Annotated in this window: 55 protein-coding genes and 1 tRNA gene (2 of these 56 only partly in view); 22 read left to right on the top strand and 34 right to left on the bottom strand. The window is 70.9% G+C overall.

Annotation, left to right across the window (positions count from 1 at the left end):
- Window positions 1-232: the 5' end (the start) of a GlxA family transcriptional regulator gene (locus ACH5AC_RS09120; protein ID WP_398861076.1), read on the bottom strand. Its footprint begins 734 nt before the window's first position; only the first 232 of its 966 coding nucleotides appear in the window; its start codon is at window positions 230-232; its stop codon lies off the left edge, out of view.
- 162 nt (window positions 233-394) lie between these two features.
- Between ACH5AC_RS09120 and ACH5AC_RS09115 the strand changes: the two genes are divergently transcribed.
- Both ACH5AC_RS09115 and ACH5AC_RS09110 read left to right on the top strand, forming a co-directional pair.
- Window positions 395-844 (top strand): hypothetical protein, encoded by a 450-nt coding sequence (locus ACH5AC_RS09115; RefSeq protein ID WP_398861075.1) that lies wholly within the window; start codon window positions 395-397, stop codon window positions 842-844.
- Between the two features lie 108 nt (window positions 845-952).
- Window positions 953-2,458, top strand: a complete 1,506-nt coding sequence (locus tag ACH5AC_RS09110; protein WP_398861074.1) for an alginate lyase family protein — start codon at window positions 953-955, stop codon at window positions 2,456-2,458.
- Between the two features lie 119 nt (window positions 2,459-2,577).
- On the opposite strand, the gene ACH5AC_RS09105 is transcribed toward ACH5AC_RS09110, so the two are convergent.
- The 5 genes from ACH5AC_RS09105 to ACH5AC_RS09085 form a co-directional block, all read right to left on the bottom strand.
- A complete protein-coding gene (locus tag ACH5AC_RS09105; RefSeq protein ID WP_398861073.1) occupies window positions 2,578-3,975 on the bottom strand; it encodes a DUF445 domain-containing protein in 1,398 nt (465 codons plus the stop codon).
- Window positions 3,976-4,163: 188 nt separating this feature from the next.
- Window positions 4,164-4,859 carry a DUF1707 domain-containing protein gene (locus ACH5AC_RS09100; RefSeq protein ID WP_398861072.1) on the bottom strand — a complete coding sequence of 232 codons (696 nt, stop codon included), beginning with the start codon at window positions 4,857-4,859 and terminating at the stop codon, window positions 4,164-4,166.
- 33 nt (window positions 4,860-4,892) lie between these two features.
- Entirely contained in the window at window positions 4,893-5,858 is a 966-nt protein-coding gene (locus ACH5AC_RS09095; protein WP_398861071.1) for an ATP-binding cassette domain-containing protein, read from the bottom strand.
- A 6-nt stretch (window positions 5,859-5,864) separates the two neighbouring features.
- A complete protein-coding gene (locus tag ACH5AC_RS09090) occupies window positions 5,865-6,629 on the bottom strand; it encodes an ABC transporter permease (protein ID WP_398861616.1) in 765 nt (254 codons plus the stop codon).
- A gap of 124 nt (window positions 6,630-6,753) precedes the next feature.
- Window positions 6,754-7,554 (bottom strand): ABC transporter permease, encoded by an 801-nt coding sequence (locus ACH5AC_RS09085; RefSeq protein WP_398861070.1) that lies wholly within the window; start codon window positions 7,552-7,554, stop codon window positions 6,754-6,756.
- A 222-nt stretch (window positions 7,555-7,776) separates the two neighbouring features.
- Between ACH5AC_RS09085 and ACH5AC_RS09080 the strand changes: the two genes are divergently transcribed.
- Window positions 7,777-10,203 (top strand): transglycosylase domain-containing protein, encoded by a 2,427-nt coding sequence (locus tag ACH5AC_RS09080; RefSeq protein WP_398861069.1) that lies wholly within the window; start codon window positions 7,777-7,779, stop codon window positions 10,201-10,203.
- A gap of 56 nt (window positions 10,204-10,259) precedes the next feature.
- Here the strand turns inward: ACH5AC_RS09080 and ACH5AC_RS09075 are convergent, their stop codons facing one another.
- Both ACH5AC_RS09075 and ACH5AC_RS09070 read right to left on the bottom strand, forming a co-directional pair.
- The gene (locus tag ACH5AC_RS09075; protein WP_398861068.1) at window positions 10,260-10,619 is read right to left on the bottom strand and encodes a GroES family chaperonin; all 360 of its coding nucleotides are present in this window, start codon (window positions 10,617-10,619) and stop codon (window positions 10,260-10,262) included.
- Between the two features lie 43 nt (window positions 10,620-10,662).
- Window positions 10,663-10,992, bottom strand: coding sequence for a DUF3618 domain-containing protein (locus ACH5AC_RS09070; RefSeq protein ID WP_398861067.1), 330 nt, complete (start codon window positions 10,990-10,992; stop codon window positions 10,663-10,665).
- A 104-nt stretch (window positions 10,993-11,096) separates the two neighbouring features.
- Here ACH5AC_RS09070 and bcp point away from each other — a divergent pair, with 104 nt between their 5' ends.
- The 3 genes from bcp (at window position 11,097) to ACH5AC_RS09055 (ending at window position 12,654) form a co-directional block, all read left to right on the top strand.
- A complete protein-coding gene (bcp, locus tag ACH5AC_RS09065) occupies window positions 11,097-11,564 on the top strand; it encodes a thioredoxin-dependent thiol peroxidase (protein WP_398861066.1) in 468 nt (155 codons plus the stop codon).
- 651 nt (window positions 11,565-12,215) lie between these two features.
- Window positions 12,216-12,587: an HNH endonuclease signature motif containing protein gene (locus ACH5AC_RS09060; RefSeq protein ID WP_398861065.1), complete on the top strand. Its 372-nt coding sequence runs from the start codon at window positions 12,216-12,218 to the stop codon at window positions 12,585-12,587.
- Window positions 12,570-12,654: transfer RNA gene (locus tag ACH5AC_RS09055), tRNA-Leu, on the top strand. Before ACH5AC_RS09060 ends, ACH5AC_RS09055 begins: the two co-directional genes overlap by 18 nt.
- A gap of 7 nt (window positions 12,655-12,661) precedes the next feature.
- Here the strand turns inward: ACH5AC_RS09055 and ACH5AC_RS09050 are convergent.
- Together ACH5AC_RS09050 and ACH5AC_RS09045 are read right to left on the bottom strand one after the other, a co-directional pair.
- Window positions 12,662-13,051 carry a hypothetical protein gene (locus ACH5AC_RS09050; RefSeq protein ID WP_398861064.1) on the bottom strand — a complete coding sequence of 130 codons (390 nt, stop codon included), beginning with the start codon at window positions 13,049-13,051 and terminating at the stop codon, window positions 12,662-12,664.
- 106 nt (window positions 13,052-13,157) lie between these two features.
- On the bottom strand, window positions 13,158-16,592 hold the full coding sequence (locus tag ACH5AC_RS09045) for an ALF repeat-containing protein (protein ID WP_398861063.1): 3,435 nt from the start codon (window positions 16,590-16,592) through the stop codon (window positions 13,158-13,160).
- A 392-nt stretch (window positions 16,593-16,984) separates the two neighbouring features.
- On the opposite strand from ACH5AC_RS09045, the gene ACH5AC_RS09040 reads away from it, so the two are divergent.
- Together ACH5AC_RS09040 and ACH5AC_RS09035 are read left to right on the top strand one after the other, a co-directional pair.
- Window positions 16,985-17,512 carry a hypothetical protein gene (locus ACH5AC_RS09040; protein WP_398861062.1) on the top strand — a complete coding sequence of 176 codons (528 nt, stop codon included), beginning with the start codon at window positions 16,985-16,987 and terminating at the stop codon, window positions 17,510-17,512.
- Window positions 17,513-17,559: 47 nt separating this feature from the next.
- Entirely contained in the window at window positions 17,560-19,761 is a 2,202-nt protein-coding gene (locus tag ACH5AC_RS09035) for a trypsin-like serine protease (RefSeq protein ID WP_398861061.1), read from the top strand.
- A 131-nt stretch (window positions 19,762-19,892) separates the two neighbouring features.
- Here ACH5AC_RS09035 and rdgB read toward each other — a convergent pair whose 3' ends face one another.
- The 4 genes from rdgB to ACH5AC_RS09015 form a co-directional block, all read right to left on the bottom strand.
- On the bottom strand, window positions 19,893-20,495 hold the full coding sequence (rdgB, locus tag ACH5AC_RS09030) for an RdgB/HAM1 family non-canonical purine NTP pyrophosphatase (RefSeq protein ID WP_398861060.1): 603 nt from the start codon (window positions 20,493-20,495) through the stop codon (window positions 19,893-19,895).
- A 20-nt stretch (window positions 20,496-20,515) separates the two neighbouring features.
- Complete coding sequence (locus tag ACH5AC_RS09025) at window positions 20,516-20,923, bottom strand: hypothetical protein (RefSeq protein WP_398861059.1); 408 nt, start codon at window positions 20,921-20,923, stop codon at window positions 20,516-20,518.
- 112 nt (window positions 20,924-21,035) lie between these two features.
- Complete coding sequence (gene rph / locus ACH5AC_RS09020) at window positions 21,036-21,773, bottom strand: ribonuclease PH (protein ID WP_398861058.1); 738 nt, start codon at window positions 21,771-21,773, stop codon at window positions 21,036-21,038.
- 78 nt (window positions 21,774-21,851) lie between these two features.
- Window positions 21,852-22,187, bottom strand: a complete 336-nt coding sequence (locus ACH5AC_RS09015; RefSeq protein ID WP_398861057.1) for a glucose PTS transporter subunit EIIB — start codon at window positions 22,185-22,187, stop codon at window positions 21,852-21,854.
- 69 nt (window positions 22,188-22,256) lie between these two features.
- On the opposite strand from ACH5AC_RS09015, the gene ACH5AC_RS09010 reads away from it, so the two are divergent.
- Window positions 22,257-23,543: a PTS transporter subunit EIIC gene (locus ACH5AC_RS09010; protein WP_398861056.1), complete on the top strand. Its 1,287-nt coding sequence runs from the start codon at window positions 22,257-22,259 to the stop codon at window positions 23,541-23,543.
- Between the two features lie 151 nt (window positions 23,544-23,694).
- Window positions 23,695-24,942, top strand: coding sequence for a PTS transporter subunit EIIC (locus tag ACH5AC_RS09005; RefSeq protein WP_398861055.1), 1,248 nt, complete (start codon window positions 23,695-23,697; stop codon window positions 24,940-24,942).
- 18 nt (window positions 24,943-24,960) lie between these two features.
- Here the strand turns inward: ACH5AC_RS09005 and ACH5AC_RS09000 are convergent, their stop codons facing one another.
- Genes ACH5AC_RS09000 through ACH5AC_RS08990 form a run of 3 tightly spaced genes read right to left on the bottom strand, consistent with a single transcriptional unit; the run spans window position 24,961 to window position 27,860 of the window.
- Complete coding sequence (locus ACH5AC_RS09000) at window positions 24,961-25,746, bottom strand: slipin family protein (RefSeq protein WP_398861054.1); 786 nt, start codon at window positions 25,744-25,746, stop codon at window positions 24,961-24,963.
- Window positions 25,743-27,053, bottom strand: coding sequence for a nodulation protein NfeD (locus ACH5AC_RS08995; RefSeq protein ID WP_398861053.1), 1,311 nt, complete (start codon window positions 27,051-27,053; stop codon window positions 25,743-25,745). Before ACH5AC_RS08995 ends, ACH5AC_RS09000 begins: the two co-directional genes overlap by 4 nt.
- A 54-nt stretch (window positions 27,054-27,107) precedes the next feature.
- Entirely contained in the window at window positions 27,108-27,860 is a 753-nt protein-coding gene (locus ACH5AC_RS08990; RefSeq protein WP_398861052.1) for an MBL fold metallo-hydrolase, read from the bottom strand.
- A gap of 213 nt (window positions 27,861-28,073) precedes the next feature.
- On the opposite strand from ACH5AC_RS08990, the gene ACH5AC_RS08985 reads away from it, so the two are divergent.
- Complete coding sequence (locus ACH5AC_RS08985; RefSeq protein WP_398861051.1) at window positions 28,074-28,481, top strand: type II toxin-antitoxin system PemK/MazF family toxin; 408 nt, start codon at window positions 28,074-28,076, stop codon at window positions 28,479-28,481.
- Between the two features lie 53 nt (window positions 28,482-28,534).
- Here the strand turns inward: ACH5AC_RS08985 and ACH5AC_RS08980 are convergent, their stop codons facing one another.
- The 8 genes from ACH5AC_RS08980 to clpS all read right to left on the bottom strand — a co-directional run bounded on the left by ACH5AC_RS08980 (window position 28,535) and on the right by clpS (window position 35,190).
- Window positions 28,535-29,485, bottom strand: coding sequence for a PLP-dependent cysteine synthase family protein (locus ACH5AC_RS08980; protein WP_398861050.1), 951 nt, complete (start codon window positions 29,483-29,485; stop codon window positions 28,535-28,537).
- A gap of 15 nt (window positions 29,486-29,500) precedes the next feature.
- Complete coding sequence (locus ACH5AC_RS08975; protein WP_398861049.1) at window positions 29,501-29,779, bottom strand: MoaD/ThiS family protein; 279 nt, start codon at window positions 29,777-29,779, stop codon at window positions 29,501-29,503.
- 111 nt (window positions 29,780-29,890) lie between these two features.
- Complete coding sequence (locus ACH5AC_RS08970; protein WP_398861048.1) at window positions 29,891-29,989, bottom strand: putative leader peptide; 99 nt, start codon at window positions 29,987-29,989, stop codon at window positions 29,891-29,893.
- Window positions 29,990-30,742: 753 nt separating this feature from the next.
- On the bottom strand, window positions 30,743-31,762 hold the full coding sequence (locus tag ACH5AC_RS08965) for a LacI family DNA-binding transcriptional regulator (RefSeq protein WP_398861047.1): 1,020 nt from the start codon (window positions 31,760-31,762) through the stop codon (window positions 30,743-30,745).
- Window positions 31,763-31,863: 101 nt separating this feature from the next.
- Window positions 31,864-32,280, bottom strand: coding sequence for a Mov34/MPN/PAD-1 family protein (locus tag ACH5AC_RS08960; protein WP_398861046.1), 417 nt, complete (start codon window positions 32,278-32,280; stop codon window positions 31,864-31,866).
- A 74-nt stretch (window positions 32,281-32,354) separates the two neighbouring features.
- A complete protein-coding gene (locus ACH5AC_RS08955; protein WP_398861045.1) occupies window positions 32,355-33,896 on the bottom strand; it encodes an alanine/glycine:cation symporter family protein in 1,542 nt (513 codons plus the stop codon).
- A gap of 349 nt (window positions 33,897-34,245) precedes the next feature.
- Window positions 34,246-34,851 carry a DUF2017 domain-containing protein gene (locus ACH5AC_RS08950; RefSeq protein WP_398861043.1) on the bottom strand — a complete coding sequence of 202 codons (606 nt, stop codon included), beginning with the start codon at window positions 34,849-34,851 and terminating at the stop codon, window positions 34,246-34,248.
- A 21-nt stretch (window positions 34,852-34,872) separates the two neighbouring features.
- Window positions 34,873-35,190: an ATP-dependent Clp protease adapter ClpS gene (gene clpS / locus ACH5AC_RS08945; protein ID WP_275772852.1), complete on the bottom strand. Its 318-nt coding sequence runs from the start codon at window positions 35,188-35,190 to the stop codon at window positions 34,873-34,875.
- 56 nt (window positions 35,191-35,246) lie between these two features.
- Here clpS and ACH5AC_RS08940 point away from each other — a divergent pair, with 56 nt between their 5' ends.
- Together ACH5AC_RS08940 and ACH5AC_RS08935 are read left to right on the top strand one after the other, a co-directional pair.
- On the top strand, window positions 35,247-36,593 hold the full coding sequence (locus tag ACH5AC_RS08940) for a nicotinate phosphoribosyltransferase (protein ID WP_398861042.1): 1,347 nt from the start codon (window positions 35,247-35,249) through the stop codon (window positions 36,591-36,593).
- Window positions 36,594-36,683: 90 nt separating this feature from the next.
- Window positions 36,684-37,271: a nicotinamidase gene (locus tag ACH5AC_RS08935; protein ID WP_398861041.1), complete on the top strand. Its 588-nt coding sequence runs from the start codon at window positions 36,684-36,686 to the stop codon at window positions 37,269-37,271.
- A gap of 53 nt (window positions 37,272-37,324) precedes the next feature.
- Here ACH5AC_RS08935 and ACH5AC_RS08930 read toward each other — a convergent pair whose 3' ends face one another.
- Window positions 37,325-37,663, bottom strand: coding sequence for a hypothetical protein (locus ACH5AC_RS08930; protein ID WP_398861040.1), 339 nt, complete (start codon window positions 37,661-37,663; stop codon window positions 37,325-37,327).
- A 132-nt stretch (window positions 37,664-37,795) separates the two neighbouring features.
- The gene (locus ACH5AC_RS08925; protein ID WP_398861039.1) at window positions 37,796-40,141 is read right to left on the bottom strand and encodes an immune inhibitor A domain-containing protein; all 2,346 of its coding nucleotides are present in this window, start codon (window positions 40,139-40,141) and stop codon (window positions 37,796-37,798) included.
- A gap of 306 nt (window positions 40,142-40,447) precedes the next feature.
- On the opposite strand from ACH5AC_RS08925, the gene ACH5AC_RS08920 reads away from it, so the two are divergent.
- Complete coding sequence (locus ACH5AC_RS08920; RefSeq protein ID WP_398861038.1) at window positions 40,448-40,690, top strand: hypothetical protein; 243 nt, start codon at window positions 40,448-40,450, stop codon at window positions 40,688-40,690.
- Between the two features lie 58 nt (window positions 40,691-40,748).
- On the opposite strand, the gene ACH5AC_RS08915 is transcribed toward ACH5AC_RS08920, so the two are convergent.
- Together ACH5AC_RS08915 and ACH5AC_RS08910 are read right to left on the bottom strand one after the other, a co-directional pair.
- Window positions 40,749-41,369 carry an RDD family protein gene (locus ACH5AC_RS08915; RefSeq protein ID WP_398861037.1) on the bottom strand — a complete coding sequence of 207 codons (621 nt, stop codon included), beginning with the start codon at window positions 41,367-41,369 and terminating at the stop codon, window positions 40,749-40,751.
- 55 nt (window positions 41,370-41,424) lie between these two features.
- A complete protein-coding gene (locus tag ACH5AC_RS08910) occupies window positions 41,425-43,116 on the bottom strand; it encodes an RDD family protein (protein WP_398861036.1) in 1,692 nt (563 codons plus the stop codon).
- Window positions 43,117-43,372: 256 nt separating this feature from the next.
- Here ACH5AC_RS08910 and ACH5AC_RS08905 point away from each other — a divergent pair, with 256 nt between their 5' ends.
- The gene (locus tag ACH5AC_RS08905) at window positions 43,373-43,786 is read left to right on the top strand and encodes an SsgA family sporulation/cell division regulator (protein WP_398861035.1); all 414 of its coding nucleotides are present in this window, start codon (window positions 43,373-43,375) and stop codon (window positions 43,784-43,786) included.
- A gap of 16 nt (window positions 43,787-43,802) precedes the next feature.
- Here ACH5AC_RS08905 and ACH5AC_RS08900 read toward each other — a convergent pair whose 3' ends face one another.
- Window positions 43,803-45,209 (bottom strand): FAD-binding oxidoreductase, encoded by a 1,407-nt coding sequence (locus ACH5AC_RS08900; protein WP_398861034.1) that lies wholly within the window; start codon window positions 45,207-45,209, stop codon window positions 43,803-43,805.
- A 92-nt stretch (window positions 45,210-45,301) separates the two neighbouring features.
- Here ACH5AC_RS08900 and ACH5AC_RS08895 point away from each other — a divergent pair, with 92 nt between their 5' ends.
- Window positions 45,302-46,762: a tetratricopeptide repeat protein gene (locus ACH5AC_RS08895; RefSeq protein WP_398861033.1), complete on the top strand. Its 1,461-nt coding sequence runs from the start codon at window positions 45,302-45,304 to the stop codon at window positions 46,760-46,762.
- Between the two features lie 19 nt (window positions 46,763-46,781).
- Here ACH5AC_RS08895 and hppD read toward each other — a convergent pair whose 3' ends face one another.
- Entirely contained in the window at window positions 46,782-47,927 is a 1,146-nt protein-coding gene (gene hppD, locus ACH5AC_RS08890) for a 4-hydroxyphenylpyruvate dioxygenase (RefSeq protein WP_398861032.1), read from the bottom strand.
- A gap of 121 nt (window positions 47,928-48,048) precedes the next feature.
- Here hppD and ACH5AC_RS08885 point away from each other — a divergent pair, with 121 nt between their 5' ends.
- The 6 genes from ACH5AC_RS08885 to ACH5AC_RS08860 all read left to right on the top strand — a co-directional run bounded on the left by ACH5AC_RS08885 (window position 48,049) and on the right by ACH5AC_RS08860 (window position 52,021).
- A complete protein-coding gene (locus ACH5AC_RS08885) occupies window positions 48,049-48,528 on the top strand; it encodes an Lrp/AsnC family transcriptional regulator (RefSeq protein ID WP_398861031.1) in 480 nt (159 codons plus the stop codon).
- Between the two features lie 23 nt (window positions 48,529-48,551).
- Window positions 48,552-49,217 carry an ABC transporter permease gene (locus ACH5AC_RS08880; RefSeq protein WP_398861030.1) on the top strand — a complete coding sequence of 222 codons (666 nt, stop codon included), beginning with the start codon at window positions 48,552-48,554 and terminating at the stop codon, window positions 49,215-49,217.
- On the top strand, window positions 49,210-50,367 hold the full coding sequence (locus ACH5AC_RS08875) for an ABC transporter ATP-binding protein (RefSeq protein WP_398861029.1): 1,158 nt from the start codon (window positions 49,210-49,212) through the stop codon (window positions 50,365-50,367). Before ACH5AC_RS08880 ends, ACH5AC_RS08875 begins: the two co-directional genes overlap by 8 nt.
- Complete coding sequence (locus ACH5AC_RS08870) at window positions 50,364-51,182, top strand: ABC transporter permease (protein ID WP_398861028.1); 819 nt, start codon at window positions 50,364-50,366, stop codon at window positions 51,180-51,182. The genes ACH5AC_RS08875 and ACH5AC_RS08870 overlap by 4 nt, the downstream gene beginning before the upstream one ends.
- Window positions 51,183-51,243: 61 nt before the next feature.
- Window positions 51,244-51,822 (top strand): ArsR/SmtB family transcription factor, encoded by a 579-nt coding sequence (locus ACH5AC_RS08865; protein ID WP_398861027.1) that lies wholly within the window; start codon window positions 51,244-51,246, stop codon window positions 51,820-51,822.
- Window positions 51,823-51,835: 13 nt separating this feature from the next.
- Entirely contained in the window at window positions 51,836-52,021 is a 186-nt protein-coding gene (locus tag ACH5AC_RS08860; RefSeq protein ID WP_398861026.1) for a hypothetical protein, read from the top strand.
- Window positions 52,022-52,037: 16 nt separating this feature from the next.
- On the opposite strand, the gene ACH5AC_RS08855 is transcribed toward ACH5AC_RS08860, so the two are convergent.
- From ACH5AC_RS08855 to ACH5AC_RS08845, 3 genes are all read right to left on the bottom strand, one after another.
- On the bottom strand, window positions 52,038-52,829 hold the full coding sequence (locus ACH5AC_RS08855; protein WP_398861025.1) for a PDZ domain-containing protein: 792 nt from the start codon (window positions 52,827-52,829) through the stop codon (window positions 52,038-52,040).
- A gap of 192 nt (window positions 52,830-53,021) precedes the next feature.
- Window positions 53,022-53,663: an IclR family transcriptional regulator gene (locus ACH5AC_RS08850; RefSeq protein WP_398861024.1), complete on the bottom strand. Its 642-nt coding sequence runs from the start codon at window positions 53,661-53,663 to the stop codon at window positions 53,022-53,024.
- A gap of 331 nt (window positions 53,664-53,994) precedes the next feature.
- Window positions 53,995-55,078, bottom strand: partial view of a DEAD/DEAH box helicase gene (locus ACH5AC_RS08845; RefSeq protein WP_398861022.1) — the 3' portion only. It continues 719 nt past the right edge of the window; 1,084 of the gene's 1,803 nt are visible here — the last part of the coding sequence; the start codon falls outside the window, past its right edge — the gene reads right to left on this strand; the stop codon is at window positions 53,995-53,997.

Raw genomic sequence — 55,078 nt, 5'->3', positions numbered from 1 at the left:
CCGGCAGGATGATCGTGTCGGCGTCCGCCAGCAGTTCCAGGCCGTAGGGGGCGCGGACCGTGAAGGTGCCGTGGCCCGCCCGTACCTCCTCCTCCGCCGTAGCGGAGCAGACCTTGACCTGGTAGGGCTCGCGGCCGTCCGGCAGGCGGGCCCAGCCGAAGGCGTCGATGGGGACGGAGAGGTCGAAGGGGATGACGCCGTCCAGCGCCAGTACGGCTACGGTGTGGGGCATGGCGGGATCGTAGGTGTACGACGGGTTGTGGCCAAGGGAGCGTGGGCAGTTCCGGTCGGTTCGGTGGGGCTACTGGCCTGTGGCGGCGGGGTGGCGGGAATCCGTTGGAAGGTGGCAGTCCTGCCGCTGCTGCGAGATCCGTGTCGCGTCTAGCGTCGGGCCGTGACCAAGTTTCTGCTTGCCGTGCATGTGATCGCCGTCATCGTCGCCATCGGTCCCGTCACCGTCGCCGCCAGCATGTTTCCGCCCGCCGCGCGCCGTGCGCTGGCCGCGCCGGACGATGCGCGGGCCGCCGAGACCGTACGGCTGCTGCATCGCATCTGCCGGGTGTACGCCGTCGTCGGCGTCGTCGTGCCCGTGTTCGGCTTGGCTACGGCCGGGCAGATGGGGGTGCTCGGCGATGCGTGGCTGATCGTGTCGATCGTGCTGACGGGGCTGGCCGCAGGGGTGCTGGCGGGGCTGGTGCTGCCTCGGCAGGGGGTGTGGGTGGAGGGGGGTGGCACGCGGGAGGACGCTGCTCGACTGGCCATGTTCAGCGGGGTGTTCAATCTGTTGTGGGTGGTGGTGACGGTGTTGATGATCGTGCGGCCGGGGTCTACGACGGGGGCGTAGGGGACGGGTTTCGGGTTGCCGTCGGCGGGTTGCGGGTTTCTGTTATCGGGCTGCCTTCGGGGCGTCTCCCAGGGCATGCATGTGACTCGACAGATCAGCCGCCGGAGCATGTTGAAGGTCGCGGGGGCGGCCGCCGGAGCCACCGCCTTCGCGGCCGGTACGGCCGCGAACACAGCGCCCGCCGCTGCCGCGGACGGCGCCGGCTTCGTCCACCCCGGCCTTCTCCACACCCGCGCCGACCTCGACCGTATGGCCGCCAAGGTGGCGGCGGGGGCCGCGCCCCACACCGCCGGGTACGCCAAGCTGACGGCCAACCGGCATGCGCAGAGCGGGTGGACGGCCAATCCTCAGGAGGTGGTGTACCGGGGGTCGGGGACGCCGGAGAACTATCGGATTCTCTACAACGACATCCACGCGGCCTATCAGAACGGGCTGCGGTATCACGTCAGCGGGGACCGGGCGCACGCGGACACCGCCGTGGCGATCCTCAACGCGTGGTCGGCGAAGCTGACTTCGGTGCAGGGGTCGGCGGATCGGTTTCTCGCGGCCGGGTTGTACGGGTACCAGTTCGCCAATGCGGCGGAGCTGGTGCGGGATCACGACGGGTTCGAGCTGGAGCGGTTCCGGAAGATGCTGCTGGAGGTCTTCTGTCCGCTGAGTGAGGACTTTCTCGTACGGCACAACGGGGCTGTCATTACTAATTACTGGCCCAACTGGGATCTGACCGCGATGGCGTGTGTGCTCGCGGTGGGGATCTTCTGTGACGACCGGGGCAAGGTGGAGCGGGCCGTCGAGTACTTCAAGAACGGGGAAGGGCTCGGGTCCGTGCGCAACGCCATTCCCGTGGTGCACGGGGACGGGCTCGGGGAGTGGCTTGAGGCGGGTCGGGACCAAGGGCATGCGTTGCTCGGGGTCGGGCTCATGGGGACGGTGTGCGAGATGGCCTGGAACCAGGGGATCGACCTGTACGGGTATGACGACAGCCGGTTCCTCAAGGGGGCGCAGTACGTGGCGAAGTGGACGCTGGGTGGCGAGGTGACGTATACCGCGAACACTCGTAAGAAGGGGGCCATCGGGGGGTGGTCGGGGAGCGAGACGGCCAGTGATGTGGCCGGGGTCGATCCGGCCATGACTCGGCCCATCTGGGCGATGATCGCGAATCACTACACCAAGCGGCGGGGGGTGTCGGCCACCTATCTCACTCGGGCTGCGGCCAAGGCTGCGCCGGAGGGGGGTGGTGGGGACTACGGGCCCAACAGTGGGGGGTTCGATCAGCTGGGGTTCGGGACGTTGGCGTTTACGCGGGATCGGGGGGATGGCGGGGCCTCTGCGGCGCCCCTGGGGGCCGAGGCGGGAGGTTCGTCCGCGTCGCCGTCGCCGTCGGCGTCCGGGTCAGCCTCTGCGTCTGCGGCTGCGGCGGGGCCCGGGGCGCCCTCAGCAGAGCCGACTGGGGTGGCCTCGGCCGCTGCCCCTGCTTCAGGGGGTGGGAAGCGGGACGGTGACCTTGCGAGTACGGGGGCGACCGATGTCGTTGCCTGGGGTGCGGCTACCGGGATCACCGCTGTGGCGGGTGGGCTGCTGCTGTTGCGGCGGCGGGGGCGGGGGCAGGGCTGACAGGTGCCGGCGGTTGTCGCTGGGGTGGGGTGGGTGCGCAGCCCGGCGCTGGCGGGGTGGGCGCAGCTGCGGCAGCTGCCTGCAGCTGAGCCAGGCTGTGCTGAACTGCTGCTACCCCCCTACGCCCCGAACCCCCGCGACACCGTATAGATCAGCAGGCCCGCCAAAGAGCCCACCACCGTGCCGTTGATGCGGATGAACTGGAGGTCGCGGCCGATGTGGGCCTCGATTTTGCGGGTGGTGTGTTCGGGGTCCCAGGCGGCGACGGTGTCGGTGATGAGGGAGGTGATCTCGCGCCGGTAGGTGGTGACCACGTGGACGGCCGCGCCCTCCACCCAGCTGTCGACCTTGTCCTGGACGTGGGGTTCGCGGGCCATGCGGGCGCCCAGGGAGAGGAGGGATGCGCGGACGCGCAGCCGCAGCTCGCTGCGCTCGTCCTCCGCGGCGGCGACGATCATGGATCGTACGGCGGTCCAGGCGGAGGTGATCAGGTCCTGGACCTCGTCGCGGGCCAGTACCTCGGACTTGAGGCGTTCCACACGCGCGCGTGTGTCCGTGTCGGCCTGGAGGTCGGCCGCGAAGTCCGTGAGGAAGCGGTCGAGGGCGCCGCGCGCCGGGTGGGAGGGCATGTCGCGCATCTCGGCGCAGAAGCGGAGCAGTTCCTTGTGGATGCGTTCGCCCACCCGGCGGTCCACGAAGCGCGGGGTCCAGCCGGGGGCCCCGCCCTGGACGGCGTCCATGACGGAGTCGCTGTGCAGGACCAGCCAGTCGTGGGCCCGGGTGACCACGAGATCGACGAACCGTTTGTGGCCGCCGTCGGCCACGACCCGCTCCAGCAGCTTCCCGATGCCCGGGGCGATCTCCTGCGCGTCGGCGCGGCGCGTGATCGCCTCGCCCACCACCGCCTGGACGTCCGAGTCCCGCAGGACGGTCAGCGCGCCGCGCACGGCCGTCGCCAGTTCCGCCGTCACCCGGTCGGCGTGGTCCGGCTCCGCGAGCCACGCGCCGAGGCGGCTGCCGATGCCGACGGCGCGCAGCCGCTGACGTACGACGTCCCCGGAGAGGAAGTTCTCGCCGACGAACTCGCCCAGGGACACGCCGAGGGCGTCCTTCTTGGTGGGGATGATCGCGGTGTGCGGGATGGGCAGGCCGAGGGGGTGGCGGAACAGGGCGGTCACCGCGAACCAGTCGGCGAGCGCGCCGACCATGCCGGCCTCGGCGGCCGCGGCCACATAGCCGGCCCAGGGGCCGGCGCCCTCGTGCGAGGCCCACTCGGCGAGGACGTACACCACGGCCACGAACAGCAGCAGGCCCGTCGCGGTGAGCTTCATCCGCCGTACGCCGCGCTGCCGCTCCTCGTCGGCGGGGGTGAAGGCGGTCATGGTGCGGTGGGAGGGCGTCGTCGCGCCCGGCGTCGTGCCCGACGCCTCCGACGGCCCCGGTGCGTCCGCCGCTTCCGTACGTTCCATGCGCTCCACCCGTTCGCCGGCCACCGTCCGTCTCGCCCCCGTACTCATTGTCCCTTCCTGTCCTGACGACTCCCGGAACGGGACAGGAGTTCCCGGCGTCGGCCCGGACAGGGATGGCGGCACATGGACCGTCGGCTGGGGGGTGAGTGCGCAACTCGGCGCTACGAGGTGCCGCTGCGCCCACCCGTGCCGCCCCAGCGGCACGACTGCCCGCAGCTACGCAGCAGCCCGACCGACTACTCCCCGCCCTGCCCCTCGCCCAGCTCCTTCGCCGCCGCCCTCCGCTCCAGCTTCTCCCGCCGCCGTTCGTCGCGGAGCCGCTGTCGTTCGGCGCGGGTGATCTTGCGGACGACGCTGACGCCGCCCCAGAAGGCGAAGCCCGTCACGATCACGCGGGGGGCGTCGGGGTCGCTGGGCGTGCCGTCCTCGCGTTGGTCGAAGCCGCCCATGATGCCGATGCCCCGGACGACGACGTCGACGCCGGGCGGCACGATCACCGTCACCCCGCCCATGATCGCGACGCAGTTGATCACGGCCTCGCGGTCGGCGAAGTCCGCCTCGCGCAGGTCGATCTCCCCGCCACCGCACAGGGCGACGCAGTTGAAGCGCCGGGGCGCGGTCCACCGCCCCTTGCGCTGGAAACCGGACATCACGGCGACGGCCCAGTGCGACGAGCCCTCGCCGCCCACGATCCGCGCCGCCCAGCCGTCCCGCTCGGCGGGATGCTTGGTCATGTCGACCTTCGGCCCGGCCGGCAGGTCCCTGGTGAGCGGCGTCAGCTCGCCGTACGTGCGGGCCCGGTACGTGGCCTCCAGCCGTTCCTCGAACTCCTCCATGTCGAGACGCCCCTCGGCGAGGGCGTCCCGCAGGACCTCGGCGACCCGCTCACGGTCGGCGTCGGAGGCGCGCAGCTCCGGCAACTCGTCGGTCATGTACAGCAGCCTACGAGCCGACCCGCACCGCGGCTACGAGACCGCCGCCCCCGCGTACATCTTCGCGATCACCGTCTCGATGTCCGGCTCCCGCACCGACAGGTCCACCAGCGGATACTCCGCCGCGATCCGCGCCACCAGCGGCGCCGCCGACTCGGCCGCCGGGAAGGCCAGCCACTGCCGGGGCCCGTCGACCTTCACGACCCGCGCGGGCGGCGCCTCGACGGGCGGCAGCTCCCGCTCCAGGTCGACGACGAGGATCCGCTCGCTGTCGCCCGCCTCGTGGAGGCCGGCCAGCGGGCCGTCGTACATGAGGCGGCCGTGGTCGATGACCATCACGCGGGAGCAGAGCTGCTCGATGTCCTGGAGGTCGTGGGTGGTGAGCAGCACCGTGGTGCCGCGTTCGGTGTTCAGTTCCCGGAGGAATTCGCGCACTCTGGCCTTGGAGATGACGTCCAGTCCGATCGTCGGCTCGTCGAGGTACAGCACCTCGGGGTCGTGCAGCAGGGCCGCCGCGATGTCGCCGCGCATCCGCTGGCCGAGTGACAGCTGCCGCACCGGTACGTCCAACAGGTCGGCCAGGTCGAGGAGTTCGACGAGCCGGTCCAGGTTCTGCCGGTAGCGCGCGTCCGGGATGCGGTACATGCGGTGCATCAGCCGGTAGGAGTCGATCAGCGGCAGGTCCCACCACAGGGTCGTACGCTGCCCGAAGACCACACCGATGCGATGTGCGAGGCGCGTCCGTTCGCGGGACGGGTCGATGCCGGCGACGCGCAGCCGGCCGCCGCTCGGGGTGAGGATCCCGGTCAGCATCTTGATCGTGGTCGACTTGCCGGCGCCGTTCGGGCCGATGTAGCCCACCATCTCGCCGCGCGTGACGGAGAAGGAGAGCGCGTCGACCGCTCGTACCGTCCGGCGTTCCCGTTTCAGGAAGCCGGTCTTCTTACGGACCTCGAACACCTTCTCGACGCCCGCCAGCTCGATGAACGCCTCACCCATGTCTCATCAACTCCCGGTACTCCGATACGACCTGAGCCCCGCCCGCCACGCCAGGCCCGCCAGCGCGCAGCACACCACCGCCACCAGCGGCGACGCGAACGCCATCTGCTCCGGCAGCCCCAGCGGGTACGGCCGCCCGAGGACGTACGCGGCCGGCACCCAGTTGACGAAGGCCAGCGGGAGCAGGAAGGTCACCCCGCGCACCAGGTCCTTGCCGAACACGGTCGGCGGGTACTGCAGCAGCGTCTGGCCGCCGTAGGTGAAGGCGCTCTGCACCTCCGCCGCGTCCTGCGTGACGAACTGGAAGGCGGCCCCCGCCACCAGCAGCGAGGAGAAGATCACAGCGCCGCTCAGCAGCATCACCGGCACCAGCAGCGCCTTGGCCGGCGTCCAGTCGACGTCGAGGGCGAGCAGCGCGTAGCCGAGGACCAGCACGCCCTGGGTGATCCGGCTGACGCGGCGCAGCGCGAAGCGGTCGGCGGCCACCTGGGCGAGCACCGGGGCGGGCCGCACCAGCAGGGTGTCGAGGGTGCCGTCGCGCACCCGGCTGCCCAGCCGGCCCGCCGAGCCCAGGGCGAGGTCGGCGATGCCGAAGGAGGTCGCGGAGACCCCGTAGAGGAAGGCCACCTCGGGCAGCGTCCAGCCGCCGAGCGAGTCGACCTGCGAGAACATCAGCAGGATCGCGACAAAGTCCAGGCCGGTGACCAGCAGCCCGCCCAGCGCGGTCATCAGGAAGGACGCCCGGTAGGCCAGCGTGGAGCGGATCCACATCGCGGAGATCAACCCGTAGGCCCGCAGCCCCTCGGCCAGACGGCCCTGCCCCGGACGACCGTCCGCCAGGCGCACCTCCACCAGACGCCCCTCCGCCAGGCGCCCCTCCACCAAGTCATCGCGCTCACCCACCCTGGACCACCACCCGCCGCGTCGCCGCCGACTGCACCAGCCGTCCCGTCGCCAGCAGCACCACCGCCCACACCGTCTGGAACGCGAAGACCGGCAGCGGGTCGGCCTCGCCCATCAGCAGGTCGGCGGGCATCTGGAGCTGCGCCGCCCAGGGCAGGGTCCGTACGACGTCGCCGAGCAGGCCGGGGAACACGTTCAGCGGCAGGGTCATGCCCGAGCAGAAGATGCCGGTGACCATCAGCACCTGGAGCGCGCCCGTGCCGTCCATCAGCCAGAAGGCGCTCAGCGCCACCAGGTAGCGGATCGCGAAGCTGACGATCATCGCGAGGGCGAGGGCGACCAGGAAGGCCAGCCAGACCAGCGGGTCGTCGGGGAGGGCCGTGGGGAAGACCAGCCATCCGAAGACGAAGGGGACGACCCCCCGGCCGAGCAACTGGAACGACGCCCGCCCGACGTCGTTCGCCAGCCACCACAGCTGGAGGTCGGCAGGCCGGTACAGGTCGATCGCCACACCACCCGTTCGGATGCGCTCGATCAGCTCGTTCTCGAAGCCTCCGCCCTGGATCGCCAGGGTCGCGTACAGCGCCTGGCCGAGCCACACGAAGGTGACGGCCTGCGCCTGGTCGTAGCCCCCGAGGTGGGGTTTCTCGTCCCACAACGCCAGATACGTGTACACCAGGATCAGGCCGAAAACCGTGTTGGTGAACACCCCGGCGGCGGTGGCCACCCGATACGTCGCGTACCTTCTGAATCCCCCCGCGACGACGGCCGCGTACAACCGCGCCGATCCCACGGCGACCACCTTCCTGGATCCCTCACCCGTGCGCGTACCGAAGCGAAGGACCTTAGTCCGCGCGAGCAGGCGCACGCCACGCGTTTTCGATACGAACGCGCGCCGATTGCCGGGAACGGATCGCCCGGTGCGAGAGTCTTCAACGAGGGGGACGCAACCAGCCGTACAAGGCGTACGAGGCGTACGGGAACGTACGACGCGAAACAGGAGTCCGTGCAGCACATGAGTGACGAGCCGCAGCCGCAGCAGCCGACCGAGGATCCGGGCGGCGGCGGGACCAAGAAGCCCAAGCGGCCGAAGCGGACCGGCTGGCGCCGGCTGATCCCCACCTGGCGGATGGTGCTCGGCACCTTCCTCGTCGGTGTGCTGCTGCTGATCGGGCTGTTCTTCCTCGGCTACTCGATGGTGAAGATCCCGCCGGCCAACGCGCTCGCCACCAAGCAGTCCAACCTGTACCTGTACGCGGACGGCACCGAGATCGCCCGCGACGGGCAGGTCAACCGGGAGAACGTCACCCTCGCCCAGATCTCCAAGGACGCCCGGTACGCGGTGCTGGCCGCCGAGGACCGCGACTTCTACAGCGAGTCCGCCATCGACCCGAAGGCGATGGTGCGGGCCGGCTGGAACACCGCGCTGGGCAAGGGCAAGCAGTCCGGCTCGACGATCACCCAGCAGTACGTGAAGAACTACTACCTGGCCCAGGAGCAGACCGTCACCCGCAAGGTGAAGGAGTTCTTCATCTCGATCAAGCTGGACCAGGAGCAGAGCAAGGACAACATCCTGGAGGGCTACCTCAACACCAGCTACTTCGGCCGCAACGCCTACGGCATCCAGGCCGCCGCGCAGGCGTACTACGGCGTCGACGCCGCCGAACTGACCGCCGCCCAGGGCGCCTACCTGGCCGCGCTGCTGAACGCGCCCAGCGAGTACGACGTGGTCGCCAACCCGGAGAACCGCAAGGCCGCCGAGGCCCGCTGGAACTACGTCCTGGACGGCATGGTGAAGGAGGGCTGGCTGGAGAAGTCGCAGCGCGACGCGGCGAAGTTTCCGACGCCGCGTGAGGAGAGCGCCGCCGACACCGGTATGTCCGGGCAGCGCGGCTACATCGTGCAGGCGATCCGCGGCTACCTCATCAAGCACGACATCGTCGACGAGGAGTCGCTGGCCGCGGGCGGCTACCGCATCACCACCACCCTGCAGAAGGACAAGCAGGACGCCTTCGTCGACGCGGTGAACGACCAGCTGATGGCCAAGCTGGACAAGAAGAACCGCAAGGTCGACACGTACGTCCGCGCGGGCGGCGCCTCCGTCGACCCGAAGACCGGGCATGTCGTCGCGATGTACGGCGGCATCGACTACATCAAGCAGTACACGAACAACGCCACCCGCCGGGACTTCCAGGTCGGCTCCACCTTCAAGCCGTTCGTGTTCACCTCGGCGGTGGAGAACGGCTCCACCACCCAGGACGGCCGCCCGATCACCCCGAACACGGTGTACGACGGCACCAACAGGCGCCCGGTGCAGGGCTGGAGCGGCGGCTACGACCCGGCGAACGAGGACGACGTGTCGTACGGCAACATCACCGTGCGCACCGCCACCGACAAGTCCGTGAACTCGGTGTACGCGCAGATGGCGGTGGACGTCGGCCCGGAGAAGGTCAAGCAGACCGCGGTCGCGCTCGGCCTGCCCGCCGACACGCCCGAGATGCACCCGTACCCGTCGATCGCGCTGGGCGTGGCCAACGCCAGCGTGCTCGACATGGCGGAGGCGTACGCGACGCTCGCCAACCACGGCAAGCACGGCACGTACACGATGATCGACAAGGTCACCAAGGACGGCGTCGAGGTGACGCTGCCGGAGCAGAAGGCCACGCAGGCCATCAGCCGGGAGGCGGCCGACACCACCACGGCGGTCCTGCGGAGCGTCGTGGAGAAGGGCACCGCGACCGCCGCGCTGGCCGCCGGCCGCCCGGCCGCCGGCAAGACCGGCACGGCGGAGGAGGACATGGCGGCCTGGTTCGCCGGCTACACGCCGGAGCTGGCGACCGTCGTCGCCGTCATGGGCCAGGACCCGGTCACGGCCGAGCACAAGAAGCTGTACGGCGCGTTGGGGCTGCCCCGGATGAACGGTGGCGGGGCGCCCACGGACATCTGGGCGCAGTTCACCAAGGAGGCCCTGAAGGACACCCCGGTCACCGACTTCGACCTGGAGCTCCAGGAGGGCGCCGACGTCGTGGTCGAGGTGCCCAGCGGCACGCCCTCGCAGGACGGCGGCACCGGCGGCGACCAGGGCGGCGACGACCCGTCCACGGACGGCCGGGACACGCAGGGCCAGGACTCGCGGGGCGCCTCGCAGGGCCAGACCGGCGGCGGCACGGCCTCCGGCGGCACGACCTCGGGTGGTACGACGACGGGCGGTACGGCGTCCGGCGGCACCACCGGGGGCACCACCGGCGACACGACCACGGGCGGCACCACCGGGGACACCACCACGGGCGGCACGACCGGGGACACGACGTCGGGCGGCACGACCGGGGACAGCACGTCCGGCTCCACGACCAGCGGCGGGGTGCCGGGCGGCGCGATCGGCGGCGGCGCGGGCACGGGCGGACCGGACACGCAGCTGAGCGGGCGCCGCGAGGTGACCTGACAGGGGCAAGCGGAAGGGGCTGGTGACGATGGTCACCAGCCCCTTCGACCGTAGGTCTACAGGTACAGCCCGGTGGAGTCCTCCGACCCCTCGAAGCGGTCGGCCGCCACCGCGTGCAGATCGCGCTCACGCATCAGCACGTACGCGACCCCGCGCACCTCGACCTCGGCCCGGTCCTCCGGGTCGTACAGGACCCGGTCGCCGGGCTCCACGGTCCGTACGTTCTGCCCCACCGCCACGACCTCGGCCCACGCCAGCCGACGGCCGACGGCCGCCGTGGCGGGGATCAGGATGCCGCCGCCGGAACGCCGCTCGCCCTCGGAGGTGTCCTGCCGCACGAGTACACGGTCGTGCAGCATCCGGATGGGCAGCTTGTCCTGATGGGGGGTGCTGTGCTCGTTTCTGTTGGCGCTCACACCTCGAACCTACCTGCCTTCGACGCGGCCGTCCGCGACCGGGTCAGCCCTTGCGCCGGCGGCCGCTCAGCACGAGCAGCCCCACCACCCCGACCGCGACGAGGGCGACGGGCACGATGCGCTCCATGCGGGGCGCGCCCTCCTCGTCGGTGAACTGCGCCCTGACGTCGCTCACGACCCGGTTGACCTGCACATATGCCCGGCCGAGGGTGTGGTCGATGTTGGCGACGACCTTGGCCTTGGCATCTGTGACGATGGTCTGCGGGTGCACCCGCACCCCGATCTCGTCGAGCGTATCGGCCAGCACTTCGCGGCGGCGCTTGATGTCCGCCTCGATCTGCGCCGGGGTTCTGGTGTCCGACGTGTCCGCCACCGTACGGCCTCCGAAGTCGACTGATGCTGCTGTGGTGCTGCTGCGGACAGTCTGTCAGCTCCGGGGGCGCCCGCACTGTCAGGACCCCCGGTTACGCTCGATGCATGAGCGAACGACTGCAGCCCGGGGATGTGGCCCCCGCCTTCACCCTGCCCGACGCCGACGGCGGCGAGGTGTCCCTCGCCGACCACAAGGGCCGCAAGGTCATCGTCTACTTCTACCCGGCCGCCCTGACCCCCGGCTGCACCAAGCAGGCGTGCGACTTCACGGACAACCTGGAACTGCTGGCCGGCGCCGGGTACGACGTGATCGGCATCTCCCCCGACAAGCCCGAGAAGCTCGCGAAGTTCCGCGAGAAGGAGGACCTCAAGGTCACCCTCCTGGCGGACGAGGACAAGAAGGTCCTGGAGGCGTACGGCGCCTGGGGCGAGAAGAAGAACTACGGCAAGACGTACGTCGGCGTCATCCGCTCCACGGTCGTCGTCGACGAGACCGGCAAGGTGGAACGCGCCCTGTACAACGTGCGCGCGACAGGCCACGTAGCCAAGATCATCAAGGACCTGGGCATCTGACACCCTCTCCCGCTCCGACGGGCCAGGCGTGGGGCATGGGCGGCAGGACGGCCTACGATCGCGACACATTGACGGCCGCTGTGGGCCAGTCACGGTCCTGGACGAACTCATGCGTCGGCTGGGCCTGAAGCCCAGCGGCGGGCAGCGGCGAGTGCTTCAGCAATGGGTCGCCGCTCACGGCATCGACACCAGCCACTTCAAGCATCGCAGCCCCTGGCTCACCTACTCGGACGAGGCCATCGCGAAGGCGGTCGCCTCGTCCACCACTTTGCGTGAGGTGGCGACTGGAGCTCGGCGCCACTCCCTCGACCGGCACGCTCACACACATCCGCCGCCGTATCGAGACGGCAGGTATCGACATCAGCCACTTCGCGGGAATAGGTCGCGGCAGCCTCGATCTGCCGTTCACGGACGAGGAGTTGCGAGCCGCCGCCGCGTCGGCCGACAGCATCCGAGCCGCCGCCAGAACCCTGGGGATCCCGGACGACGGCCGGGCCCGGACAGCGCTCGGGCGCGCATTCAAGGAGCGGCGGATCGACACGTCGCATTTTTCCCACAGCCGCATCTCCCTTCCGGAGCAGCGTCTGCGCCTCGCCGTACGGGAGGCCACAGGTTACGCCGACGTCATGCGGGCGCTGGACCTCGAAGTGAATGACACCAATCACCGCCGCGTTCGCCGCAAGGACGCTGGTGGTCCTGCCCCCGGGTTCGGCACGCCCGAACCGGGAGCGGCTGCACGCGGCGCTTCAGCAGCTGGGTGTGCCGTATCAGTGCACATCCTGCGGTAACCGCGGCGAATGGCTCGGACAGGCGATCACGCTGCAGATCGACCACATCAACGGCGACTGGCTGGACAACCGCGTCGGGAACCTGCGGTACCTCTGCCCGAACTGCCATGCCCTGACCAGCACATGGTGCCGTAAGAAGGTCGGGCGCGCGAAGGTCGATGGCCCCCGTACACTGTGGGCACCGAGCGGCGCCGGTAAGCCGGATGTCCGATTTGGGGCGGTCGTGGCGAAATAGGCGATACGCGCGGGTTTTAGGTGCCCGTGGGAGCAATCCCGTGTGGGTTCGAGTCCCACCGACCGCACACACTGTCAGGTGTTGGACATCCACACCCCGACCACCACCCCCATGCTGACGATCATCGAGAAGGTGATCCACAGCAGGGACGGGGTGTGGAGTTTCACCTTGATGTCGGGGTTTTGTTCCTGTCTGAGGATGTCGGCGGCCACCCACTTCTTCACGGGGGCGATCATGATGACGAACATGAGCAGGATCGCGGTGTAGAGGTAAAGGGTGACGGCGAGGGAGTAGCTTTTCGCCAGGGCGTAGAGGAGGAGGGTTGCGCCCAGGACGGCGGGGATGAAAGAGACGCTTTTCTTGCCTTTTGGGGTCGGCATGGCCCAGCGCATCACGGCGATGTGCAGCGGGGTGGTGGCGGCGGCTATCGCGAACCAGGCGTAGGTCGGCAAGGAGAGGAACATCGGCGGGCCCTTCCGGGACGGAATACGGGTGGGGTGTGCCGTTTGTGGAATTGTGCATTCCGCATTCCGTCCCGGATCGTATCACCGGCCTTTTACCACGAGTCGGCTACCACGGGGTCAGCGCGTGCCAGGCGTCACTGACGGTGTCGGTGACGGTGTCCTTCGCGTCGTCCCACTTGGTGGTGAACACGCCGATGGCCGGGGCCAGCACCTCCTGCTGGAGGCGCGCGGCGATGACGGGCGCGGAGCGCAGACCGTCGACGCCCCAGTCGATGATTCCGGAGACCCCGCCGAACTTGGTGAAGGGGACACCGCCGGTGAGGACGCCGATGGCGACGCCGGCCGCGGACTGGAGGAAGGCGCCGGAGGTCCAGCCGTCGGTGAAGCCGGTGATGACGGCGCCGGCGACACCGGTGATGAGGGAGATGGAGCCGGCGACTCCGGCGATCGCCTCGCCGAGGGGCGGGGGGATGAGGAGGGAGGCGGCCGCGACGCCGCCGCTGATGGTGGAGACGGCGGACAGGACGTTGGCGACCTCCCGCCAGTCGTCCTTGGTGCCGCCGAGGAAGGTGCCGGGCTTGTCCACCTTGTCGCTGTCGGCGGTGTCGGAGGGGTCGACGCCCTCCTGCTTGGCCTTGCGGGCCGCCTCGGCCGCCGCCCGCGCCGCGGCCTCCTGCTCGGCCTTGCGCTTGTCGAGTTCGATCTGCTTGGCCTCGGCGGCTGCCAGTGAGGCGGCCTTGGCGTCCTGGCCGGCCTGGATGGCCGAGGCGCGGGCGGCGTTCGCGGACGCCTGCGCGTTGTTGGCGGAGATCACGGCCGCGCTCGCCGCCGCGGTGGCCCGGTTGGCGGAGTAGTTGGCGCGGCGGGCGGCGCCGCGGGCGGCCAGGGCGGCGCTCTTCGCGGTCGCCGCCGACGCCGCCGCGTCCTGTGCGGACTTCTCCGCGGCGTCGGCGTTGGCGTCGGCCTGCGCCGCGTACTCGGATGCCTTCTGGGCGGACTGGTAGGCGGCGTCGGCCCACTTCTGCGCGTCGTCCGCGGCCTGCCGTGCCTCGGCGGCCGCCTTGGACGCCTCGGCGGCGGCGGTCTGCGCGTCCTGGGCGACCTTCGCGGCGTGGGCGAGGGTGGCGCGGATGGCGGCGATGTGCGCGGCGGCGTCGGCGTCGAGCTGCACCATGCGGGGGTGGACGGTGGTGAGGAAGTCCCGGAGCATCCAGTCCGGGCCCTCCAGGGCCACGTTGGCCGCCATCTTGGTGTAGGGGCCGGCGGTGGAGAGGACGGAGAGGACGGCGACCTGGTCGTCCTCCTGCTGGGCCGCCGCGTACTTGGTGGCGAAGAAGTCGTGGACGGCCTGGGCGGAGCCGTCGGCGAGGGCGTTCTCGGCGGCCCGCTTCACGGCGGGGCCGGGCTTCTTGCCGAGGATTCTGAAGATCGCGACGGTGTTGTCGTCCTTGGCCGCCTGGATCATTCCGCCGGTGAGGAAGGCGGACGGGGCGCCGGGGTCAGTGGATTCGAGGGCCTGCTGGGCCGCCGCGGCCACGTTGGCGGTGGAGATCTGGGCGATGTAGAGGACGGTTTCGCGGTCGTCCGTGCGCTGGGCGATGGCCCGGTCGGCGTCGACCCAGTTGAGGACGGTCTCGTCGTCGCCGGCGAGGGCGAACTCGGCGGCCTCGCGGGTCCAGGTCCCGTTGGAGGCGAGCAGGTTGACGCAGGCCCGGCGGCCGGCGGTGACGGCGGTCGCGCGGTCCCCGGCGGCGAGCGCGCTCTCGGCCTGGGCGATGAGGTCGCGGGTCTCGGTGTCCAGCGCCTGCTGCTGGGTGAGCTTGTGGCGGGCGGCCTCGACGTCCTGCTGTTGCAGGGCGGCGAGTCGGCGGGCCTGGTCCACGCCCTCCTGGGTGTGCTGGTCGATCTTCGCGAGTTCCGCCTCGCGGGCCTGCTGTTCGACGGCCTGGGCGTCCGTGACGGCCTTCACGGCGGCGTCGGCGGCGGCCTTGGCGTCGGCGGCGTAGGCGGTGGAGCGGTTGGCGTGGTCGATGGCCTGGCCGGCGTACTTGGCGGCCTCATCGGCGGCGTCGGCGGCCTTCTCGGCGTGGGCGGCGGCGGAGTTGGCGGCGTCGCGGGCCGCCGCTGCCGCGGTGGCGGCGGTGGCGGCGAGGGACGCGGCGGCGTTGGCCGCGCTGGTGGCGCGGGCCGCGGCGGCGTCCGCCTCGGCGGCGGCGGCGCGGGCCGCGGCGGCCTCCGCCTGGGCGACTCCGGAGGCGGTGGCGGCCGCGGCGGCGGAGTTCGCGGCGGAGGCCGCGTTGCGGGCTGCCGAGGCGGCGGCGCCGCCGGCGACCTTGGCCTGGTTGGCGGCGGTCGCGGCGTGGTCGGCCGCCGCCGCTGCCGTACGGGCCTTCGCGGCCGCGTTGCGGGCGCCGACGGCCGCGTCCTTGGCCGCCTGGGCCTTGGAGGCGTCCTTGGAGGCGGCGATGGCGGCCTTGTAGGCGGCGGAGGCGGCGTGGGCGGCGTTCGCGGCGGCGGCCGACGCGGCGTTGGCGGCCCAGGCGGCGCGGCGGGCCGCGGACTGGGCGGCGTGGGAGGCGGAGATGGCGGTGCGGGCGGCCTGCGCGGCGCCCTTGGCGGCGCCGGCGGCCTTGCGGGCGGCGCGGCCGGACTTCTCCACGTCGTTCTGCGCGGCCTGGGCCTCGGCGGCGGCCTCCTCGGCCGCTTCCTTGGCCTTGGCGGCGGCCGTCTGGGCCTTCTCCGACTCGGCCTTCGCCTGTTCGGTCGTCAGCTGGGCGCGCCTGCCCTCGCGTTCGACGACGGCGACGAGCTGGTCGATGGTCGCGCTCTCCTGGTCGCGGGCGCGCGCGATGTGCTGTCCGACCTCCAGGAACCAGTGGATGGCGCCGGCCGTTCCCTGGTCGAGGGCGCGTTGGGCGTAGAGCGCGACCTCGGGTGAGGCGGTGTTGAGGATCTTGAGGACCTCGGCCCGTTCGTCGTCGAGGCGGGCGGTGAACTGGGTCTGGGTGACGAACTTCATCAGCGCGTCGTGCGACCCGTCGGTGAGGGCGGTGTCGGCGGCGGCCCGGACGCTGGTCTCGCCCTGGTTCTTCAGGGTGAGGGTGAGGACGCGGAGGTCCTCCAGCTGTGAGCTCTGGTAGCCGCCGGCGAGGAAGGCGGCGATGGCCTCGTCGCCGCCGCTCAGTGCGGTGGTGATGGCGGTCGCGGCGCCCTTGCCGGAGGCGGCGAGGGCCTTGAGGAGGGCGACGCGGTTGTCCTCCGCTACGGCGGCGGGCAGTCCGGTGGCGACGAACGCGTCGAGGTCGGCCGGGGTGCCCGTGAGCGCCGCCGCCGCTGCCTTGCGCACCGCCCGGCCGCCCGCCTTCCACGCGGACACGGCCCTGCCGCGTGGGGTGTCGGGGAGGGAGGGGGAGGTGGGTATGTCGTCGGCGGTGGTGGCGGCGAAGACGCGCGCGGTGCCGGCGAGGGGGAGTGCCGCGGCAGCCGTGGTGGCGGCGGCGACGGTGAGGATCCGCCGTCTGCTCCAGTACGTGGTGTTCAACGAATGTGCCCCTGTATCGGCGATGGGAAATCTGCCAGTCCTGTGCCTGTTCTTGCCTGTCCGGCAATCAGGCGAAGGGACAGTATCCGACCGACACAAATTCGCGCCGCATTACCCGGAAGTTAAGTTCCAGAAGCTCCGCCTTTCCTTTACAAGCCCTTCACGTGAGTTCGTACAACCCTTTTCAGATGTGATGCGGCTCACGATCCAAGATGCCTCTTCGCCCGTTTTTCTGCGTTACCTCCGGTGGACAGGGGTCGGAGTCCCGCACTTATATGCGGGAGGCTGCGGAACTAGCCGTGCATTTCTGAGGGGGACTTTCTTTCCAATTCGATGATTACGGCCCCGTAGCCTTCCCACTTGTTTCAGAAGAGGACGCGAAGAGGACTGCGATGAAGGCACGTAGCACAATTGCGGCAAGACCGAGGCGCCTTGTCGGGCGCGCGCTGGGCACCGCCGCGGCGGCCGGTGCCCTGGCGTGGCTCGTGATGGCCGGCGGCGCGCAGAGCGGCGGAACCTCCGTCGAGGCCGTCGCCGACGAGGCCCCCGGATACGCCGTGGAGAACTTCGACTACCCGCAGGCCGACAAGATCCTCGCGGAGAAGAACATCGTCCTCAAGCGCGGCGACGGTCACATCACGCTCGCCGACTGCGTGGCCGGCACCGGTCAGCTGGAGATCTGGGCCCGCAGCAGGGACAAGGTCTGCTTCCAGGTCACCGGCAACTCCGGCTGGCTGACGCTGGAGATCCCGTCGGTCTACGGCGTGCGCGGCAACGACTACTCGACGCAGGTCGACATGACGACCGGCGCCGAGGAGAAGAGCTTCGACGTCGCCAAGAACAGCTGGACGCCGGTCGGGGAGAGCGCGGACGAGCAGGGCCGCGAGTTCATGCTCGTGGAGATCCGGACCAGCAAGTAGGGCCTGTCACCCAGGCCCGGCAGACCTCAAGCCCAAGGAATCACGTCATGCGACACACCAGACACGTGCGCCTCGCCGCGCTGGCCACGGCCCTGCTCGCGGGTCCGATCGCGCTGTGCGCCGCGCCCGCGTCCGCCGTCACCGGCACGCCCGTGGCAGACGCCACCTTCGCCGCCAGTGCCCAGATCATCGTCGGCGACGACTACAACCACGGCTGCTCCGGCGTCCTCGTCGACCCCGAGTGGCTGCTCACCGCCGCCAGTTGCTTCGCCGACGACCCGGCCGTCTCGCTCGCGGTGCCCGCCGGCAAGCCGGCGCTGCGGACGACCGCCACCATCGGCCGCTCCGACCTGACCGGCACCGACGGCGCCGTCCGCCAGGTCATCGAGCTCGTCCCCCGTACCGACCGCGATGTGGTCCTGGCCCGGCTGAACCGTCCGGTCACCAACGTCGCCCCCGTCGCCCTGGCCACCGCGGCGCCCGCCGCCGCGCAGGAGCTGACCTTCGCCGGATACGGCCGTACGAAGACCGAGTGGGCGCCGCTGAAGCTGCACACCGGCGTGTACACGGTCGACGCGACCGACGCCACCACGGCCACGGTCACCGGCAAGAACGGCGCGGCCGCATGCATGGGTGACACCGGCGGCCCCGTGCTGAACGCCGGGAAGCAGCTGGTCGCCCTCAACAGCCGTTCCTTCCAGGGCGGTTGCTTCGGCATCGACGCCGCCGAGACCCGCACCGGCGGCATCACCGCCCGCGTCGACGACCTGTCCTCCTGGGTGGCCTCCAAGGTCGACGCGGTGCGTCAGACCGACTTCAACTGCGACGGCGTCGAGGACGTGGCGATCGCCGACCCGGCCGCCACCGTGGGCGGCGACTCGGGCGCCGGTCTGGTCCGCGTGGTCTACGGCGGCGGCAAGGGCACCGCCCAGATCGACCAGGACCTCGACTGGGTGCCCGGCGTCTCCGAGGCCAACGACTGGTTCGGTGAGGACCTCGACACCGTCGACTACGACCAGGACGGCTGCACCGACCTGGTCGTCGGCATCCCGTCCGAGGACCTCGGCTCCGTCGCGGACGCCGGTTCCGTGCAGCTGCTGTACGGCGCGCCCGGCGGCCTCGGCACCGGCGCCGTCAAGGCGACCGTGTACGAGCAGGGCGCGGGCAACGGCTCCCTGAAGGCTTCGACCCCCGAGACCAGCGACCGTACGGGTCAGTCCGTCGCGGCCGGCGTCACCGCCGCCGGTGAGCCGTTCATCGTGATCGGCGCGCCCGGCGAGTCCCTCGGCTCGCTCGCCAAGGCGGGCTCGGCGTACTACGTCCACGGCAGCACCAACATCGCCTTCCACCAGGACAGCACGGGCGTTCCGGGCGGCGCGGAGGCGGGCGACCAGTACGGCAGCGCCGTCGCCGCCGACGCCAACTTCATCGCCGTCTCCGCTCCGCGCGACGACATCGGGGGCGACGCGGACGCGGGCAATGTGCAGGTCTTCCGGCACACCCTGAACTCCGAGGGCCGCCCGACCGCGGTGTTCGGTCTGGACCAGGACCAGCAGACGGTCTCCGGCGGCGCCGAGGCCAGTGACCTGTTCGGTGACTCGCTCGCCCTGGTGGCGTACCGCCCGTCGGGCGCGGCCGCGGCCACGGACTCGATCCTGATGGTCGGTTCGCCGGGTGAGGACCTGACGATCGACGGGACCAACCGGGCCGACGCGGGCATGGTCCACGCCTTCCGTGTCACCGCCGCGGGCACCTACACCATGACCAGCACCTACCACTCGGGCACCAGCACGGACGACGTGTCCGGCACGGCCGAGACGAGCGACCGCTTCGGCTCGACGATCACCGCCGTCAACACCAGGCCGCGCTCGGTGAGCACCACCGCGACGCTGAAGATGGCCGTCGGCATTCCGGGTGAGGACCTCGGTTCGGCCGCCGACGCGGGCGCCGTGCACACCTTCTCGCTGCTGGGCGCCCGCGGTGACAACGACCGCTGGCTGGAGGTCGGCGACGGCGACGGCATCCCGGGCACGCCCGGTACCAGCCAGCGCCTGGGCCACAGCATCCACTTCACCGGCACGCGCCTCTACGTCGGCATGGCCTACGGCCCGTCCTCGTACGGCACCCTGTACGCCCTGCCGCTGTCCAACGTGACGGCCGGCGGCACGGTGGCCCCGGTCACCACGTACCAGCCCGGCACCGGCGGTCTGCCCGCCGCGGGCGCGCGCTTCGGTTACGCGGCGCGTTAGGCGACACAGCGAGAAGCCCTCGGCGGACCGTCCGGTCCCCGAGGGCTTCCTGCTCTTCCGGTGCCGGTTTCAACCGTTTCCGGTCAGCCGTTTCCGGTCAGCCGTTTCCGGTCGGCCGTTTCCGGTGCCGGTCAGCCCAGCAACTCCCGTACGACCGGTACGAGCGCCCGGAACGCCTTGCCGCGGTGGCTGATGGCGTTCTTCTCCTCGGGGGTCAGTTCCGCGCAGGTCCTGGTGTCCCCGTCGGGCTGGAGGATCGGGTCGTAGCCGAAGCCGTGGCTGCCCACGGGGCTGTGCCGCAGCGTGCCCGGCAGCCTGCCCTCGACCACCCGCTCCCGCCCGTCGGGCAGGGCGAGTGCCGCCGCGCAGGCGAAGTGGGCGCCGCGGTGGGCGTCGTCGATGTCGGCGAGCTGGGCGAGCAGCAGCTCCAGGTTGGCCCGGTCGTCGCCGTGCCGGCCCGCCCAGCGGGCGGAGAAGATGCCGGGCGCGCCGCCCAGTACGTCGACGCACAGCCCGGAGTCGTCCGCGACCGCCGGGAGCCCGGTCGCCCGGGCCAGCGCGTGGGCCTTCAGCAGCGCGTTCTCGGCGAAGGTGACGCCGGTCTCCTTGACGTCGGGGACGTCGGGGTAGGCGTCCGCCCCCACGAGTTCGTGCCGCAGTCCGGCGTCGGCGAGGATCGCCCTCAGCTCGGTGATCTTTCCGGCGTTACGGGTGGCGAGAATCAAGCGGGTCATGCCCGCACAGTAGTCGGGAACTACGGTGTGCAGACCTTGGTCAGTTCGCCCGCCGCGTCCACCACCGGACCGAGGTCGGGTGTGGTGTCGCCGTTGTTCACCGCCGTGCGGACGTTGTCCACGGCCTTGGACAGGTCGTCCACCGCCTTGCTGACGTCGGCGTTGTCCGTCTTGTCCCCGATCTCGTCGAGGTTCCGGTCGATGGAGGTCAGCGACTCCTCCAGCTGCGTGGGGTCGTTGGAGGCGTTCTCCACGGCCTGCTGCAGGTCGGTGACGCTGTCGGCTATGGCGTCGGCGGTCTGTACGCAGTCCAGCGCCTTGCTGACGGCGTCGCAGCCGGTGGTGGCGAACCCGGCGGTCAGCGTGACGGCCGCCACGGCGGCGGCGATGGCGGTACGGCGACCTCGGCGTCGTCGGCTCGCGGCCATGGTGCTGTGTCCTCCCCTGTGTCGGGTCCCCTCGGACCCTTTCGTGTACTGCCCAAGACGCGGCGGCGGGCGGCGGGGTTGCCCGTGCCCGCCGCCCGTCTTGGCGTGCCTTTTACTTTTCCAGGACGGTATCAAGGGCGGCCCGCTGCACGGCAGTCAATTCCGCGCAGCCCGAAACCGCCAGGTCCAGCAGGGAGTTCAGCTCCTCGCGGGCGAACGGCTCGGCCTCGGCGGTGCCCTGGACCTCGACGAAGCGGCCGTCGCCGGTGCAGACGACGTTCATGTCGGTCTCGGCGCGCACGTCCTCCTCGTAGCAGAGGTCGAGCAGCGGGACACCGCCGACGATGCCGACCGAGACCGCCGACACGGTGCCGGTGAGCGGCTGGCGGCCGGCCTTGATCAGCTTCCTGCCCTGCGCCCAGGAGACGGCGTCGGCGAGGGCGACGTACGCGCCGGTGATGGCCGCGGTGCGGGTGCCGCCGTCGGCCTGGAGGACGTCGCAGTCGAGGACGATGGTGTTCTCGCCGAGCGCCTTGTAGTCGATGACGGCGCGCAGGGAGCGGCCGATGAGGCGGGAGATCTCGTGCGTACGGCCGCCGATGCGGCCCCTGACGGACTCGCGGTCGCCGCGGGTGTTGGTGGCGCGGGGCAGCATGGAGTACTCCGCGGTGACCCAGCCCTCGCCGCTGCCCTTGCGCCAGCGGGGGACGCCCTCGGTGACGGAGGCGGTGCAGAGGACCTTCGTATCGCCGAAGGAGACGAGGACGGAGCCCTCGGCGTGCTTGCTCCAGCCACGCTCGATGGTGACCGGGCGGAGCTGTTCGGGGGTGCGGCCGTCGATTCGAGACATGCCGCTGAGCCTAGCCGTAGCCGCCGAAGGGGCTCCTCCCGCGGTGGGAGAAGCCCCTTACGGGTGAGCGGGGTGGGCTCACATCATGTCTTCGATCTCCGCGGCGATCGGGTCGGCGTCGGTGCCGATGACGACCTGGATGGCGGTGCCCATCTTCACGACGCCGTGGGCGCCGGCGGCCTTCAGGGCGGCCTCGTCGACCAGGCTCGCGTCGGAGACCTCGGTGCGCAGGCGGGTGATGCAGCCCTCGATCTCCTCGATGTTGTCGATGCCGCCGAGCCCGGCGACGATCTTCTCAGCCTTGCTGGCCATTCCGTCTCCCTGAGTTGCCTGAGTTGCCGATGTGCCTGGATTCCCTGAGGGTGACTGCTTTGTCGCAGTACCCACAGTTGGCCCAGCTTTGCGAGCAGTCATGCCATGCGTACCGAATGATGGCGTCACAACAGCGGGACCGCCCGCAACTGGTCTACACCAGAGGATGCCATGAGTAGCGAGAGTGCGGTCAGCCCCGTACGGGCGCGGTGGCACACCCTCTTCCAGGGTCTGCAGAAGATGGGCCGCAGTCTCCAGCTGCCGATCGCCGTCCTGCCGGCCGCGGGCATCCTCAACCGGCTCGGGCAGCCGGACGTGTTCGGGGAGGACGGGCTCGGCTGGGGCGACGTCTCCAAGGTGATGAGCGGGGCGGGCGGCGCCCTGCTGGACGGCTCGCTCGGGCTGCCGCTGCTGTTCTGCGTAGGCGTCGCGATCGGCATGGCGCGGAAGTCGGACGGCTCCACGGCGCTCGCGGCGGTCGCGGGCTTCCTCGTCTACTACAACGTGCTGCACCAGTTTCCCGAGGACTGTGCGGAGGGGGCGACCGCGCTCAACACCGGCTGCCAGGCGGCGGACGGGGCGGTGACCCCGTTCTCCTACCAGAACCCCGGGGTCTTCGGCGGCATCGTGATGGGTCTGCTCGCGGCCTTCTTCTGGGCGCGTTACCACCGTACGAAGCTGGTGGACTGGCTCGGCTTCTTCAACGGGCGGCGTCTCGTCCCGATCATCATGGCGTTCGTCGCCATCGCCTTCGCGGCGCTGTGCCTGTGGATCTGGCCGCCGGTCGGTGACGCGCTGGAGGACTTCAGCGACTGGCTGAGCGACGCGGGGGCCTGGGGCGCGGGCATCTTCGGCGTCGCGAACCGGGCGCTGCTGGTGGTCGGGCTGCACCAGTTCCTGAACGTGCCCATGTGGTTCCAGTTCGGCACGTACACCAAGCCGGACGGCGAGGAGGTGCACGGCGACATCAACATGTTCCTGGCCGGTGACCCGGACGCGGGGCAGTTCCTTTCGGGCTTCTTCCCGATCATGATGTTCGCGCTCCCCGCGGCCGCCCTCGCGATCACGCACTGCGCGCGGCCGGAGCGGCGCAAGGAGGTCGGCGGGCTGATGCTGTCGGTGGCGCTGACGTCGTTCGTGACCGGCATCACCGAGCCGATCGAGTACTCGTTCCTCTTCATCGCGCCCGCGCTGTACGCGGTGCACGCGGTGCTGACGGGCGTGTCGATGGCGGTGACATGGGCGCTGGGCGTCCACGACGGGTTCAGCTTCTCGGCCGGGCTCATCGACTACATCATCAACTGGAACCTGGCGACGCGGCCGTGGGCGATCGTCCCGATCGGCCTGGGCTTCGCCCTCCTCTATTACGTGATCTTCCGGGTCGCCATCACGAAGTTCGACCTGAAGACGCCGGGACGTGAGCCGGAGGAGGAGCACGAGGACGTCACCAGGGCTTGAGCGTCACCGGGCTCGAGCGTCACCGGGCTCGAGCAGGCACCGACCGTAGCGTTCCGGTTGCGATTCTGACGGGTTCCTTATATCGCCCCCATCGTGCTACAACAGGTCTACACCACTGAGTGGTGTAGACCACCACCGATGGAGGACAACCATGAGCACCGCCACCGCATCGGCGGCCCCCACGAAGAAGTGGGGATCCGGCCTGTTCCAGGGCCTGCAGAAGGTCGGCCGCAGCCTGCAGCTCCCCATCGCCGTACTGCCGGCGGCGGGCATTCTGCTTCGGTTCGGCCAGCAGGACGTCCAAGACAAGCTGAACCTGCCCGACAAGGTCACGGCGGTGTTCGCCACGGCCGGTGGCGCCATCTTCGACAACCTGCCGCTGCTGTTCTGCATCGGTGTCGCGATCGGCTTCGCCAAGAAGGCGGACGGCTCCACCGCGCTGGCCGCCCTGGTCGGCTTCCTGGTCTACAGCAACGTCCTGAAGGCGTTCCCGGTCACCGAGGCCAAGGTCCAGGCCGGCCAGGACATAGCCGCGACGTACAACAACCCCGGTGTCCTCGGCGGCATCGTGATGGGTCTGCTGGCCGCCGTGCTCTGGCAGCGCTTCCATCGCACCAAGCTGGTGGACTGGCTCGGCTTCTTCAACGGCCGCCGTCTGGTGCCGATCATCATGGCCTTCGTCGGCACGGTCATGGGTGTCTTCTTCGGCCTTGTCTGGGAGCCGGTCGGTGAGGTCATCTCCGACTTCGGCGAGTGGATGACGGGCCTCGGTGCCTTCGGCGCGGGTCTGTTCGGTCTCATCAACCGCGCGCTGATCCCGGTCGGCATGCACCAGTTCGTGAACACCGTCTCCTGGTTCCAGCTCGGCGACTTCACCAACGCGGCCGGCGAGGTCGTCCACGGTGACCTCAACCGCTTCTTCGCGGGCGACCCGGACGCGGGTCAGTTCATGTCCGGCTTCTTCCCGATCATGATGTTCGGCCTTCCCGCCGCCGCGCTCGCCATCGCACACGCCGCCCGCCCCGAGCGCCGCAAGGCCGTGATGGGCATGATGATCTCGCTCGCCCTCACCTCCTTCGTGACCGGTGTGACCGAGCCGATCGAGTTCTCGTTCATGTTCATCGCGCCGCTGCTGTACGCGATCCACGCGGTGCTGACCGCGATCTCGATGGCCGTCACCTGGGCGCTCGGCGTCCACACGGGCTTCACCTTCTCCGCGGGCTTCATCGACTACGCGCTGAACTGGAACCTGGCGACCAAGCCCTGGCTGATCATCCCGATCGGCCTGGCCTTCGGAGCGGTCTACTACGTCGTCTTCCGCTTCGCCATCACCAAGTTCAACCTCCCCACCCCGGGCCGCGAGCCCGATGAGGAGGTCGAGGACCTCACCAAGGCGTGAGCCCCGGTCGGGCGGCGGTCACTGCGCGGAGCGCAGCCGCTGCTCGACCTCCGGCCGCAGCGCGTCGACCAGGCGGAGGATCTCCATCGGCAGCGGGAAGATCAGCGTCGAGTTCCGCTCCGAGGAGATCTCCGCCATCGTCGACAGGATCCGCAGATGCAGCGCGGCCGGGTGGCCCTCCAGCCGCTCGGCCGCGTCGCTCAGCGTCTCGGCGGCCTCGTACTCGCCCTTCGCGTGGATGACCTTGGCCCTCCGGTCCCGCTCGGACTCCGCCTGCCGGGCCATCGCCCGCCGCATGGCCTCCGGCAGTTCGACGTCCTTGACCTCGACGAGGGTGACCTTCACGCCCCACGGGTTGGTGACCTCGTCGATGATCCGCTGGAGCCGCTGGTTGATCTCGTCCCGGTTCACCAGCAGCTCGTCGAGGTCGACCTGGCCGAGGATGCTGCGCAGGGTGGTCTGGGCGATCTGCGAGGTGCCCTTGACGTGGTCCTCGATCGCGACGACGGAACGGTTGGGGTCGACGACGTTGAAGTAGGTCACGGCGTTCACCCGGACCGTGACGTTGTCCTTGGTGATGACGTCCTGCGGCGGGATGTCCATGGTGACCGTGCGCAGCGAGACCCGGACCAGCCGGTCCACGAACGGGATGATCACGAACAGCCCGGGCCCTTTGGCGCCGATGATGCGCCCGAGGCGGAACACCACCCCTCGCTCGTACTCGGGGACGATCTTGACGGCCATCAGCAGGAGCAGAAGCACGACCGCGACGGCGACGACGATGGCGGTGACTGCGGAGTTCATGGCGAGTCCTCTTCACTGGTCTCATCGGTCCTTGTCACGACGAGGGTGAGCCCGTCCTGGCCCACGACCCGTACCGCGTCCCCCTCGGCGAGACGCGACGCGTCATGGCTGCGTACGGTCCACCAGGCGCCGTCCAGGAACACCTGGCCGCCGTCGCCCTCGACCCGGTGCACGACGGCCTCCCGCCCCACGAACGCCTCCTCCCCGCCGGCGGGCGGAGCGCGCCGGGCCCGCCAGGCCAGCCGGCCGGCCAGCAGGGCGCCCGCGCCCACGACCACCGCGGTCGGCCACAGCACGGCCGGGTCGACACCCACATCGCCGCGGAACATGAACACCCCGGCCAGCAGCAGACTGACCGTCCCCCCGGCCGCGAACACCCCGACGCCCGGGGTGATCACCTCCGCCGCGAACAGGGCGGCGGCCAGGAGCAGCAGAAGCACCCCGCCCCAGTTGACGGGCAGCACGCTCAGCGAGATGAACCCGAGGATCAGCAGCAGGCTCCCGGCGATCCCGGCGAAGCCGATGCCGGGCGCGGCGAGTTCGTAGAGGACGGCGAGGGTGCCGATGGAGAGGAAGAGGAAGGCCAGTTCGGGGCTGGCCAGCAACTGCCGTACCTCGCCGAGGAAGCCCAGGTCGTGCCCGACGACCTCGGCGCCGGCCGTGCGCAGGGTGACCTCCTGGCCGGACGCGAGCGTCACCTTGCGCCCGTCGATCGCGTCGAGCAGGTCCTCGCGGGTGTCGGCGCCGACATCGGCCACGTCCGTGCGCAGCGCCTCCCGGTCGGAGACCGAGACGCCCTCGCGGACCATGTCCTCGGCGAAGGTCACGCTGCGGCCGCGCCGCTCGGCGATGGACACCGCGAAGGCGGCCGCGTCGTTGACGACCTTGTCGCTCGCCTTCTCGCCCTCCCCGGTCACGGGCGTCCCGGCGCCGATGTGGGTCCCGGGAGCCATGGCGAGCACATGGGCGGACATCCCGATGTAGGCCCCGGCGGAGGCGGCGCGCGCCCCGGAGGGCGCCACATACACGACGACGGGGACGTCCGCGCCGAGGAACTCCTGGACGATCTCCCGGGTCGAGGTCAGCAGCCCGCCGGGCGTGTCCATCTCCACCAGGTACGCGGCGTGCCCGTCGCGTTCCGCGGTACGTACCCCTTCGCGCAGATGGTCGCTGGTCACCGGCGTGATGGTGTCGTCGAGCCGGGTCGCCAGGACGGTCGGCTCCGCGTCCTGCGCCCAGGCGCCGCCCCCCAGCCACGTGACAGCGGCCAGTACGGCCCCCGCGAGAAGGCGACGACGAACGGGCACTCGTGCCGAGTACCCCGAGGGCCCTTACTCAGATCCGGTGCTCAGATCCGGTGCTCAGATCTCGTACGACGTCCTCGGCGCCGCCAGCTCCACCGGGCCGTCGTACACCGCGCGCGCGTCCGCGAGGTTGACCTGGGGGTCGGTCCACGGCGGGATGTGGGTGAGGACCAGGCGGCGGGCGCCCGCGCGGGCCGCCGTCTGGCCCGCCTCACGGCCGTTGAGGTGCAGGTCGGGGATGTCCTCCTTGCCGTGGGTGAACGCCGCCTCGCACAGGAACAGATCGCTGTCGCGGGCGAGTTCGTCCAGGGCGGGGGTCACGCCGGTGTCACCGGAGTAGGTCAGTGTCCGGCCGCCGTGCTCGATCCGGATGCCGTACGCCTCCACCGGGTGGGCGACGCGCTCCGTGTGCACCGTGAACGGGCCGATCTCGAAGGTGGACGGCTTGACCGTGTGGAAGTCGAAGACCTCGCTCATGGAGGAGGCTGAGGGGGTGTCGGCGTAGGCCGTGGTCAGGCGGTGTTCGGTGCCTTCCGGGCCGTAGACCGGCAGGGGGGCGCACCGGCCGCCGTCGTGGCGGTAGTAGCGCGCGACGAAGTACGCGCACATGTCGATGCAGTGGTCGGCGTGCAGATGGCTCAGGAAGATCGCGTCGAGGTCGTAGAGACCGCAGTGGCGCTGCAGCTCGCCCAGGGCGCCGTTGCCCATGTCGAGAAGCAGCCGGAAGCCGTCGGCCTCGACGAGGTAGCTCGAGCAGGCCGATTCCGCGGACGGGAACGACCCCGAGCAGCCGACGACGGTGAGCTTCATGAAACAGAAACCTCCGCTGGCGGGAAACGTCGAGTGAGGGTCACGGGGGTCGTGCGGTGCGTCGAGCGTAAGGCGCAAAACCTTTGGTCGCTCCTCCGCCAGGGGCTGTTGTGGGCGAACTCACCTGTGCTGTCACCGGTTCGGCTGGAAGCGGGGTGGGGGAAGTGTGAGTGGGGCGCGCGCGGAGGTATGTGCGCCGGTAACGTCGTCCTCATGGACACGTCCTGGTGGCCGGCGCTCGTGGCGGTGGTACTGCTCGCGCTGGTCGCCGCGCTCGTCGACGGGTGGGGGCGCGGGGCCCGGCCGCGGGTGCGGCGCCGGGCCGGGGGCCGGGTGGACGCCGGGCCGCGGCCCGCGGAGATCTGGTGGGCCGAGGACCGGCCGTGTCTGGTGCTGGTGGTGCGGGGGCGGCATGCGACCGTCGTGAAGATCAGCAGCAAGTACCGCGACGAGCGGGCCGGGGTGATCCCGCTGCCGCCGGGTGCCGTCGGGGACGGGCGGGGACGGGCCAGCTTCCTGGAGACGGACCAGCTGCACGAGGTGCCTGTCGGCGACTTCCGGCACCGGGTGGGGGTGGTGGACCCGGTCCTGTGGGACCAGGTCCGTCACCTGGCTCCGTAGCCGCGCAAGGTACGTAGCCGCGCGGGGTACGTAGCCGCGCGGGGTACGTAGCCCTACGCCCAGAGCTGACCCTGCAGGGTCTCGATCGCTTCCTCCGTCGTCGCCGCCGTGTACACGCCCGTCGACAGGTACTTCCAGCCGCCGTCGGCCACGACGAAGACGATGTCGGCGGTCTCGCCCGCCTTCTGGGCCTTCTTGCCGACGCCGATCGCGGCGTGCAGGGCGGCGCCCGTCGAGACGCCCGCGAAGATGCCCTCCTGCTGGAGCAGCTCGCGGGTGCGGGTGACCGCGTCGGCGGAGCCTACGGAGAAGCGGGTGGTGAGGACGGAGGCGTCGTACAGCTCGGGTACGAAGCCCTCGTCCAGGTTCCTGAGCCCGTAGACCAGGTCGTCGTAGCGCGGCTCGGCGGCGACGATCTTCACGTCGGGCTTGTGTTCGCGCAGGTAGCGGCCGACGCCCATCAGGGTGCCGGTGGTGCCGAGGCCCGCGACGAAGTGGGTGATGGAGGGCAGATCGGCCAGGATCTCCGGGCCGGTGGTCGCGTAGTGGGCGCCCGCGTTGTCCGGGTTGCCGTACTGGTAGAGCATCACCCAGTCGGGGTGCTCGGCGGCGAGTTCCTTGGCGACGCGTACGGCGGTGTTGGAGCCGCCCGCGGCCGGGGAGGAGATGATCTCGGCGCCCCACATGGCGAGCAGTTCCCGGCGCTCCTGCGAGGTGTTCTCGGGCATCACGCACACGATGCGGTAGCCCTTGAGCTTCGCGGCCATCGCGAGGGAGATGCCGGTGTTGCCGGAGGTGGGCTCCAGGATGGTGCAGCCCGGGGTCAGCCGGCCGTCCTTCTCCGCCTGCTCGATCATGTGCAGGGCGGGGCGGTCCTTGACCGAGCCGGTGGGGTTGCGGTCCTCCAGCTTCGCCCAGATGCGGACGTCGGGGGACGGCGAGAGCCGCGGCAGGCGCACCAGGGGGGTGTTGCCCACCGCGGCCAGCGGGGAGTCGTAGCGCATCGGTGATCAGGGCCCTCAGGCCATGCCGCCGGCGACGGCCGGCAGGATCGTGACGGTGTCGCCGTCGGACAGCTTGGTGTCGATGCCGTCGACGAAGCGGACGTCCTCGTCGTTGAGGTAGACGTTGACGAAGCGGCGCAGCTTGCCGTCGTCGACGATGCGGGCGTGGATGCCGGTGTGCCGGGTCTCGAGGTCGGTGAACAGCTCGGCGAGGGTGTCACCGTTGCCCTCCACCGCCTTCTGACCGTCGGTGTACTGGCGGAGGATGGTCGGGATGCGGACCTCGATGGCCATGGCTAGGGGCTCCTGTCGGGAGTAGTCAGTCGGGGCGCGCGGCAGCGCAAGGAGGCAGGGTGTTGCGGTTTCGGGCGCCGCGGCTCACGGCCGTACGGCGGCAGGGCGGCGTCAACAGATGGCGCTGGCGAGCCTGCACAGGTCGACGTGCAGCCGCGCCACGAGCAGCAGCTTGCCCGGCGTCTTGTCGCTCACGTCCTTCTCAACCATGGGCTCATCGTATCGATTCCCGGTCCGCCTCCTGGAATGTGATCCCACATGCCGGACGAATCCGAACCGCTGAATGAGACCCACCCCCCGCCCGCCCCCTCCACGCCGACACAACCACCGAGGTGAGAGCCATCCCCCGCCCAAGAGCGGGGCGACCGGACGCCCCAGCTCCGCCACCTCCTGAGGACCGGCCGCCGGCAACGGACCGGCCGTCTCGACGACGCCCGGGAACCGGGAGTCAGCCGCCGGCCGACCCCCTACGCCAGACCCGCCGCACCAACCGCGCCAGGGTCACCACCGCCATGAGGGCCGCGACCTCGCACAGCCGACGGACCCATCACAGAGGGCCCCGAGCCACTGCAGCCGACGACGGACCGACCACCCGACAAGGCCCGGACAGCCGGGAGCCAGCCGCCAGACGAGACCCGCCACGCGCCCCCGCCCGCCGCACCAACCGGGTCAGGGTCCCCACCGACATGACGGCCGCGACCTCGCACAGCAGCCAAGCCATCAGACAGCCCCCGACAAGTCACCGACGACGCCCTGAGCCGGGAGCCAGCCGCCAGACGAGACCCGCCGCGCGCCCCCGCCCTACGCCGACGCCCGCCGCACCAAACGGGTCAGCGCCCCCACCGACATGACAGCCGTGTCCTCGCACAGCAGCCAAGCCGTCAGACAGCCCCCGACAAGTCACTGACGACGCCCGGGAGCCGGGAGTCAGCCGGCGGATGAGGCCCGCCGCGTGGCCGCGCTCTACGCCGACGCCCGTCGCACCAAACGGGTCGGGGTCACCACCGATGTGAGGGCCGTGTCCTCGCAGAGCAGGCGGGCCATCAGGCGGCCCATGCCCTCGACGTCCTGGTGGATGGTGGTGAGGGGTGGGTCGGTGGTTTCGGCGATGCCGGGGAGGTCGTCGTAGCCGATCACGGCCACGTCGTCGGGGACGCGGCGGCCGCGGCGGCGCAGGGTGTGGAGGGCGCCGGCGGCCATCAGGTCGGAGGCGGCGAAGACGGCGTCCAGGTCGGGGCGGCGGTCCAGGAGTGCGGCCATCGCGTCGGCGCCGCCCTGCCAGGTGTAGTCGCCGCGCTCAACCAGGTCCGGGGCGCCGTCCAGCAGGACGTCCCGGTAGCCGGCCAGCCGGTCGTCGGCGGAGGGCTCCTCGTCGTAGGGGCCGGTGACGGTGGCGATGTGCTCGCGGCCGAGGGAGAGCAGGTGCTCGACGGCCCGGCGGGCGCCGCCGCGGTTGTCGCCGTCGACGTAGACGTGGTCGCGCACGGTGTCGCCGGCGCGCAGCCGGGGGCGGCCGCCGAAGACGACGGGCAGGCCGACGCGGTCGACCATCTCGTCGAGCCGGTCGTCGGGGCGCAGGTTGAACAGCAGGGCCCCGTCGACGTGCCCGGCGCCGAGGAAGCCGCCGACCCGCGGATAGTCGTCCGGGTCCTCCACGAACAGCAGCACCGGCTGGGCGCCGTGCCGGGCCAGCTCCCGGCGGATGCCGCGCAGCAGACAGTCGAAGAACGGGTCGAGGAACAGCCGGTCCCGGGGCTGGGTGGCCACCACGGCGACGGCGTCGTTGCGGCGGGTGACCAGTTGGCGGGCGGCGTGGTTGGGGACGTAGCCGAGTTCGGCGATCACCTCGCGGATGTGCGCGGCGACCTCGGCACGCACCTTGGGCTCACCGTTGATCACACGGGAGACGGTGGACTTGGAGACCCCGCAGCGGCGGGCGACGTCCAGCAGGGTGGGGCGCCGCTCGGTCAGTGGTTGCGTCAACAGCAACTCCACGGTGGCGAGTTGGAGATGCGGCAGGGGGTGACGGCCGCGCTGCGCACACGTTAACCGTGGAAAACGGGTCGGCGCCCCGGGATTTCAGGTCAAGGTAGGACCTTGACCTCCTCCTCGGTGACCTCGCCCTCCACGATGCGGAACGAGCGGAACTGGAACTCGCCCATGCCGTCGGTGTCCGCCGTCGACACCAGGACGTAGTGGGCGCCCGGCTCGTTGGCGTAGGAGATGTCGGTGCGGGAGGGGTACGCCTCGGTGGCGGTGTGGGAGTGGTAGATGACCACCGGCTCCTCGTCGCGGTCGTCCATCTCGCGGTAGAGCTTGAGCAGGTCGCCCGAGTCGAACTCGTAGAAGGTGGGCGACATGGCCGCGTTCAGCATGGGGATGAAGCGCTCGGGGCGGTCCGAGCCGGCCGGCCCGGCGATCACGCCGCATGCCTCGTCGGGGTGGTCCTTGCGCGCGTGGGCGACGATCTGGTCGTAGAGGGCGCGGGTGATGGTCAGCATGGTGGCCAGGATAAGCAGAGGGCCGCCCCGTACCGAAGGACGGTACGGGGCGGCCCGCATGCTGGGACGAGGGGTCAGACCGTCTTGGCGGTCTCCGCGTCGTCGGAGTCCACCGCGCCGACGGCCTCGCGGGCCTTGCGGGCACGGACGTACTCCAGGAAGGAGTTCAGTTCGCGCTTGACGATCGGGGCCAGCAGGTAGAGGCCGATGATGTTGAACACGGCCAGCAGGAACAGCGCCGAGTCGCCCAGGTCGATCAGCGAGCTGAGGGAGAGCAGCGAGCCCGCCATCACGAACACGCTCCAGATGACCTTGAAGCTGATCTCGCTGGCCTTGCTGCGGCCGAAGAGGAACGTCCACGCCTTGAGGCCGTAGTAGCCCCAGGTCAGGATCGTGGAGAAGGCGAACAGCAGCACCGCGATGGTGAGCAAGTACGGGAACCAGGGCAGGACGGTCTCGAAGGCGTCGGAGGTGATGGTGACGCCGCCGATGCCCTCCTGGCCCTCGCGGGCGGCGGTCCAGCTGGCCGGGTTGGCGATGACGATCGTCAGCGCGGTCATGGTGCAGATGACGACCGTGTCGATGAACGGCTCCAGCAGGGCGACCAGACCCTCGGACGCGGGGTGGTTGGTCTTGACCGCGGAGTGGGCGATCGGGGCGGAGCCCAGACCGGCCTCGTTGGAGAAGGCGGCGCGCTTGAAGCCGACGATCAGGGCGCCGATCACACCACCGGCGACACCCTCGGCCTCGAAGGCGCCCTTGAGGATGGTGCCGATGGCGTCGGGCACCGCGGTGACGTTGACCAGGATGACGACCAGGCAGGCCACGATGTACATGCCGGCCATCGCCGGGACCAGGCGGCTGGTGACGGAGGCGATGGAGCGGATGCCGCCGAGCAGCACCAGGCCGACCAGGGCGGCGACGACGAGGCCGAAGAGCACGGCACCGGCGGAGGAGGCCAGGAAGCCGTCCTCACCACCGAAGGTGGAGGAGACCTGGGCGTAGCTCTGGTTGGTCTGGAAGAGGTTGCCGCCGAACAGACCGAAGAACAGGATCATGATCGAGGCGGCGATGGCGAGCACCTTGCCGACCTTGGCGCCGGTGGAGCCGAAGCGCTCGGCGAAGCCCTTGGGCAGGTAGTACATCGGGCCACCGGAGACGGTGCCGTCCGCGTGCTTCTCGCGGTACTTCACACCGAGGGTGACCTCGACGAACTTGCTCGCCATACCGAGCAGACCGCACAGGATCATCCAGAAGGTGGCGCCGGGGCCACCGATGGAGACGGCGACGGCGACACCGGCGATGTTGCCGAGGCCGACGGTGCCGGAGACGGCGGCGGTCAGGGCCTGGAAGTGGTTGACCTCACCGGCGGAGTCCTTCTCGTCGTACTTGCCGCGTACGACGTCGAGGGCGAGCTTGAACTTGCGGACCTGGACGAATCCGAACCAGGCGGTGAAGACCAGACCGGCGATCACCAGCCACGCGACGATGAGCGGAAGCTCGGTGCCGTTGACCTTGATGGAGTAGAAGACGAACTCGGCGACCTTGTCGGAGACCGGTTTGACGGCCTCGCTGACGGCGTCGTCAATGTTCTGGGCGATGGAGTCGAGTGACATCGAGCTACCTCGGATGGCGCAGGGGACGTGCTGGCGTGGCGCAGCAGTGCGTTGGTGCAACGTGCGGGATCGAGCGAACGCCGTTGTCCGTTCGGCGACGTGGAGAAGCACTGCCCCGCGGACCCGGGGAAGGTACTGCTCTGGGTCGTACACGCCGGCTATGGCCGACTTCTCCGGTCCGGCGAGGGGTGGTGCCGAAATGGAGTTGCGAATTCTTACCACAGCGTTCATGCGATCTTTGGTGACGCGAGTCACACGACAACGCCCCCGGGGCGTAAAACCCCAGGGGCGGTGACAGGATCGTTATCCGGATCTGAGCGTCCGTTGAGCGAACGCCAAATCTGGACGGTTACGGCATAAGGGTTGACACAAGGGTCTCCTGCAGCCCCCCGAGCCAGAGATAGGCCATGACCATCGGCTTGCGCGGGTCCTCGTCGGGGAGCCGGTAGAGCAGGTCGCTGTCGTCCTCGTCGGTGATCTCCAGGCGGGAGCCGATGGCCAGCCGCAGGTCGTTGAGCGCGCCGAGCCACTGCTGGGACTCCTGCGGGGACAGCTTGAGCACGGCCCCGGTCTCGTCCACCGGCGCCAGCGCGTCCAGCGCGCGGATCACCGCGAGGGCGTTGTCCCGCTTTCCGGCCCGCAGGTCGTTCTCCGTGTAGCGGCGGAACTCGGCGGAGTACGCCTGGTTCTCCTCGGCCCGGCGCGGGTCGTCGGGCGGCTCGACCGGGTCGGTGTAGGCGTCCGGGAACAGCCTGCGCAGCACCGGGTCGGCGGGCGGCTCACTGGGCCCCTCGGCGAACAGCTCGGCGAGCGGGTCCGCGGGGGCGTCCTCGGCCGGGCCGGGTCCGATCAGCTCCAGGAGCTGGACCGCGAGCGAGCGGATGATGGAGATCTCGACCTCGTCGAGCGCGACGGCCGCGCCGCCGCCGGGGAGCGGTTCGAAGTGTCCTGGCATCAGGTAGGTCGCTACTCCCGCTTACTTCCGGTCCTGCTGGAGGGTGGCCCACAGACCGTAACCGTGCATGGCCTGCACATCGCGTTCCATCTCCTCACGGCTACCGCTGGAGACGACCGCCCGGCCCTTGTGGTGGACGTCGAGCATGAGCTTGGTGGCCTTGTCCTTGGTGTAGCCGAAGTACGTCTGGAAGACGTAGGTCACATAGCTCATGAGGTTGACCGGATCGTTGTGGACGATCGTGACCCAGGGGACGTCCGGCTCGGGGACGGCGAAGACCTCCTCCGCCGACTCGGTGCGTTCGATCTCCAGGGGTGCGGGTGACGTCACACAGCCCATGCTGCCACGACCGCCAGATATCGTCACACTGACGAAAGCCGAGTACGATGCGTCGTATGAACAGAGCGGATCTTGGGCTGCCGGTGGATGTTCCCTCGACGGCGCTCTTCACGGACCACTACGAACTGACGATGCTGCAGGGCGCCCTGAAGGCGGGCACCGCCGGGCGGCGCAGCGTGTTCGAGGTCTTCACCCGGCGACTGCCGAACGGGCGACGGTACGGCGTCGTCGCGGGCACCGGGCGGGTCCTGGACGCGGTGGAGAACTTCCGCTTCGACCCGGGCGTCCTCGGCTTCCTGCGCGAACGCGCCGTCGTCGACGAGCAGACGCTGGACTGGCTCGCCGCCTACCGCTTCTCCGGGGACGTCTGGGGCTACCCGGAGGGCGAGGTCTACTTCCCCGGCTCGCCGATCATGCGGGTCGAGGGCACCTTCGCCGAGTGCGTCCTGCTGGAGACGGTGATCCTCTCCATCCTCAACCACGACTCCGCGATCGCGGCCGCCGCCTCCCGGATGTCCTCGGCCGCCGGGGACCGCCCGCTGGTCGAGATGGGCGCCCGCCGCACCCATGAGCTGGCCGCCGTCGCCGCCTCCCGCGCCGCCTACGTCGGCGGCTTCGCCTCCACCTCCGACCTCGCGGCCGGATTCCGCTACGGCATCCCCACCGTCGGCACCTCCGCCCACGCCTTCACCCTGCTGCACGACAGCGAGCGCGACGCCTTCCGCGCCCAGGTCGACTCCCTCGGCCGGGGCACCACCCTGCTGGTGGACACGTACGACGTCGCCGAGGCCGTCCGTACGGCGGTGGAGGTGGCCGGACCCGAGCTGGGCGCGGTGCGCATCGACTCCGGCGATCTGCTGCTGGTCGCGCACCGGGTGCGCCAGCAGCTGGACGAGCTGGGCGCCCGCGACACCCGGATCATCGTGACCTCCGACCTCGACGAGTACGCCATCGCCTCGCTGGCCGCCGCCCCCGTGGACGCCTACGGGGTCGGTACGCAGCTGGTGACCGGGTCCGGGCATCCGACCTGCTCGATGGTGTACAAGCTGGTCGCGCGCGCCGAGTCCGACGACCCCAGGGCGCCGCTGGTGCCGGTGGCGAAGAAGTCCACCGGCGGCAAGACGTCCATCGGCGGCCGCAAGTGGGCGGCGCGGCGGCACGACGAGCACGGCGTCGCCGAGGCCGAGGTGGTCGGCACGGGGACGGTCCCCGCCGAGCTGGCCGACCACCAGCTGCTGGTGGAGCTGGTCAAGGGCGGTGAGGTCGTCGCCCGCGAGCCGCTGGACGCCGTACGGGACCGGCACATCGCCGCCCGGAGCGGTCTGCCGCTCTCCGCTACACAGCTCTCCCGCGGGGAACCCGTGCTGGCGACGGAGTACCTCGTGGGGCGGTCGGGTAGCTAGGGTCTGTCCGCCCGAGGGCCGCCCCCCTCCCCTACCGCCGCCGAAGTCTCTAGGCTCAGTGACTTCACCCTTAGTCGAAGGACACCGACCATGCGCCGCGCCTTGATCGTCGTAGACGTGCAGAACGACTTCTGCGAGGGAGGCAGCCTCGCGGTGGCCGGGGGTGCCGATGTGGCCGCCGCGATCACCGAGCTGATCGGGCAGGCCCCCGCCGGGTACCGGCATGTGGTGGCCACCCGCGACCACCACATCGCACCCGGCGGCCACTTCGCCGACAACCCGGACTATGTCCACTCCTGGCCGGCGCACTGCGTCGCCGGCACGGAGGGGGTGGGGTTCCACCCGAACTTCGCGCCGGCGGTGGCCTCGGGGGCGATCGACGCGGTGTTCGACAAGGGGGCGTACGCGGCCGCGTACAGCGGGTTCGAGGGGGTCGACGAGAACGGGACCTCTCTGGCGGAGTGGTTGCGGGCCAGAGCGATCGACGAGGTGGATGTCGTCGGGATCGCCACGGATCACTGTGTGCGGGCCACTGCGTTGGATGCGGTGCGGGAGGGTTTTCGTACGCAGGTGCTGCTTGATCTGACGGCTGGGGTTGCTTTGGAGACCACTGATCGGGCGCTGGAGGAGATGCGGGGAGCTGGTGTGGAGCTTTCTGGGAAGCCAGTGGTGCAGTAGTCGGTTTGCTGCGGCGCCGGCGGAGCCGCATATCGATACAGCCCCGCGCCCCTTTAGGTGGGACTCGTGCGGCTCAGCAGTGATCTGATCGGGCGCCACAGTTCCACCGACAGGGACTGTTGCGTGACAGCGTTGTCAGGGGCCGTTCGCCATATCAGGCCGTCGGGGTGGTGGAGTACGGCTGTGATCTCGTCCGGGGTGGGTGGGGCCGCGTTGCCTCGTAGGTAGACGGCTCGTAGGCCCAGGTTGCGGAGCCTGGTCAGGGCTCGGGCCCGGTTGGCGGCGTGGACGAGGACGCGTACGCCGGTGGGGCCGTCGGTGGCGGGGCTGGGCAGGTTGAGTGCCACCACCACCGTGCCGTTCGGCAGCTTGCAGAAACCTCCTGCGGCCATGTGGTCACATCCCCGTTCTGTTCGGTCCTGCGGTCGGTGTCAATAAGCGATTCACAGGACGCACCTAAACACGATCGGCGGCAACCCGCCAGGGGTTGCCGCCGATACGCTTCTGACCTGCGCGGATGTCGACTACTTCATCGACGGACCGACCTTCACCGTGATCGTCGAGCCGCTCAGCGGCTCGAAGAGGATCTTGATCGAGGTGTTGGTGTCAGTGACCTTGACGCCGGCCAGCGGGGTCGACGGGTCGTAGTACGTCGACTTGCCGTCGTCGAAGAACGGCACGCCCACGCGCGCCGGGATCTTGGTGGCGACGCCGGCCTTGTGCAGCGTGATCCGGTCCGTCGGGTACCAGCTGAAGGTGGAGTCGAAGGACTGGATGCGGTTGCGCATCAGCGTGCCGTCGGACCACTTCAGCGGGGTCGGGTGGGCGTCGACCGGGAGGAGCAGGCCCTCACCGGGGTGGGCGCTGGTGTTGTTGTCCGACTGGGAGGTGTCCCACTTCCAGATCAGCAGACCGTTCTGGTACGGGAAGTGCTCGACCCAGCCGGGGCGGGTGTTGGAGAAGCCGAAGTTGTACGGGCCGACCTTGAGGGTCTTGTCGTACGACACGTACTGGCGGTTCTCGGCGATGTAGAACTGGTCGTAGTCGTCCGTGATGGACGCGCCGATGCGGGAGAAGCCCTTGGCGGTCCAGGCGGCGTCCGCGCTCTCCGCGTCGTCGGCGAAGAGGACCGCGCCGTCCGCGGTGACCGTGATCTGGTCGGCCGCGAAGCCCATCTGGGCCACGCCGCCGTCGGTGGCGTAGCGGAAGCGCAGGTCGATCTTCTGGCCCGCGTAGGCGTCCAGCGAGTAGGTCAGCTTCCGGTAGGAGTCGACCGTGCCGGTGAGGGCCGGCTTGCCGCTGCCGTCACGCGTGATGGCGCTGCCGTCGGGCAGGGTGCCGTCGATCGGCGTGAAGGAGGCGCCGCCGTCGGTGGAGACCTCGGTGTAGAGGTAGTCGTAGTCCGTCTCGATGTCCCACCAGGCGTCCAGCGACAGCGACGCCGAGGACTTGCCGGTGAGGTCGACCGAGCGGGTCAGGGTGTTGCGCAGGTCGTCGCCCTTGCCGCTCCACCACTGCGTCGCGCCCTGCGCCGGGGTGACCACCTCGGTGGTGACCGTCTTCTTCGGCAGCTCGACGATGAGGGCCTGCGGGTTCTTGGTGTTGTACTCCGCGACGCCCAGGGTGTGCAGGGAGTGCTTGCCGGCCTTGGCGGTGTCGTAGTCCAGCCAGCCCAGCTGGAGCTTGTCCCAGGCGGTCATGTCGCCGGGCATGTCACCGATGTTGTCGCCGCCGGTGCCCAGCCAGGAACCGGAGGACATCAGGGTCCAGAAGCCGGTGGAGTTCTCGCCGCCGCCGGAGGTGTCGTAGTGGTCCGGCAGGCCGAGGTCGTGGCCGTACTCGTGGGCGAAGACGCCCAGGCCGCCGTTCTCCGGCTGGATGGTGTAGTCGCCGACCCAGACGCCGGTGTCGCCGATCTGCGCGCCGCCGAGCTTGTTGCCCTCGGGGCCGGTGGAGCCGGCGTCGGTGCCGAAGGCGTACCAGCGGTGGGCCCAGATCGCGTCCTCGCCCTGCGCGCCGCCGCCCGCGGACTCGTCCTCGCCGGCGTGCACGATCTGGAAGTGGTCGATGTACCCGTCGGGCTCGTTGAAGTTGCCGTCGCCGTCGTGGTCGTAGCGGTCCCACTGGTCGAACTCGGCCATCTTGGCCTTGATCTCCGCGTCCGTCTTCCCGGCTGCCTTCTGCTGGGCGACGTAGGCGTTGACACCGTCCTGGACGGCGTACCAGGCGCCGGTGGGTGCCAGGTTGGAGCCGTAACGGGCCTCGTTGTAGGGAACCTTGACCCAGTCGGCGACCTCGCCCTCGATGGAGTAGCGGCCCGAGGACTGCTTCTCGTAGTAGGTCTTCATCGAGGCGGTGCCGTCGCCGAAGTACAGGTCCTGGAAGTGCTGGCGGTCGTAGTCCGCCTGCCAGGCCGTGCTGTTGTCCTGGGTGCGGTCCGGCTCCTCGATCTCGTTGTGGAGCGGGCCGACGGTGCCGCCGTAGCGGGGGTCGATCTGGTCGCCGAACTCCACGAGGATCGTGAAGATCTTGTCGGTCTTCTCACGGCCCAGCTCGACGTACTTGGAGCCGCCGCCCCAGCTGTCGAGCTCGACGACCTTCGAACCGTTGCGGTTCTTGACGGTCGCCTCGCCGGATATGACCTGCTTCAGGGCTTCTTCGCGCTGGGCCTCCTGCCGCTTGCTCAGCGGCCCGTCGAAGTCGTGCTCATGGGCCTCGGCCGGCTGCGGGTCGTGCCCGTCCGCCGCCGGGGCCTGAGCCGACGTGTTCTCCGCGGCCGTCGCCGCGGCGAACGTCGAGAACGTCGCCGAGGCCGCCGCGAGGGCGACGACGGTCGCGGCCGTTCTGAACGTCCAGGATCTACTGGTCACTTGGTGTCCTCCCCTAACGCGCCCGGAACGCGCGGATGGAGGTCCTCTGTCAAGGGATGTCCGCGCGCGGTTATGCACGTGTAGTCAAGTGACGCCATTTGACTACTGGTTAACGAGAAAAGACAGACCTTGACTTGGTCAGGTCAAGTGCATTATTGGGAGACGGCCGTCCGGATTACGGACGCGTGACTCCGTGCGCCCCCTGTGCACCGGCACCGTGGGTTAGGTCACGCTTACCGTTCGTTCCGCTCGGGCATGCAGGCGAATAGAGTCGAGCTCGCCCCCGCTTCCGAGGACACGATTGCCATGCCTCGTCCGACTGTCGCACAGCTCACATACGGTTCCTGCACCGTGGTCTCCTCGACGCTCGCCATGCTGCTGCTGTCACAGGCGAGTTCGGGCATCGGCGTCGCGCTGATCGCCGTCGCGGCGCTGGCGCTCGGTCTGCTCGTCGCACTGCGGGTGCCGGCCCCGAGGTCGCGGCCCGCGCCGCCGCCCGTCGCCCCGGCTCCCGCCGAGCAGGCGCGGCGGGAGCCGGTGGCACCCTGAACGGCATGACGCAGGGCCCGGGCCTCGGCACGGGCCCTCGGTCATGTCTGGGTGGGGGTCAGGTTGTGCTGACCACCACCGTCTTGGCGGCTTTGTCGTGCAGGCCCTGTTTGTACGGCTTGTCGAAGAAGCTCCAGCCGCCGGCGACCGCCGTCCAGAAGCAGGCGCAGCAGAAGGCGAACGGCAGCCACAGGACGAGGGCGCGCATCAGCGAGGTCTGCGCGGAGGGCGTGTTGCCGTTGTCGAGGTTGGCGACCCGCATGCCGAGCCACTTCTTGCCGAGGGTCTGACCGGACCTCGCGATCAGGAAGGTGTCGTAGGCGATGTAGAGCACCGCGGCCACGACGGACTGGCCGAGGGATTTGCCGGCATCGACGTCGTCACCGTCGACGCCGTACTCGTTCACACCGAAGCCCCAGGTGAGCAGGGCGACTACGACACCGACCAGGAGCATGTCGATGATCCTGGCCAGCACGCGCCTGCCGCTGTCGGCCAGCGGGGCCATGCCGGCGAGGGGATCGGGCGGGAGACCGCCGAACGGGCCACCGCCGTGGGGCGGGGTGTCGTAGGGCGAGCCCGGTCCCGGCCCCTGACCGTACGGAGGTTGCTGGGGCCGCTTCCGGAACGGGTCGTCCTCCGGCGGCTCGCCGCCGGAGCCGGGGGGCGGTTCGGTCGTCATGGCCCGAGTGCATCGCGAACCCCGGGGCTTCGCATCCGGCAGGCGGCCGTCCGGGTCACCCCGCGACGAAGGTGTGCGCCGCCTTGTCGTGCCAGCACTGGCGCCACGGTTTGTCGAACAGGCCCCACAGCACACCCACGACGCCTACGGCGAGCAGGCCGAAGACGCTGTAGACGAGCCAGCGGCGCAGGGCCGCGCCGAACGTCGGCGGCTCGTGCCCCTCGATGTCCCGCACCTCCAGGCCGAACAGCTTCTTGCCGAGGGTGCGGCCCCACTTGGCGGTGGGCAGTGCCTCGTAGAGGGCGCCGGCCAGGAGCAGGACGGCCAGGACGACACCGAGGTACGCCGTCGTCGTGCCGTCCAGGATCCAGACGGTGACCGTGCGGCCGGAGAGCTTGGCCGCGTCGATCTTCTCGTTGACGTGGTCCATGGCCCTGATGCCGAGCGGTACGGCGGCGGCGCCGGTGACTGCGCCGAGCACCAGGCTGTCCACCAGCCGGGCGGCCAGCCGCTTCGCGAGCGGCGCGGGCCGAGCCGCCGCGTGCCGCCGGGCGGCCGCCTGGAAGACGTCCTCGACGGGCGGCTTCCAGGGCGCGACGGGCTGCTCACCGCCCCCGGCCCCGGCCAGGTGGTGCACCTGCTGGGCCCAGGAGGGCTGACCACCGCCGGAGCCGGAGGTCATGGGGGTGCCACCGGCGGAGGGGGACTGGGCCCCGGGGGCGGACCCGAGTCCGGTCGCGGACCCGGGGGCGGCCCTGACACCGGCCGAGGATCCGGGGACGGCTGCGGGTGCGGCGCCGAGACCGGCTGCGGCTTGTGGGCCGGAGGGCTGGGACTGGGGCGGTACCGCGGGGTTTCCCGGGGTGCCGGGTTGTGCGGTCTGGTGCGCTGCGGCGGCCTGGGCCGCGGCGGCACGTTCGGCGGCGGCCTTGCCTGCGGCGAAGCCCGGCTTGGCGGGGGCGGCTGCGGCGGGCGCCTGCGCGGAGGGCGTAGCCGCCCCGGGTTGGCTCGCCGCGGCGGAGCCGGACGCGGCCGGCGCACCGAAGGCCGGGCCCGACGGGGCCTGCCCGGCGGGGCCCGGGCCCGCGAACACCGCGCCGCCCGACGGGGCGTGGCCGGGGCTGGTGCCCGGGGGCTGCGACTCGGGGGTGCCGTCGGGGCCGGACGTGCGCGGGTGGGGAGCGCGGAAGGTCATGGTGCCGGGGTCGGACGCGGGACCGGAGTCGGCGGTGGGGGCGGCGGGGCCCGGCGTCGGGCGCCGGAAGACGACCGTGCCGGTCGGGTCGAGGTCGGCGGCACCAGCACCAGCACCAGCACCAGCACCAGCACCAGCACCAGCACCAGCACCAGCACCAGCACCAGCACCAGCGTCAACGCCGGTGCCCGCGGGCTGGTTCTGGTGGTCGGTGGGGGCGGGCGTGCGGGGGTCCGGTGTCCGGGGCGTGCCCCGGGAGACGCGGGGGTCCGGATCGCCGCCGAAGCCGGACCGGTGGGAGCGGTCGGCGGTCCACGCGGCGGCCGGCGCCGGGTCCTCGTCGAAGAAGTGCGGGCCCGTCTCCTCCACCGCGGGCACGGACGCCGCCGACGCGGGCGCGGTGAGCGGCTCGCCGTCGCTCGGCGCCGGGCGGCTGGTGCCGGGCACCCAGGAGGCGCCGTTCCAGTACCGGACGTATCCAGGAATGGACGGGTCCGGGTAATACCCTTCGCGGGGCCGGTCGTCGCCGGGGGCCGGGGTTGGGGCGCTCATGTCCGTCGTCCCGTATCTGCTCGGGGGTGAGATGGGAGCCTCCACATCTATCAGACGCGCGCAACCCCCACCGCCCGTCCCGCCGTACCCGCCCTCTCCCGGCGCCTTTCCGGGCAACCTCGTGCACGCTCGTCACCCGCTCGGAAGAAACTCTCCGGAAAAAATCCCCGAACCCGCGTAATGATCCGGGACCCGCCCCCTCTCACCTTCTGCGGGCGCCGTACCGACGGCGCCGAGAGCGGAGAGAGGAACCGACATGCGTCACACCGTGGTGGAACGCGAGCTGGAGCTGAACCTGATCCTGTCGCCCGAGCGGAGCGTCCCGGTGCCCGCCCGGCTGGGCTACCGCAGCGACGACCCCTTCGCCGTGCACGTCACCTTCCACATCAACTCGGAGTACCCGGTGCACTGGACGTTCGCCCGCGAGCTGCTCGTGGAGGGCGTGTTCCGGCCGTGCGGGCACGGCGACGTACGGGTGTGGCCGGCGAAGGCGGAAGGACGCAGCGTGGTGCTGATGGCGCTCAGCTCACCCGACGGGGACGCCCTGCTGGAGGCGCCGACCGCGCAGGTCTGCGCCTGGCTGGAGCGCACCCTGTGCGTGGTGCCCCCGGGGACCGAGGGCGAGCAACTGGGCATCGACGACGCGCTCGACCAGCTGCTCGCCCAGTGACCGCAGGCAGCGGGTGTCAGAACAGCTTGCCCGGGTTGAGGATGCCCAGCGGGTCGAAGACCTGCTTGACGGCCCGCTGCATCTCCAGCCCCACCGGCCCGAGTTCGCGCGCCAGCCACTCCTTCTTCAGTACGCCGACGCCGTGTTCGCCGGTGATCGTGCCGCCCAGCTCCAGGCCGAGCGCCATGATCTCGTCGAAGGACTCGCGGGCGCGCCGCGACTCGTCGGGGTCGGCCGCGTCGAAGCAGACCGTGGGGTGGGTGTTGCCGTCGCCGGCGTGGGCGACGACACCGATGGTGAGCCGGTACTTCTCGGCGATGCGCTCGACCCCGTCGAGCAGGTCGCCGAGCCGGGAGCGCGGCACGCACACGTCGTCGATCATCGTCGTGCCGCGCACCGCCTCCAGCGCGGTGAGCGACAGACGCCGGGCCTTGAGGAGGAGTTCGGACTCGGCGGCGTCGTCGGCGGGCACCACCTGGGTGGCTCCGGCGGCCTCGCACAGCGCGCCCAGGGCGGCCAGGTCGGCGGCGGGGTCCGGGGTGTCGAAGGCCGCCAGCAGCAGGGCCTCGGTGGTCTCGGGCAGGCCCATGCGGGCGAGGTCGTTGACGGCTTTCACCGTCGTACGGTCCATGAGTTCGAGGAGTGACGGGACGTGGCCCTCGGCCATGATCCGGCAGATGGCGTCGCAGGCGGCGCGCGCGGAGGAGAACTCGGCGGCCAGGACGAGCTGCTGGGGCGGCCGCGGCCTGAGGGCGAGCACGGCCCGTACGACGATGCCGAGGGAGCCCTCGGAGCCGACGAAGAGGCGGGTGAGGTCGTAGCCGGCGACGCCCTTCGCGGTGCGCCGGCCGGTGGACATGAGGCGGCCGTCGGCGAGCACCACGCCCAGTCCGAGGACGTACTCCGCGGTCACCCCGTACTTCACGCAGCACAGGCCGCCGGACGCGGTGCCGATGTTGCCGCCGATCGTGCACATCTCCCAGCTGGAGGGGTCCGGGGGGTAGGACAGGCCGTGCGCGTTGACGGCGCGGGACAGGGCCGCGTTGACGACTCCCGGTTCGACGACGGCGACACGGTCGACGGGGTCGATCTCCAGGATGCGGTCCATCTTGGTCAGGGACAGCACGATGCAGCCGTCGGTGGCGTTGGCGCCGCCGGACAGGCCGGTGCGGGCGCCCTGCGGGACGACCGGGACGCGCAGCTCGGTCGCGGTGCGCATGATGTGCTGCACCTGCTCCACGGTGCGCGGCAGCACGACGACCGCGGGGCTGCCGGCCGGGCAGAAGCTTGCCATGTCGTTGGCGTAGGAGGCGGTCACGCCGGGGTCGATCAGCACGGCGTCGGCGGGCAGCCCCGCGAGCAGCCGCCCGGTGAGCTTGCTCTGGTGCGTGTCGGACGCGCCCTCAATACGGCTCATGATCACAGCGTGTCACCCGGGGCCATCGGTGTGAACCCCGTCCCGCTCCCCTTGCGGTCACCGCGATGTGCTCGTCGTACTGCCGCACAGTGATCAGCATGCAGAACGACGCCCCAGCGGCCCCGGAGACCCAGGCAGCCCCCGACGGTCCCGGCCCCGCCCCCACGCCCTCGACCCCCCGTTCCACACTCCGGCGGCGGCTGCTCGTCGGTTCCCTCGTGGGTGCGCTCCTGCTCGGTGGCGGGCTGCTGATGTGGCCGTCCGAGGAGCCGGGCCCCCGGCGGGGCCCCGCGCCCGCTTCGGGTGCCCAGGCGCGGGCGGCGGTCACGGCCGGCGTGGCGGCCTCGCTGCCCGATCTGGGGGCGCTGATCGAACAGCAGGAGGCGCTCGTACGGCAGCAACCCCGGGACGCGCGGGCGCTGGCCGTACTGGGGACCGCGTACGTCGAGCGGGGGCGGCGTACCGCCGATGCCGCCGCGAACTACCCGAAGGCCGAGCGGGCCTTGCGGGCCTCGCTGAAGGCGGCGCCGGAGGGCAATCCCGAGGCGCTCGACGGGATGGCCGCGCTGGCCAACGCCCGGCGGGACTTCCGGGCCGCCCGGGCGTGGGGTGAGGCCGCGCTGGAGGCGGCGCCGAAGCGCTGGACGACGTATCCGCTGCTGATCGACGCCTACACCGGGCTCGGCGACCACAAGAAGGCCCACGCCACGCTGGAGAGGCTGATGGAGCTGCGGTCGGGGCCCGCCGTGCTGGCGCGGGCGGCCGCGGTGTACCGGGACCGCGGCCGACGTGAGGACGCGGCCGCCGCCCTGTCAGACGCCGCCGCCGGTGCCGTGGCGCCCGTCGAGGAGGCGGCCTGGCGGGAGCGCGCCGGACAGCTCGCCTGGGAGCGCGGTGAACCCGAGACCGCGCTGCGGCAGTTCGAGGAGGCCGTACGTCTGGATCCCGACCAGCGGGCCGCGCAGGCCGGGCAGGGGCGCGCCCTGGCCGCGCTGGGCCGCACCTCGGAGGCGCTGAACGCCTACCGGACGGCCCTCGCCGAGCAGCCGCTGCCGCAGTACGCCCTGGAACTGGGCGAGCTGTACGAGTCCCTGGGGCGCGACCAGGCCGCCCGCGCGCAGTACGACCTGCTGCGGGAGCGGGTCCGGCAGGACGCCGCCGGCGGGGTCGACGGCCGGCTGGTGCTCGGGCTGTTCGAGGCCGACCACGGCGACCCGGCGGTGGCCGTCGACCTGCTGCGGGCCGAGTGGAAGCGGCAGCCGGGCGTCGCGGTGGCCGACGCGCTGGGCTGGGCCCTGCACCAGGCCGGCGACGACAAGGAGGCGTTCGGGTTCGCCGTACGGGCGACGGACGAGGAGCACGGCGGCGGAGTGCGCAGCGCCTGGTACGCCTACCACCGCGGCATGATCGAGCAGGGGTTGAAGCTGACCGGCCCGGCGCGGCGGCATCTGGCGGAGGCGCTGCGGATCAATCCGTACTTCTCGCCGCTCCACGCCCCCGCGGCCCGGGCGGCGCTGGTCAAGCTGGGGGAGCCGGCGGACGTGGAACCGCCACGGTGACCGTCGGCCCCCGGCAGCCCTAGAGGTTCCCGCGCTTGGCCTGCTCCCGCTCGATGGCCTCGAACAGCGCCTTGAAGTTGCCCTTGCCGAAGCCCATCGAGCCGTGCCGCTCGATGAGTTCGAAGAAGACGGTCGGACGGTCCTGGACCGGCTTGGTGAAGATCTGCAGCAGATAGCCGTCCTCGTCGCGGTCGGCGAGGATCTTCAGCTCGCGGAGGGTCTCGACCGGCACGCGGGTGTCGCCGACCCACTCGCCGAGGGTGTCGTAGTACGAGTCGGGCGTGTCCAGGAACTGGACGCCTGCCGCCCTCATGGTGCGTACGGTCGCCACGATGTCGTTGGTGTTCAGGGCGATGTGCTGCACGCCCGCGCCGCCGTAGAACTCCAGGTACTCGTCGATCTGCGACTTCTTCTTGGCGATGGCCGGCTCGTTGATCGGGAACTTGACCTTCAGGGTGCCGTCGGCGACCACCTTGGACATCAGCGCGCTGTACTCGGTCGCGATGTCGTCGCCCACGAACTCCTTCATGTTCGTGAAGCCCATGACCTTGTTGTAGAAGCCGACCCACTCGTTCATCCGGCCGAGTTCGACGTTGCCGACGCAGTGGTCGATGGCCTGGAAGGTGCGCTGGGCGGGCGGTTCGACCATCGGGGCCGCGGCGACGTAGCCGGGCAGGTAGGGACCGTCGTAGCCGGAGCGCTCGACGAGGGTGTGGCGGGTCTCGCCGTAGGTGGCGATCGCGGCCAGGACGACCGTGCCGTGCTCGTCCTTCAGCTCGTACGGCTCGGCGACCGAGGTCGCGCCGTGTTCGAGCGCGTAGTGGTACGCGGCGCGCGCGTCCGGGACCTCGATGGCCAGGTCGATGACGCCGTCGCCGTGCTCGGCCACGTGCTGGGCGAGGAAGTGGCCCCAGGTGGTGGCGGCCTTGATGACCGAGGTGAACACGAAGCGGGCGGAGCCGTTCTCCAGGACGTAGCTCGCGGTCTCCCGGCTGCCGTTCTCCGGTCCGGAGTACGCGACCAGCCTCATGCCGAAGGCGGTGGAGTAGTAGTGCGCCGCCTGCTTGGCGTTGCCCACGGCGAAGACGACCGCGTCCATTCCCTTGACCGGGAAGGGGTCGGCCTGCCGGTCGGTGTCGGGAGTGTGGTGTGTGGTCTGCGTCATAGCCGCAGCCTCACTCCGGACGGCAGAGTGCGCAACAGTTTGCTCATCTGCTGGGCAATGTGCTCGGTCGGCAGGGCATGTCGGCGGGCTTTCTGTACAGGATGACCACCCGGAGGCGGGTATGGCGATCGATCATCTGGACGGGCGGATCATCGTGCTGCTGGCGCGGGAGCCGAGGATCGGGGTGCTGGAGATGTCCCGGCGGCTGGGGGTCGCCCGGGGCACCGTGCAGGCGCGGCTCGACCGGCTTCAGTCCAATGGAGTCATCCGCGGCTTCGGTCCCCAGGTCGATCCGGCGGCGCTCGGCTACCCGGTCACCGCCTTCGCGACGCTGCAGATCCGGCAGGGCCAAGGGGCCGACGTACGGGCGCACTTGGCGACCGTCCCCGAGGTGCTGGAGCTGCACACCACCACCGGCACCGGGGACATGCTGTGCCGGCTGGTGGCCCGCTCCAACGCCGATCTCCAGCGGGTGATCGACCGGGTCGTCGGTTTCGATGGGATCGTCCGGGCGTCCACCGCGATCGTGATGGAGAACCCCGTTCCGCTGCGGATCATCCCGCTCGTGGAGCAGGCGGCGGAGGACCCGGCAAGGAGCTGACGGCCGGCGAAGGGATTGCTCGCTTGTCCTTCTGGGAGTACCTCGGCAACCGCCGTCAGCAGCTGCTCGCGGACGCCTTCCAGCACGCGAGCGCCGTCTTGCAGTGCATGGTCCTGGCGGCACTGCTCGGCGTCGCGATCGGGGTCGCCACCTACCGCAGCGAGTGGGCGGCCCGCCTCGCCACCACGGCGGCCTCCACGGCGCTGACCGTCCCGTCGCTCGCCCTGATCGGGCTGCTGGTGGCGGTCGTGGGGCTGGGCGTCGCGCCCACGGTGATCGCGCTGACGCTGTACGGGCTGCCGCTGGTCGTGCGCAACGCGGTCGTGGGGCTGCGCGGCGTCGATCCGTCGCTGGTGGACGCGGCCCGGGGCCTCGGCATGTCACGGGCGGCCCGGCTGCTGCGGGTCGAGCTGCCGCTCGCCTGGCCGCCGATCCTGACCGGCATCCGGGTCTCCACGCAGATGCTGATGGGCATCGCCGCCGTCGCCGCCTACGCCTCCGGGCCCGGCCTCGGCCAGGTCGTCTTCAGCGGCCTCGCCTCCCTCGGCAGTGCGAACGCGCTCAACCAGGTCCTCGCCGGGACGCTGGGGATCGTGGTTCTTGCCCTGCTGTTCGACGCCGCGTATGTGGTGGTCGGGCGGCTGACGATTCCGAGGGGTATCCGTGTCCGCAGGGGTATCCGTGTCTAGCGGTCACGGTGTCTCCGTCGAGCTGGAGAACCTGAGCAAGCGCTACCCGGGCAGTGACCGCCCGTCCGTCGACGGCGTCACCCTGGAGATCGGGGCGGGCGAGACGGTCGTCCTCGTCGGCCCGCCCGGGTGCGGGAAGTCCACCACCCTGAAGATGATCAACCGGATGATCGAGCCGAGCGGCGGCCGCATCCGCATGGGCGGCGAGGACGTCACCGGCATCGACCCGGTGCGGCTGCGCCGCAAGGTCGGGTACGCCATCGAGTCGGCCGGGCTCTTCCCGCACATGACCGTCGCGCAGAACATCGCCCTCGTGCCGAGGATGACCGGCTGGCCGAAGAGCCGGATCGAGGCCCGGGTGGAGGAGCTGCTCGACCTCGTCGGCCTGGATCCCCGCGAGTTCCACGACCGTTACCCGCGCCGGCTGTCCGGTGGGCAGCGGCAGCGCGTGGGCGTGGCGCGGGCGCTGGCCGCCGATCCGCCGGTGCTGCTGATGGACGAGCCGTTCGGGGCCGTCGACCCGATCACCCGTGAGCACCTCCAGGACGAGCTGATCCGGATCCAGCACGAGCTGCGCAGGACGATCGTGTTCGTCACCCGTGACTTCGACGAGGCGATCAAGCTGGGCGACCGGATCGCGGTACTGAGCGAACGCTCGCACATCGCCCAGTTCGACACCCCGGAGGCGATCCTCACCAACCCGGCGGACGGCTTCGTGTCGGGCTCCGTCGGCGCGGGCGCGGCACTGAAGCGGCTGAACCTGACGCGCGTACGGGACGTGGAGATCACCGGCTGGCCGACGGTGACCGTCGACACACCGTTCCAGGAGGTGTTCCGGACGCTGCGGGCCGCCGGCACCAGCGAGATCCTGCTGCTGGACCGGCGGCGCCGCCCCCACAGGTGGCTGCGGCGCGGCGACCTGATGCGGGCCAGGGGCTCGCTGGCGCGGGCCGGGACACCGGTGACCGTCACGGTGACCGGGGACGCCACGCTGCGGGACGCCCTGGAGGCGGTGCTCACCGACAGCTCGGGGCGGGCGGCGGTGACCGGGCGGCACGGCGAGTACACGGGCGTCGTCGGCATGGAGACGCTGATGAACGCCGTGCGGGAGCTGCTGGAGGCCGACCGGACGCATGCGGAGCGGGCGTGACCGCGACCGAGGTGGAGGAGCGGCGGCAGACGGGAATCGCCGTCGCCTTCTCGCCCACCTCTCCCCCGCCCGCCCTACGACGGCTGACCTGGCGGAAGCTGACCCTGCTGCCCGCCTTCGTCGTGGCCGTGCTGCTCGCGACCTGGCTGTGGTTCCTGCGGGCCGATCTGGACCCGGTCTCGGAGAACGCGCTGTCGGGCGGGCAGGTGCCGAAGGCGCTGTGGCAGCACGTGTGGTTGACGGTGATCTCGGCCTTCTTCGTGCTGGTCACCGCGATCCCGCTGGGCGTGCTGCTGACGCGGCGGGCGTTCCGGCGCGCGGCCCCCGTGGTGACGGCGTCGGCCCACGCGGGCCGGGCGACCCCGGCCATCGGCCTGCTCGCCCTGCTGGTGATCTGGCTGGGCATCGGCCGCCGCGCCGCCCTGATCGGCATGGTCGCCTACGCCGTACTGCCCGTGCTGTCGAACACCGTCGCGGGCCTGCGGTCCACCGACCCGACCCTGCTGGAGGCGGCCCGGGGCATCGGGATGTCGCCCTGGGGCGTGCTGGGCCGGGTGGAACTGCCGCTGGCGGTGCCGCTGATCCTGGCGGGCGTCCGGACGGCCCTGGTGCTGAGCGTCGGTACGGCGACCCTGGCGGCCTTCGCCGGAGGCGGCGGCCTGGGTGTCCTGATCAGCACCGGCCTCACCGACCAGCGGATGCCGGTCCTGGTCCTGGGCTCGGTGCTCACCATCACGCTGGCGCTGCTCGTGGACTGGCTGGCGTCCCTGGCGGAGGTGCTGCTGAAACCGGCCGGGCTGGAGGCCGGGCGGTAACGCTCCGCAAGGTGCAAAGAATCCGTTGCAAAGGAATCTTTGCAACGGTACCTTTGTACGCATGGCCGAGGAACCGAAGCTCCACGTACTCGACGCCCGCACCCTGCGCGGGCTCGCCCACCCCCTGCGGATGCGACTGCTGTCCGCCCTGCGGCGCGGCGGCCCCGCCACCGCCTCCCAACTCGCCGGGAAACTTGGCGAGTCCAGCGGCGCCACCAGCTACCACCTCCGTCAGCTCGCCGCGTACGGCTTCGTCGAGGACGCGCCGGAGCACGGCAAGGGCCGGGAGCGCTGGTGGAAGGCGGCGGACGAGGGCGTGCGGTTCGACGAGGCGCTGCTGCGGGACCCGGACCCGGCGGTCCGCGGCGCGGCCTCCCTGTTCATGCACGAGGTCGCGACCACCCACGCCCAGGAGCTGTCGACGTACATCGGCACGCTCCACGAATGGCCCGAGGACTGGTTCAGCGCCTCGGACATCAGCGACTTCACGCTCCGCCTCACGCCCGAACTCACCGGCGAGCTCAACCAGAAGATCCACGACCTGATCGAGAGCTACCGCGCACAGGCCCTCCCCGACGGCACCCCGGGAGCCGAGCAGGTGCGCTTCCACACCCACATCTTCCCCATCAGCTCGGACTGAGAGGCCCCGCCCGATGCATCCCGAGACCCACCTCGCCCTGCACCACGCCCGCGCCGCCGAACTCCGCGCCGAGGCCACGGCGTCCGCGCTCGCCACTCCCACCCAGCCCGCCCGGCAGTTGCGGACGCGGGTCGGCTGGACGCTCGTGGAAGTCGGCCTGCGTCTGGTGGCACGGCCGCAGACAGTGCCCGCCGGATGAGCCCTGAGCCCCAGCCCTAGCAGCTGGGCACGGAACCCTTCCCCGACTCCAGCGCCTTGAGGGCGTCCACCGCGCCCTTGAGAGTGCTCACCGGAATCAGCCTGAGTCCCTTCGGCAGCTCACCCTCGGCGTCGGAGCACTCGGCCTGCGGCACCAGGAAGACGGTTGCCCCGTCCCGCCGGGCGGCCTGCGTCTTCAGGGCCACACCGCCGACCGCGCCGACCTTGCCGTCGGCGTCGATGGTCCCCGTACCGGCGATGACCCGACCGCCCGTGAGATCGCCGCCGGCCCCATCACCGACGAGCTTGTCGACGATGCCGAGGGAGAACAGCAGACCGGCACTGGGGCCGCCGACATCGGCGAGCTCAAGGCTGACCTTGACGTCGTCGGAGTCGAGCTTCAGGTAGTTCAGGGCCGCCTCGGTCGCGTCGTCCTGCGACTCCTTCATCTGCGCGGTGTTGTGCTCCTGGATCTCCTCGACCGTCTCACCGCTGGGGTAGACCGAGTCCCTCGGCATCACGGCCTGGTCGGTACGGAACCAGCCGTCGAGCACATCGGCGAGCGTGATGCGGGCGTCCGGATTGGTCGCCTCGATCGTCGTCATCCGCAACTGCCCACGGGTCTCCCTGACCGGGGCACCCGAGATCGTGATCACCTGCGAACCCTTGTCCTTCCCCAGCACATCCGCCGTCATCCCCGGCTGCGCCACCGAAAACGGCAACGGCGCAAGCCCCGCGGTGGCGAGCAGCGCGACGAGGGGGGTCGCGTAGAGCGCGACGGCCTGCGGCCGACTGAGACGAGAGAGCACGGCCTCAATGTACGTGGTCGAGTCACCCGACGTAGCTGCGGGCAGTCGTCCCTCCCCCAGTGCCTCAAGGGCCTGGGAGGTACCCCCAGGCGGCACGGGTGGGCTGGGGGTCCCCTCTGGGGGAGGCACCTCGCCGCGCCGAGCTGCGCACCGACCCCCCTGGCCCAGCTCACCCGGCGTTCACGGCTCAGCTCAGCGCAGCGCCTCCGCGACCTCCCGCGCCGCATCCACCACCCGAGGCCCCACCCGCTCCGGCACCGCGTCCGCCAGCATCACAACCCCCACACTCCCCTCGACCCCGGTCACCCCCACCAACGGCGCCGCAGCACCGCACGCCCCCGCCTCCAGCTCCCCATGCGTCAACGTGTACCCCGGCTCCCCCGGCGGCCGTTGCCGAGCCGCGAGTATCGCCCGCCCCGCCGCGCCCCGATCCAGGGGATGCCGAAACCCGGCCCGATAGGCCACGTGATAGTCCGTCCAGGTCGGCTCCACGACGGCGACGGCCAACGCGTCGGCCCCGTCGACAAGCGTCAGATGCGCGGTCGCCCCGATGTCCTCGGCCAGCGACCGCAGCGCCGGCAGCGCCGCCTCCCGCACCAGCGGATGCACCTGGCGCCCGAGCCTGAGCACCCCGAGCCCGACCCGCGCACGGCCGCCCAGATCACGGCGTACGAGCGCATGCTGTTCCAGCGTGGCGAGCAACCGGTACACCACGGTCCGGTTCACGCCCAGTTTCTGGGAAAGCTCGGTGACGGTCAGTCCGTGGTCCGTGTCGGCCAGCAGCTTGAGGACACGCAGTCCTCGGTCGAGCGTCTGAGAGGTCTCCGCGGTCACGACGCCCACTCCTCCAAGTGGTGAGGTCGGCGGACCCCCTCGCGGCGGATGCGTCACCCGAGTCCCGTACGACGTGACGCGCTTCAGAGGCCGCCGATCGATGACAGCCCGGGTCCTTTCCGGGCACAGTCGCTTCACGGCTGCGCTCCGCGGCGGCACTGCCACGGGGCGTGTGCGTAGCGGGACAGTAGCGGGACAGGTTCGCTCAGCGGAAGGCTCCGTCCAGAATCCGGTCAAGGGCCGGTATGGACTACCTGAGTTTGTCCCGATACGTACGGCGCGCAATGAGACGTCGGCCAAGAGAACGCGCCCCCGGCCATGCGGGCGACGCTCACTTCATCCGCGTCGCCCACTCCTGCACCTTGGCGATCCGCTGCCGCAGCTGCCCCGCCGTCGCCTCCGCGCTCGGCGGCCCGCCGCACACCCGCCGCAGCTCGGTGTGGATCACCCCGTGCGGCTTGCCGCTCTGATGGACGTACGCCCCGACCATCGTGTTGAGCTGCCGCCGCAGCTCCATCAGCTCCTTGTGCGAGACGACGGGCCGCCGCTCGGCGGGCATCTCCAGCAGATCGGCCTCCTCGGCCGGCTTCTTGCGGCTGTGCGCGATCTGCTTGGCCTGCCGCTTCTGCAGCAGCAGCTGCACCTGGTCCGGCTCCAGCAGCCCAGGGATGCCGAGGTAGTCCTGCTCCTCCTCACTCCCCGGGTGGGCCTGCATGCCGAATTCGGCGCCGTTGTACATGACCCGGTCGAAGACGGCGTCGGACTCCAGCGCCTCGAAGGGCAGCATGTCCTGCTCACCGGTGTCCTCGTCCTGCTGCCGCTCGGCCTCCTGGAGGAGCTTGTCCTCCTCGGCGTACGGGTCCTCCTCGCCGCCGTCCTTCTTCGGCTTGTCGAGGACGTGGTCCCGTTCACGCTCCATCTCGTTGGCGAAGCCGAGCAGGTCAGGGATGGTCGGCAGGAACACCGAGGCGGTCTCGCCGCGCCGCCGCGATCGTACGAAACGCCCGACGGCCTGCGCGAAGAACAGCGGCGTCGAGATGGTCGTGGCGTACACCCCGACCGCCAGCCGGGGCACGTCGACGCCTTCCGACACCATGCGCACCGCGACCATCCAGCGGTCGGTGCTGTTGCTGAACTCGTCGATCCGGTTGGACGCGCCGGCGTCGTCGGACAGCACGAGGGTCGCCTTGTGGCCGGTGATCTCCCGGATCAGCTTGGCGTACGCCCGCGCCGAGTCCTGGTCGGAGGCGATGACGAGGGCACCCGCGTCCGGGATCGCCTTCCTGACCTCGGACAGCCGCTGGTCGGCGGCGCGCAGCACGCTCGGCATCCAGTCGCCGCGCGGATCGAGGGCCGTACGCCACGCCTGACTGATCGCGTCCTTGGTCATCGGCTCGCCGAGCCGGGCGGCGATC

It is taken from the genome of Streptomyces sp. NPDC018693 (assembly GCF_044391385.1).
Taxonomy (GTDB): Bacteria; Actinomycetota; Actinomycetes; order Streptomycetales; family Streptomycetaceae; genus Streptomyces.
Note: the sequence above shows the minus strand (reverse complement) of the source record. Positions and strands in the feature narration are given on the sequence as shown.

Coding starts and splice junctions, on each gene's coding strand:
- ACH5AC_RS09110 (WP_398861074.1), top strand. CDS start 953: ATGTTGAAGGTCGCGGGGGCGGCCGCCGGAGCCACCGCCTTCGCGGCC.
- ACH5AC_RS09105 (WP_398861073.1), bottom strand. CDS start 3,975: ATGAGTACGGGGGCGAGACGGACGGTGGCCGGCGAACGGGTGGAGCGC.
- ACH5AC_RS09100 (WP_398861072.1), bottom strand. CDS start 4,859: ATGACCGACGAGTTGCCGGAGCTGCGCGCCTCCGACGCCGACCGTGAG.
- ACH5AC_RS09095 (WP_398861071.1), bottom strand. CDS start 5,858: ATGGGTGAGGCGTTCATCGAGCTGGCGGGCGTCGAGAAGGTGTTCGAG.
- ACH5AC_RS09090 (WP_398861616.1), bottom strand. CDS start 6,629: ATGTGGATCCGCTCCACGCTGGCCTACCGGGCGTCCTTCCTGATGACC.
- ACH5AC_RS09080 (WP_398861069.1), top strand. CDS start 7,777: ATGAGTGACGAGCCGCAGCCGCAGCAGCCGACCGAGGATCCGGGCGGC.
- bcp (WP_398861066.1), top strand. CDS start 11,097: ATGAGCGAACGACTGCAGCCCGGGGATGTGGCCCCCGCCTTCACCCTG.
- ACH5AC_RS09060 (WP_398861065.1), top strand. CDS start 12,216: ATGACACCAATCACCGCCGCGTTCGCCGCAAGGACGCTGGTGGTCCTG.
- ACH5AC_RS09050 (WP_398861064.1), bottom strand. CDS start 13,051: ATGTTCCTCTCCTTGCCGACCTACGCCTGGTTCGCGATAGCCGCCGCC.
- ACH5AC_RS09040 (WP_398861062.1), top strand. CDS start 16,985: ATGAAGGCACGTAGCACAATTGCGGCAAGACCGAGGCGCCTTGTCGGG.
- ACH5AC_RS09035 (WP_398861061.1), top strand. CDS start 17,560: ATGCGACACACCAGACACGTGCGCCTCGCCGCGCTGGCCACGGCCCTG.
- rdgB (WP_398861060.1), bottom strand. CDS start 20,495: ATGACCCGCTTGATTCTCGCCACCCGTAACGCCGGAAAGATCACCGAG.
- ACH5AC_RS09025 (WP_398861059.1), bottom strand. CDS start 20,923: ATGGCCGCGAGCCGACGACGCCGAGGTCGCCGTACCGCCATCGCCGCC.
- rph (WP_398861058.1), bottom strand. CDS start 21,773: ATGTCTCGAATCGACGGCCGCACCCCCGAACAGCTCCGCCCGGTCACC.
- ACH5AC_RS09015 (WP_398861057.1), bottom strand. CDS start 22,187: ATGACTGCTCGCAAAGCTGGGCCAACTGTGGGTACTGCGACAAAGCAG.
- ACH5AC_RS09010 (WP_398861056.1), top strand. CDS start 22,257: ATGAGTAGCGAGAGTGCGGTCAGCCCCGTACGGGCGCGGTGGCACACC.
- ACH5AC_RS09005 (WP_398861055.1), top strand. CDS start 23,695: ATGAGCACCGCCACCGCATCGGCGGCCCCCACGAAGAAGTGGGGATCC.
- ACH5AC_RS09000 (WP_398861054.1), bottom strand. CDS start 25,746: ATGAACTCCGCAGTCACCGCCATCGTCGTCGCCGTCGCGGTCGTGCTT.
- ACH5AC_RS08990 (WP_398861052.1), bottom strand. CDS start 27,860: ATGAAGCTCACCGTCGTCGGCTGCTCGGGGTCGTTCCCGTCCGCGGAA.
- ACH5AC_RS08985 (WP_398861051.1), top strand. CDS start 28,074: ATGGACACGTCCTGGTGGCCGGCGCTCGTGGCGGTGGTACTGCTCGCG.
- ACH5AC_RS08980 (WP_398861050.1), bottom strand. CDS start 29,485: ATGCGCTACGACTCCCCGCTGGCCGCGGTGGGCAACACCCCCCTGGTG.
- ACH5AC_RS08975 (WP_398861049.1), bottom strand. CDS start 29,779: ATGGCCATCGAGGTCCGCATCCCGACCATCCTCCGCCAGTACACCGAC.
- ACH5AC_RS08970 (WP_398861048.1), bottom strand. CDS start 29,989: ATGGTTGAGAAGGACGTGAGCGACAAGACGCCGGGCAAGCTGCTGCTC.
- ACH5AC_RS08960 (WP_398861046.1), bottom strand. CDS start 32,280: ATGCTGACCATCACCCGCGCCCTCTACGACCAGATCGTCGCCCACGCG.
- ACH5AC_RS08955 (WP_398861045.1), bottom strand. CDS start 33,896: ATGTCACTCGACTCCATCGCCCAGAACATTGACGACGCCGTCAGCGAG.
- ACH5AC_RS08950 (WP_398861043.1), bottom strand. CDS start 34,851: ATGCCAGGACACTTCGAACCGCTCCCCGGCGGCGGCGCGGCCGTCGCG.
- clpS (WP_275772852.1), bottom strand. CDS start 35,190: ATGGGCTGTGTGACGTCACCCGCACCCCTGGAGATCGAACGCACCGAG.
- ACH5AC_RS08940 (WP_398861042.1), top strand. CDS start 35,247: ATGAACAGAGCGGATCTTGGGCTGCCGGTGGATGTTCCCTCGACGGCG.
- ACH5AC_RS08935 (WP_398861041.1), top strand. CDS start 36,684: ATGCGCCGCGCCTTGATCGTCGTAGACGTGCAGAACGACTTCTGCGAG.
- ACH5AC_RS08930 (WP_398861040.1), bottom strand. CDS start 37,663: ATGGCCGCAGGAGGTTTCTGCAAGCTGCCGAACGGCACGGTGGTGGTG.
- ACH5AC_RS08920 (WP_398861038.1), top strand. CDS start 40,448: ATGCCTCGTCCGACTGTCGCACAGCTCACATACGGTTCCTGCACCGTG.
- ACH5AC_RS08915 (WP_398861037.1), bottom strand. CDS start 41,369: ATGACGACCGAACCGCCCCCCGGCTCCGGCGGCGAGCCGCCGGAGGAC.
- ACH5AC_RS08910 (WP_398861036.1), bottom strand. CDS start 43,116: ATGAGCGCCCCAACCCCGGCCCCCGGCGACGACCGGCCCCGCGAAGGG.
- ACH5AC_RS08905 (WP_398861035.1), top strand. CDS start 43,373: ATGCGTCACACCGTGGTGGAACGCGAGCTGGAGCTGAACCTGATCCTG.
- ACH5AC_RS08895 (WP_398861033.1), top strand. CDS start 45,302: ATGCAGAACGACGCCCCAGCGGCCCCGGAGACCCAGGCAGCCCCCGAC.
- hppD (WP_398861032.1), bottom strand. CDS start 47,927: ATGACGCAGACCACACACCACACTCCCGACACCGACCGGCAGGCCGAC.
- ACH5AC_RS08885 (WP_398861031.1), top strand. CDS start 48,049: ATGGCGATCGATCATCTGGACGGGCGGATCATCGTGCTGCTGGCGCGG.
- ACH5AC_RS08865 (WP_398861027.1), top strand. CDS start 51,244: ATGGCCGAGGAACCGAAGCTCCACGTACTCGACGCCCGCACCCTGCGC.
- ACH5AC_RS08860 (WP_398861026.1), top strand. CDS start 51,836: ATGCATCCCGAGACCCACCTCGCCCTGCACCACGCCCGCGCCGCCGAA.